This is a genomic window from Parahalioglobus pacificus, assembly GCF_014652275.1.
Classification (GTDB): domain Bacteria; phylum Pseudomonadota; class Gammaproteobacteria; order Pseudomonadales; family Halieaceae; genus Parahalioglobus; species Parahalioglobus pacificus.
On sequence record NZ_BMYM01000001.1, the window covers coordinates 459,304 to 516,974 of the forward strand.

The 57,671-nt window shown below is 57.1% G+C and carries 49 protein-coding genes and 1 pseudogene (2 of these 50 only partly in view); 34 read left to right on the top strand and 16 right to left on the bottom strand.

The window, feature by feature from the left end; all coding sequences use genetic code 11:
• Window positions 1–433, top strand: the 3' portion of a protein-coding gene (locus IE089_RS02205; RefSeq protein ID WP_189474759.1) for a hypothetical protein. The gene continues 143 nt to the left of window position 1, outside the view; the window shows 433 of its 576 coding nt (coding positions 144–576); its start codon lies off the left edge, out of view; its stop codon occupies window positions 431–433.
• Here the strand turns inward: IE089_RS02205 and IE089_RS02210 are convergent.
• The 3 genes from IE089_RS02210 to IE089_RS02220 are packed head-to-tail and all read right to left on the bottom strand — an operon-like array spanning window position 390 to window position 3,740.
• Window positions 390–1,919 (bottom strand): sensor histidine kinase, encoded by a 1,530-nt coding sequence (locus tag IE089_RS02210; protein ID WP_189474761.1) that lies wholly within the window; start codon window positions 1,917–1,919, stop codon window positions 390–392. The two genes, IE089_RS02205 and IE089_RS02210, sit on opposite strands and share 44 nt — an antisense overlap.
• Window positions 1,916–2,290 carry a response regulator gene (locus tag IE089_RS02215; RefSeq protein WP_189474763.1) on the bottom strand — a complete coding sequence of 125 codons (375 nt, stop codon included), beginning with the start codon at window positions 2,288–2,290 and terminating at the stop codon, window positions 1,916–1,918. The genes IE089_RS02210 and IE089_RS02215 overlap by 4 nt, the downstream gene beginning before the upstream one ends.
• Complete coding sequence (locus IE089_RS02220; protein ID WP_229802541.1) at window positions 2,283–3,740, bottom strand: response regulator; 1,458 nt, start codon at window positions 3,738–3,740, stop codon at window positions 2,283–2,285. Before IE089_RS02220 ends, IE089_RS02215 begins: the two co-directional genes overlap by 8 nt.
• A 188-nt stretch (window positions 3,741–3,928) precedes the next feature.
• Here IE089_RS02220 and IE089_RS02225 point away from each other — a divergent pair, with 188 nt between their 5' ends.
• Window positions 3,929–4,576, top strand: a complete 648-nt coding sequence (locus IE089_RS02225) for a Crp/Fnr family transcriptional regulator (RefSeq protein WP_189474765.1) — start codon at window positions 3,929–3,931, stop codon at window positions 4,574–4,576.
• A gap of 159 nt (window positions 4,577–4,735) precedes the next feature.
• Here the strand turns inward: IE089_RS02225 and xseA are convergent, their stop codons facing one another.
• The gene (gene xseA / locus IE089_RS02230) at window positions 4,736–6,112 is read right to left on the bottom strand and encodes an exodeoxyribonuclease VII large subunit (RefSeq protein ID WP_189474767.1); all 1,377 of its coding nucleotides are present in this window, start codon (window positions 6,110–6,112) and stop codon (window positions 4,736–4,738) included.
• Window positions 6,113–6,202: 90 nt separating this feature from the next.
• On the opposite strand from xseA, the gene guaB reads away from it, so the two are divergent.
• The 3 genes from guaB (at window position 6,203) to IE089_RS02245 (ending at window position 9,827) form a co-directional block, all read left to right on the top strand.
• Window positions 6,203–7,672, top strand: a complete 1,470-nt coding sequence (guaB, locus tag IE089_RS02235; protein WP_189474768.1) for an IMP dehydrogenase — start codon at window positions 6,203–6,205, stop codon at window positions 7,670–7,672.
• 98 nt (window positions 7,673–7,770) lie between these two features.
• A complete protein-coding gene (gene guaA / locus IE089_RS02240) occupies window positions 7,771–9,348 on the top strand; it encodes a glutamine-hydrolyzing GMP synthase (protein ID WP_189474769.1) in 1,578 nt (525 codons plus the stop codon).
• A complete protein-coding gene (locus IE089_RS02245) occupies window positions 9,348–9,827 on the top strand; it encodes a hypothetical protein (RefSeq protein WP_189474770.1) in 480 nt (159 codons plus the stop codon). The genes guaA and IE089_RS02245 overlap by 1 nt, the downstream gene beginning before the upstream one ends.
• 437 nt (window positions 9,828–10,264) lie before the next feature.
• Here IE089_RS02245 and IE089_RS02250 read toward each other — a convergent pair whose 3' ends face one another.
• The 3 genes from IE089_RS02250 to IE089_RS02260 are packed head-to-tail and all read right to left on the bottom strand — an operon-like array spanning window position 10,265 to window position 14,785.
• On the bottom strand, window positions 10,265–12,715 hold the full coding sequence (locus IE089_RS02250; RefSeq protein WP_189474771.1) for an ABC transporter permease: 2,451 nt from the start codon (window positions 12,713–12,715) through the stop codon (window positions 10,265–10,267).
• 39 nt (window positions 12,716–12,754) lie between these two features.
• Window positions 12,755–13,438 carry an ABC transporter ATP-binding protein gene (locus IE089_RS02255; protein WP_189474772.1) on the bottom strand — a complete coding sequence of 228 codons (684 nt, stop codon included), beginning with the start codon at window positions 13,436–13,438 and terminating at the stop codon, window positions 12,755–12,757.
• 18 nt (window positions 13,439–13,456) lie between these two features.
• The gene (locus IE089_RS02260; RefSeq protein ID WP_189474773.1) at window positions 13,457–14,785 is read right to left on the bottom strand and encodes an efflux RND transporter periplasmic adaptor subunit; all 1,329 of its coding nucleotides are present in this window, start codon (window positions 14,783–14,785) and stop codon (window positions 13,457–13,459) included.
• A 169-nt stretch (window positions 14,786–14,954) separates the two neighbouring features.
• On the opposite strand from IE089_RS02260, the gene IE089_RS02265 reads away from it, so the two are divergent.
• Together IE089_RS02265 and IE089_RS02270 are read left to right on the top strand one after the other, a co-directional pair.
• Window positions 14,955–16,352 carry a sigma-54-dependent transcriptional regulator gene (locus tag IE089_RS02265; protein WP_189474775.1) on the top strand — a complete coding sequence of 466 codons (1,398 nt, stop codon included), beginning with the start codon at window positions 14,955–14,957 and terminating at the stop codon, window positions 16,350–16,352.
• Window positions 16,342–17,694, top strand: coding sequence for a sensor histidine kinase (locus IE089_RS02270; protein ID WP_189474777.1), 1,353 nt, complete (start codon window positions 16,342–16,344; stop codon window positions 17,692–17,694). The genes IE089_RS02265 and IE089_RS02270 overlap by 11 nt, the downstream gene beginning before the upstream one ends.
• A gap of 77 nt (window positions 17,695–17,771) precedes the next feature.
• On the opposite strand, the gene IE089_RS02275 is transcribed toward IE089_RS02270, so the two are convergent.
• From IE089_RS02275 to IE089_RS02285, 3 genes are all read right to left on the bottom strand, one after another.
• Window positions 17,772–18,242: a hypothetical protein gene (locus IE089_RS02275; protein ID WP_189474779.1), complete on the bottom strand. Its 471-nt coding sequence runs from the start codon at window positions 18,240–18,242 to the stop codon at window positions 17,772–17,774.
• 70 nt (window positions 18,243–18,312) lie between these two features.
• A complete protein-coding gene (locus IE089_RS02280; protein WP_189474781.1) occupies window positions 18,313–20,043 on the bottom strand; it encodes a sodium:solute symporter family protein in 1,731 nt (576 codons plus the stop codon).
• 8 nt (window positions 20,044–20,051) lie between these two features.
• Complete coding sequence (locus IE089_RS02285) at window positions 20,052–20,318, bottom strand: DUF4212 domain-containing protein (protein WP_189474783.1); 267 nt, start codon at window positions 20,316–20,318, stop codon at window positions 20,052–20,054.
• A gap of 242 nt (window positions 20,319–20,560) precedes the next feature.
• Here IE089_RS02285 and IE089_RS02290 point away from each other — a divergent pair, with 242 nt between their 5' ends.
• Window positions 20,561–22,168: a SulP family inorganic anion transporter gene (locus tag IE089_RS02290; RefSeq protein WP_189474785.1), complete on the top strand. Its 1,608-nt coding sequence runs from the start codon at window positions 20,561–20,563 to the stop codon at window positions 22,166–22,168.
• A gap of 21 nt (window positions 22,169–22,189) precedes the next feature.
• A complete protein-coding gene (gene tadA / locus IE089_RS02295; protein ID WP_189474787.1) occupies window positions 22,190–22,648 on the top strand; it encodes a tRNA adenosine(34) deaminase TadA in 459 nt (152 codons plus the stop codon).
• Window positions 22,649–22,892: 244 nt separating this feature from the next.
• On the opposite strand, the gene mltF is transcribed toward tadA, so the two are convergent.
• The gene (gene mltF, locus IE089_RS02300) at window positions 22,893–24,344 is read right to left on the bottom strand and encodes a membrane-bound lytic murein transglycosylase MltF (RefSeq protein ID WP_189474789.1); all 1,452 of its coding nucleotides are present in this window, start codon (window positions 24,342–24,344) and stop codon (window positions 22,893–22,895) included.
• A gap of 141 nt (window positions 24,345–24,485) precedes the next feature.
• Between mltF and purL the strand changes: the two genes are divergently transcribed.
• The 4 genes from purL (at window position 24,486) to IE089_RS02320 (ending at window position 33,015) form a co-directional block, all read left to right on the top strand.
• Entirely contained in the window at window positions 24,486–28,385 is a 3,900-nt protein-coding gene (gene purL, locus IE089_RS02305; protein ID WP_189474790.1) for a phosphoribosylformylglycinamidine synthase, read from the top strand.
• A 102-nt stretch (window positions 28,386–28,487) separates the two neighbouring features.
• Entirely contained in the window at window positions 28,488–30,383 is a 1,896-nt protein-coding gene (gene secD, locus IE089_RS02310; protein ID WP_189474792.1) for a protein translocase subunit SecD, read from the top strand.
• Window positions 30,380–31,294 carry a protein translocase subunit SecF gene (secF, locus tag IE089_RS02315; protein ID WP_189474794.1) on the top strand — a complete coding sequence of 305 codons (915 nt, stop codon included), beginning with the start codon at window positions 30,380–30,382 and terminating at the stop codon, window positions 31,292–31,294. The genes secD and secF overlap by 4 nt, the downstream gene beginning before the upstream one ends.
• Window positions 31,295–31,551: 257 nt before the next feature.
• Complete coding sequence (locus tag IE089_RS02320; RefSeq protein WP_189474795.1) at window positions 31,552–33,015, top strand: hypothetical protein; 1,464 nt, start codon at window positions 31,552–31,554, stop codon at window positions 33,013–33,015.
• A 146-nt stretch (window positions 33,016–33,161) separates the two neighbouring features.
• Here the strand turns inward: IE089_RS02320 and IE089_RS02325 are convergent, their stop codons facing one another.
• The gene (locus IE089_RS02325; protein WP_189474796.1) at window positions 33,162–33,956 is read right to left on the bottom strand and encodes an inositol monophosphatase family protein; all 795 of its coding nucleotides are present in this window, start codon (window positions 33,954–33,956) and stop codon (window positions 33,162–33,164) included.
• Window positions 33,957–34,072: 116 nt separating this feature from the next.
• On the opposite strand from IE089_RS02325, the gene trmJ reads away from it, so the two are divergent.
• From trmJ to IE089_RS02420, 19 genes are all read left to right on the top strand, one after another.
• The gene (gene trmJ, locus IE089_RS02330; protein ID WP_189477315.1) at window positions 34,073–34,822 is read left to right on the top strand and encodes a tRNA (cytosine(32)/uridine(32)-2'-O)-methyltransferase TrmJ; all 750 of its coding nucleotides are present in this window, start codon (window positions 34,073–34,075) and stop codon (window positions 34,820–34,822) included.
• A 66-nt stretch (window positions 34,823–34,888) separates the two neighbouring features.
• Entirely contained in the window at window positions 34,889–36,079 is a 1,191-nt protein-coding gene (locus tag IE089_RS02335) for an IscS subfamily cysteine desulfurase (RefSeq protein ID WP_189474798.1), read from the top strand.
• A 234-nt stretch (window positions 36,080–36,313) separates the two neighbouring features.
• Window positions 36,314–36,739, top strand: a complete 426-nt coding sequence (gene ndk / locus IE089_RS02340; protein WP_189474800.1) for a nucleoside-diphosphate kinase — start codon at window positions 36,314–36,316, stop codon at window positions 36,737–36,739.
• A gap of 10 nt (window positions 36,740–36,749) precedes the next feature.
• Window positions 36,750–37,889 (top strand): dual-specificity RNA methyltransferase RlmN, encoded by a 1,140-nt coding sequence (gene rlmN, locus IE089_RS02345; RefSeq protein WP_189474802.1) that lies wholly within the window; start codon window positions 36,750–36,752, stop codon window positions 37,887–37,889.
• Window positions 37,886–38,668 carry a type IV pilus biogenesis/stability protein PilW gene (gene pilW, locus IE089_RS02350; RefSeq protein ID WP_229802542.1) on the top strand — a complete coding sequence of 261 codons (783 nt, stop codon included), beginning with the start codon at window positions 37,886–37,888 and terminating at the stop codon, window positions 38,666–38,668. Before rlmN ends, pilW begins: the two co-directional genes overlap by 4 nt.
• A 46-nt stretch (window positions 38,669–38,714) precedes the next feature.
• Entirely contained in the window at window positions 38,715–39,845 is a 1,131-nt protein-coding gene (ispG, locus tag IE089_RS02355) for a flavodoxin-dependent (E)-4-hydroxy-3-methylbut-2-enyl-diphosphate synthase (RefSeq protein WP_189474804.1), read from the top strand.
• A 23-nt stretch (window positions 39,846–39,868) separates the two neighbouring features.
• The gene (gene hisS / locus IE089_RS02360; protein ID WP_189474806.1) at window positions 39,869–41,158 is read left to right on the top strand and encodes a histidine--tRNA ligase; all 1,290 of its coding nucleotides are present in this window, start codon (window positions 39,869–39,871) and stop codon (window positions 41,156–41,158) included.
• A 17-nt stretch (window positions 41,159–41,175) separates the two neighbouring features.
• A complete protein-coding gene (locus tag IE089_RS02365) occupies window positions 41,176–41,868 on the top strand; it encodes a YfgM family protein (RefSeq protein ID WP_189474809.1) in 693 nt (230 codons plus the stop codon).
• Between the two features lie 4 nt (window positions 41,869–41,872).
• Window positions 41,873–43,042: an outer membrane protein assembly factor BamB gene (gene bamB, locus IE089_RS02370; RefSeq protein ID WP_229802543.1), complete on the top strand. Its 1,170-nt coding sequence runs from the start codon at window positions 41,873–41,875 to the stop codon at window positions 43,040–43,042.
• A 9-nt stretch (window positions 43,043–43,051) separates the two neighbouring features.
• Window positions 43,052–44,470 carry a ribosome biogenesis GTPase Der gene (gene der, locus IE089_RS02375; protein WP_189474813.1) on the top strand — a complete coding sequence of 473 codons (1,419 nt, stop codon included), beginning with the start codon at window positions 43,052–43,054 and terminating at the stop codon, window positions 44,468–44,470.
• A 4-nt stretch (window positions 44,471–44,474) separates the two neighbouring features.
• A complete protein-coding gene (locus tag IE089_RS02380; RefSeq protein WP_189474815.1) occupies window positions 44,475–44,861 on the top strand; it encodes a group III truncated hemoglobin in 387 nt (128 codons plus the stop codon).
• A 113-nt stretch (window positions 44,862–44,974) separates the two neighbouring features.
• The gene (locus IE089_RS02385; protein ID WP_189474817.1) at window positions 44,975–45,166 is read left to right on the top strand and encodes a hypothetical protein; all 192 of its coding nucleotides are present in this window, start codon (window positions 44,975–44,977) and stop codon (window positions 45,164–45,166) included.
• Window position 45,167: 1 nt separating this feature from the next.
• Window positions 45,168–46,004: a head GIN domain-containing protein gene (locus tag IE089_RS02390; protein ID WP_189474818.1), complete on the top strand. Its 837-nt coding sequence runs from the start codon at window positions 45,168–45,170 to the stop codon at window positions 46,002–46,004.
• 24 nt (window positions 46,005–46,028) lie between these two features.
• Window positions 46,029–46,400 carry a GntR family transcriptional regulator gene (locus IE089_RS02395; protein ID WP_189474819.1) on the top strand — a complete coding sequence of 124 codons (372 nt, stop codon included), beginning with the start codon at window positions 46,029–46,031 and terminating at the stop codon, window positions 46,398–46,400.
• Window positions 46,400–47,263 (top strand): ABC transporter ATP-binding protein, encoded by an 864-nt coding sequence (locus tag IE089_RS02400; protein ID WP_189474820.1) that lies wholly within the window; start codon window positions 46,400–46,402, stop codon window positions 47,261–47,263. Before IE089_RS02395 ends, IE089_RS02400 begins: the two co-directional genes overlap by 1 nt.
• Window positions 47,256–48,302: a hypothetical protein gene (locus IE089_RS02405; RefSeq protein WP_189474821.1), complete on the top strand. Its 1,047-nt coding sequence runs from the start codon at window positions 47,256–47,258 to the stop codon at window positions 48,300–48,302. Before IE089_RS02400 ends, IE089_RS02405 begins: the two co-directional genes overlap by 8 nt.
• Before the next feature lie 226 nt (window positions 48,303–48,528).
• A complete protein-coding gene (locus IE089_RS02410; RefSeq protein ID WP_189474822.1) occupies window positions 48,529–50,121 on the top strand; it encodes an isocitrate lyase in 1,593 nt (530 codons plus the stop codon).
• A 344-nt stretch (window positions 50,122–50,465) separates the two neighbouring features.
• Complete coding sequence (locus IE089_RS02415; protein WP_189474823.1) at window positions 50,466–51,290, top strand: sulfite exporter TauE/SafE family protein; 825 nt, start codon at window positions 50,466–50,468, stop codon at window positions 51,288–51,290.
• Between the two features lie 20 nt (window positions 51,291–51,310).
• On the top strand, window positions 51,311–52,423 hold the full coding sequence (locus IE089_RS02420; RefSeq protein ID WP_189474824.1) for a pyridoxal phosphate-dependent aminotransferase: 1,113 nt from the start codon (window positions 51,311–51,313) through the stop codon (window positions 52,421–52,423).
• A gap of 29 nt (window positions 52,424–52,452) precedes the next feature.
• Here the strand turns inward: IE089_RS02420 and IE089_RS02425 are convergent.
• A pseudogene (locus IE089_RS02425) lies at window positions 52,453–52,989 on the bottom strand (Solitary outer membrane autotransporter beta-barrel domain); the annotation flags it as partial.
• 497 nt (window positions 52,990–53,486) lie between these two features.
• A complete protein-coding gene (locus IE089_RS02430) occupies window positions 53,487–54,707 on the bottom strand; it encodes a M24 family metallopeptidase (protein ID WP_189474828.1) in 1,221 nt (406 codons plus the stop codon).
• Window positions 54,708–54,823: 116 nt separating this feature from the next.
• Here IE089_RS02430 and IE089_RS02435 point away from each other — a divergent pair, with 116 nt between their 5' ends.
• Both IE089_RS02435 and IE089_RS02440 read left to right on the top strand, forming a co-directional pair.
• Entirely contained in the window at window positions 54,824–55,351 is a 528-nt protein-coding gene (locus IE089_RS02435; RefSeq protein WP_189474830.1) for a winged helix-turn-helix transcriptional regulator, read from the top strand.
• A 100-nt stretch (window positions 55,352–55,451) separates the two neighbouring features.
• The gene (locus tag IE089_RS02440; RefSeq protein ID WP_189474832.1) at window positions 55,452–56,246 is read left to right on the top strand and encodes a class II aldolase/adducin family protein; all 795 of its coding nucleotides are present in this window, start codon (window positions 55,452–55,454) and stop codon (window positions 56,244–56,246) included.
• A 149-nt stretch (window positions 56,247–56,395) separates the two neighbouring features.
• Here IE089_RS02440 and IE089_RS02445 read toward each other — a convergent pair whose 3' ends face one another.
• Together IE089_RS02445 and IE089_RS02450 are read right to left on the bottom strand one after the other, a co-directional pair.
• Window positions 56,396–57,004, bottom strand: coding sequence for a lysophospholipid acyltransferase family protein (locus tag IE089_RS02445; RefSeq protein WP_189474834.1), 609 nt, complete (start codon window positions 57,002–57,004; stop codon window positions 56,396–56,398).
• Window positions 57,005–57,080: 76 nt separating this feature from the next.
• Window positions 57,081–57,671, bottom strand: partial view of a tetratricopeptide repeat protein gene (locus tag IE089_RS02450; protein WP_189474836.1) — the 3' portion only. 1,200 nt of this gene lie beyond the right edge of the window; 591 of the gene's 1,791 nt are visible here — the last part of the coding sequence; its start codon lies beyond the right edge, outside the window; the stop codon is at window positions 57,081–57,083.

Here is a 57,671-nt window from a genome sequence, read left to right on the forward strand (position 1 = left end):
TGACTGTGAATGTAATGAAGCACCGTCGCGCGACTTTACGTTTCTGGAGCGCGGCTATAGCGCACTTACCCTGAACGAGTACGAGGATGCGGTGGCGTATTTCCAGCGCTATCGCCGCCTTGAGAAAACCCCCGAGGCACGCTGGGAAGCCGATATCGGTATCGCGTTTGTCAGCATGCTGCCAAATAGCCCCTTCTTCAATGCAGAAGAGGCACGCAAGGCCTGGCGCGAACTGAATAAACAGCTCACACCCGACATGCAGGTGCACGACAAGGCGCGCCTGATGAACGATGCACTGGCCGGCTTTTCGCTCTTGGATCGCCGCGTGAAGGATCTGGAAGATGACAACAGCATGTTGTCAGAAGATCTGGAGAAGCGTGAAGAAGCCCTCAAGCGGCTGCGCGAGCTAACTCTGGGTCAAGCGGAAGAGTAACTGTAAAGGTTGCGCCCTCGCCGGGTCGACTCTCTACGCTGATGGTGCCGCCCATCATTTCACTGTAATCGCGACAGATAGCTAGCCCAAGACCGGTGCCACCATAAGTGGCGCTGGTAGAGCTGTCTGCCTGAACGAAGGCATCGAAGACTTTGTCCTGCTGCTCTTCGGTCATGCCGATCCCAGTGTCGTGCACCGCAAACTCCAGCCAGTCGACCTTTCCCTTTTTGGGCTGCACCTCGACGCTGATATACCCCCCGTCGGTGAACTTGCAGGCGTTGCTGAGCAGGTTGAGGAATATCTGTCGGAACTTGGTGGCATCGGAGTACATGGTGGGTAGATCGTCTGTGCCGGAGACCTGTAGCGTGTTCTTGCGTTCACGCATCAATGGCGTGAGCGAGTCACAGACCTGCTGGATCACGTCCTGTGGCGCGAAGGTCTCACAGTGCAGCGACATCTTGCCGGTTTCAATTTTGGAAAGATCCAGGATGTCATTGATCAGGTTCAGCAGCTGCCGACCGGACTGGATGATCTTGTCCAGGTCGCGTCGAAACTGTGGGCGGTCCACCGCTTCGCTGTCGTCCAGTTCATCGTGCAGCATTTCGCTGTAGCCGATGATGGCGTTCAGAGGCGTGCGAAGTTCATGGCTCACGTTGGCCAGGAAGATGCTCTTGGCGGCGTTGGCTTCGTCAGCGCTGTCTTTAGCCTGCTGTACGTCGTAAATCGCATTGCGCAATTTATCCGACATGGTGTTGAAGGCGCGCGCTAGGTCTCCCAGCTCGCCATCTTCATTAATACTGTCGATACGGTAACTCAAGTCGCCACTGCCGAAACGTTCAGTGCCGCGCTTGAGGCGTTTCAGGGCGCCATTGGTGTATCGCACCAGAAAGAAACCCAACATGGCAGTTAGGAAGATAGAGGCAAAGAAACCGATAACAGTGATTCTATCCGTGAGCGCGATAGTGCGATCGATAATATTCGCGCGCTGCACTGCAATAAACGCCTGGCGCTCTTCCAATTCCTTCAGCCGCTGTAGAGCGGTCACGTAGTACAGCGGGTCCTCAACGTCGCTCTCGAAGTCGGGGTCGTTGTAGTTTTCGTAAAAGGCAGTCCAGCCATCGAGTAGCTCGCCCGAAGACTCCCACAAACGCTGATACTGCAGCTCGGTAACGTCGGGGCTGAGGTCTCCCAGTCGGGCAATGCTGCTGCGGATATCACCAATGTTGGCCAGGGAGGCCTGTTGTTCGCCGGCATCCAACTGATCGTCCGTGGTGTCGCGCAATGTTGCCAGCACGCGAATTCGTTGGCGTTGGTCCGCCAATTCCTGCTCCACTTCTGTGGACATTTGCGCGGCGGTAACCGCATCGCGATAGGCCACCATACTTTCGCTACGCGCGTAGCTGCCCCAAAAGTGTGTGCCCACGTTGACGGCGAATAACACCAGGATGGTGAACAGCGACAGTACCAGTCGACGTCTCAGGCTCATGATTGCGTCAGCTTCTCGATCTTGATCAACAAGCCGGGGAAGTCCACGGGCTTCGTGGCGTAGTCGTCGCAGCCGGCCTCCAGCGCGTTCAGCCTGTCAGCTTCCATGGCGTGGGCGGTCAGAGCGATGATGGGAATGTGCTTGATACGTTCATCCTTGCGCGCCTCCCTGCAGGCACTCCAGCCATCGAGTACCGGGAGATTCATGTCCATCAGCACGAGCGTGGGCTGCTCCTCAATCATCTTGTCCAGCGCCTCGCGGCCATCGGCTGCAATGATGACCTCCATGCCTGCGCGGCTTAAGCGCCGCACCAGCATTTCCCGATTGAGTTCGTTATCTTCCACCAACAGTATGGGCTGCAGATCATCCATCGGTAGCGGCCTCGATTCGGTGGACGGTAACCAGTTCGTCGATGCCTTTGACCTTCAACTCGCGGGTGTCGCACACCGGGTAGCGGTGCGATAGCTTGCGGAAAGTGCTGTCCGACAAGAGTATTTCGCCACCCGCACTCAGGTCTTCGATACGCGAGGTTACGTTCATGGGGTGACCGACAAAGCCGTACTTGCTGCGGCGTTCCGAGCCAATGTTGCCGGCGATGACCTTTCCCGTATTCAAGGCGATACCTGTGGCTACTGCGGGCAGCCCGTCGGCCACATTTTCTGCGTTGATCTCTTCCATGGCAGCCTGCATTGCCAGCGCGCATTTAACGGCGCGGTCTGCATCGTCGTCTCGTTTTTGCGGTGCGCCAAAGACGGCCAGGATCGCATCACCGATGAATTCATCGATAGTGCCCTGATGTGCCAGAATGATATCGGTCATCTTGCCCAGGTAACGATTGAGCATGGTCACCACTTGAGCCGGTGCCAGACGTTCACTCAGAGTGGTAAAGCCGCGGATGTCCGACATCATAATGGTCACTTCGCGTAAATCGCCGCCCAGCTCCAAACCCTCAGGTCGCTCCAGGATGTCCGTCACGATCTCGTCGGACAGGTAACGGCCAAAGGTGGCGCGAATGAACTTTTCGTTGCGCTCTAACTGCTGGCGGTATTGCTCTTCACGATCGTGCCAGCGTTTGCGTTCAATGCCCGCTTTGATGCGCGCCTGCAGCAGTACCGGGTTGAAGGGTTTAAAGAGGTAGTCATCTGCCCCGGCTTCAATACACTCGATAATGCCGTCCATGTCCTGACGCCCGGAGATCACGATGACCGGTGTTGCCCGATATTCCGGGTGTTCCTTGATGCGGCGAAGCACCTCCCGGCCGTCCATTCCGGGCATGACCAGGTCCAGCAGTACCACATCAACGTCGGACTCGCCCAGAGTAGATAGCGCCTCTTCGCCGTTGGCGGCGGTGACCACAAAGTGCCCGCTGCGCGATAGATAGCGGGCAACCAGCTCGCGATTTTCCTGCAGATCGTCAACCGCCAGAATGAATCCTGGGTCGGTGGCAATCGTACGCTGGTCTGCGCCTGGCTCAATACCGGTCTCTTCAGTGTGCGCCGTCTCTATGGCGCTCAGCAGACGCTTTAATGCATCGGCAATGGGCTGGTGCGCCGGCCCCAGATCTTCCAGCAGCATCTCGGCGTAACCGCGCATTGCTGCCAGCACGTTCATCATGTCATGTGCAGCATCTGAATCCTGGCTGACACCCAGCATGCATTCCAGCCGTTGGGCGGCGTCCAGAAGATGCTCCATGTCATCGATGGCGGCCTCATCCAGACGAGACCGGATGTCGGAAAACAGCCCGCGCAACTCAACGATGACACGGCGAATGACATCGCTCCATAGCGCGGCACCTTGATGTTTTGTTGGAGTGTGGGACACACCATCTACCGGGGTAGTAAAGATGCCTGCAGTATAAGCGAGGCGGTACGAGGTGTGGAAACGTAAGACTTGTTCGTTTCATGGGTGGAGGCTGCGCTTTTTCGTCTCGGTGGTACGCAGTGCCGATTGTTTACGGTACTATAGCGCCAAGCTTTAGGGATTAGGCTTGAAACAGGACATCGTTGTTTATGTTGCAACAAGTAGAAATTTTTCAGGGTCTGTCGCAGGAAGAGCTGGAAGCACTGGCTGCAAGCAGTACCAGTCGCTCCTTCCCCAAGAACACTGTGGTTATCCACGAAAACGACCCCGCTGATTCGCTGTTTGTCATTGAGAGTGGCAAGGTCAAGGTGTACTGCAGCGACAAGAATGGCAAAGAGTTCATCATGAACACCCAGGGCGTCGGCGATTACTTCGGTGAACTGGCGCTTCTAGACGATTCCACGCGTTCGGCATCCGTGCGCACCGTTGAGAAGTCCAGCTTCTGCATCATCTACAAAGACGATTTCAATCGTGTGTTGGATGAGCACCCCAATATTACGCGAAAGCTGATCGGCAACCTGTCGCAGCGTGTGCGCAAGCTCACCGCCGATGTGAAAAGTCTCGCCCTGCAGGATGTCTACGGTCGTGTAGCCAACGTGCTTATGGATCTGTCGGAAGAGCGTGGCGATGGCACCTTGTACATCCCGGAGAAGCTGACTCAGCAGGACATCGCCGATCGTGTGGGTGCGTCCCGCGAGATGGTGGCCAGAATTCTCAAGGACCTTACCATCGGTGAGTACATCCGCTTCGAGGGTCGCCATATCATTATCAATACCAGGCTGCCCGCCAAGTACTGAGGCCAGCCATCCATTGCCGGTTGTCGGTGCTTATCGTCACCCGCAATTACCCCCAACAAAGTACTTTTCGAGCCGGCATAGACGTGATCTGTGCGTGCGTATCCAGATAAGCCGAATTTATCTGATCAGGCAGTCAAGGTATCTGACTTCCCCAAGGGTTTATGACTCGTTATCGGGGTGTGTCTCAGAGACGCGGAGTTCGGCACTGCCATCCGCCAGTCTTGCCGTGACTGAATCGCCAGCGCTCAGCGCTTCAGATTGAGTCACCACTGTCCCGGTGTCGTCCGTGATGATGGCGTAGCCGCGTTGCAGGGTCGCCAGCGGATTCAGGGGCTCCAGGCGTGCCGACAGCTGTTCCAGCCGGTGGCGCGACAGGATGAGCCGATGCTGCATCGCATGCTTGAGTTGCTCCTGTTGATTGGTCAGCTGTGATTGCAGTTGCTGCAGCCTGACGTTCGGCGAGCGGGCCTGCAGGCGTGCTTCCAGCAAACCCAGTTGGCTACGCTTACGTTGCAGGCTATTGCGTTGTGCCAGATGCAGGCGTTGCTCCAGGTCATCGAGGCGCTGGGATTGTTCCCGCAGTAATGCCCCCGGGTGCTTAAGGCGTTTACCGAGATGCTCAAGCTCAGTGCGCACCAGAGCCAGCTTACGCTGCATCTGGCGGCTTAGCGCATCCTCCAGGTGTTTTAGGCGCTGCACCCACTCCCGTTGATCTGGACTGACCAATTCGGCCGCCGCGGAGGGGGTTGCTGCCCGTATGTCCGCAACCAGATCGGCGATACTAAAGTCCACTTCGTGTCCCACAGCGCTGACGATGGGCAGATCGCTGGCAGCAATCGCGCGTGCGACCTGTTCCTCGTTAAAGGCCCAAAGGTCCTCCAGCGAGCCGCCCCCGCGACCCACGATCAGGGCATCGAGGGGAACTTTCCCATTTGCTGCCAGTGCATTGGCTCGCGCGATGGCCTGGCAAATCTCGCCAGCAGCAGCCTCGCCCTGCACGGCGACTGGCAACACGTAAACTTCAATGGCCGGGCAGCGTCGTTGCAGTACGGTGAGGATGTCATGAATAGCGGCGCCCGTTGGGCTGGTAATCACGCCCAGCCGGGTAATGGAGTCTGGCAGGGGCTTTTTCTTTTCCGGCGCGAATAGGCCCTCGGCCAACAGGCGCTGTTTTAATCGTTCAAAGGCAAGCTGTAAGGCGCCTTCGCCGTCAAGTTCGGCGTGCTCAACGATCAGCTGAAACTCACCCCTGCCTTCGTACAGCGATACGCGGCAGCGCAGGCGTAATTCGTCGCCATTAGCGGGGGTGAAGCGAAGGCGCTGATTACGATTGCGAAACATGGCGCAGCGAACCTGCGCTGAGCCATCCTTGAGTGAGAAGTACCAGTGCCCGGAGGAGGGGGCTGCAAAATTGGAGACTTCACCCTCCACCCACACGTAGTCAAAGTGGCTTTCCAGCAGCTGCCGAACCTGGCGATTGAGCTGGGCGACAGAGTAAACCTGGCTGGGAGGGGTATCAGCGAAGGGATTTGACACGATAATGTAACGCTGGGCTTTGTTTACTGGAGCTAGGCCAAGGATTTATAATTGCACGTTTACCTTACAGCCGCCAGCCGGAGTTTGCACATGCTGCGTATTGCCCAGGAAGCCCTCACTTTTGACGATGTGTTACTGCTGCCCGGGTATTCTGAAGTGGTGGCAACCGATGTCAGCCTGCGCACGCGTCTGACCCGCAATATTGACCTGAACATCCCGCTGATCTCCGCCGCAATGGATACCGTCACGGAGTCCAGACTGGCGATTGCATTGGCCCAGGAAGGCGGCATCGGGATCATTCACAAGAGCATGACCCTAGAAGAACAGGCAGAGCATGTTCGCCGTGTAAAGAAGTTCGAGAGCGGTGTTGTTAAAGACCCCATCACCATCCAGCAGAATGCCACCATCGGCGAGCTGATGGAGATCACTGCCGCCAACGGTATCTCCGGCCTGCCGGTACTCAACGGCGAAGACCTGGTGGGCATTGTCACCCGCCGCGATCTGCGTTTTGAATCCAACCCCGCCAAGCTGGTGTCCGAGGTGATGACAGCCCGTGATCAGCTGGTCACGGTTAAAGAGGGTGCCAGCACCGAAGAGGTGCAGCGCCTGCTGCATCAGCACCGTATTGAAAAGATACTGGTGGTTAATGACGACTTTGATCTGCGCGGCATGATTACCGTCAAGGATTTTGACAAGGCAGAAAGCTTTCCCAATGCCAGTAAGGATTCCTACGGTCAGCTGCGCGTAGGCGCCTCTGTGGGCACCAGCCCGGATACGGATGAGCGTGTCGCCGCCCTAGTGAATGCCGGCGTCGATGTCTTGGTGGTCGATACAGCTCACGGACACTCCCGCAATGTGCTTGATCGCGTGCGCAAGATTAAAGGCGAATATCCCTCTATTGATGTTATCGGCGGCAATATTGCTACCGCTGCCGCCGCGATGGCACTGGCCGAAGCAGGCGCCGATGGCGTCAAAGTCGGCATCGGCCCCGGTTCTATTTGCACCACACGCATTGTCACCGGCATTGGTGTGCCGCAGATCAGTGCAATTGCCAATGTGGTTGAGGCGCTGGCCAATACCGATGTGCCGGTTATCGCCGACGGCGGTATTCGTTTTTCCGGCGATATCTCCAAGGCCATCGTAGCCGGAGCCCACTCTGTCATGATGGGCAGTATGTTTGCGGGCACCGAAGAAGCACCGGGTGAAGTCGAACTGTACCAGGGCCGTACTTATAAAGCTTATCGTGGGATGGGGTCTTTGGGCGCCATGGCCCAGACGCAGGGCTCTTCAGACCGTTACTTCCAGGATGCCAGCAAGGGCATGGAGAAACTCGTACCGGAGGGTATCGAGGGTCGCGTACCGTACAAGGGGCCAGTGTCGGCGATTATCCATCAACTGATGGGTGGCCTGCGCTCAGCCATGGGTTATACCGGCAGCCAGACGCTGGAAACCATGCGCACAAGGCCGGAGTTCGTTCGCGTGACCGCGGCAGGCATGTCCGAGTCACACGTGCACGATGTGTCAATTACCAAGGAAGCGCCCAATTACCCGGTGCGCTAACCGGCCCTAGCGGAGTCCTCTGGACCTCCGCCTGAGCCAAAGCAAACAACGGCGCCGCTTTGTCTTGCGGCGTTCACACATGATCATCAGGGACCAGCATGAGCGCAGATATTCACGCCCATAAGATTCTTATTCTCGATTTTGGCTCACAGTACACGCAGTTGATTGCCAGGCGTGTGCGCGAAGTGGGTGTTTATAGCGAGATTCGCTCATGGGATATCGACGAGGCTGACGTTCGCGACTTCAATCCCACGGGCATCATCCTCTCGGGCGGCCCTGAATCTGTTGCGGCAGAGAATTCTCCCCGTGCCCCTGACTGCGTGTTCGATATGAACCTGCCGGTACTGGGTATTTGCTACGGCATGCAGACGATGGCTCAGCAGTTCGGGGGTGAAGTCATGCCCTCGGACACCAGCGAATTCGGTTACGCCCAAATCCGTACGCTGGGTAATGGCGGCCTGCTGCATGATATCTGTGATCACGTGGGCGAGGGCGGTGAGAAGTTGCTGGATGTGTGGATGAGCCACGGCGACAAGGTGGTCACGCTGCCACCGGACTTCGAGCTGGCCGCTGAAACCGACAGCTGTCCTATTGCTGCGATGGCCCACAAGACGCGACCGCTGTACGGCATTCAGTTTCACCCGGAAGTCACTCACACCCTGCAGGGCAAGCGAATCTTCGAGCACTTTGTTCTGGAAATCTGCGGCTGCCAGCCGTTGTGGACGCCGGCGAACATTGTTGAAGATGCCATTGCCCGAGTGAAAGAGACTGTGGGCGGCGATAAGGTGCTTTTGGGTTTGTCCGGTGGCGTGGATTCGTCGGTGGTTGCGGCGCTGTTGCACCGCGCCATAGGCGATCAACTGACCTGCGTCTTTGTCGACAATGGCCTGCTGCGTCTCAATGAGGGCGACCAGGTGATGGATATGTTCGCCTCGCACATGGGTGTGAAAGTGATACGCGCCGATGCGGAGGATTTATTCCTTGGGCGCCTCGGTGGCGTTGACGAGCCTGAGCAGAAGCGCAAGATCATTGGCAACACCTTCATTGAGGTGTTCGATCAGGAAGCGGCCAAGCTTCAGGATGTAAAGTGGTTGGCGCAGGGCACTATCTACCCCGACGTCATTGAATCTGCTGGCGCCAAAACTGGCAAAGCCCACGTGATCAAGTCACACCACAATGTGGGTGGCCTGCCAGAGGACATGAGTTTCGAGTTGGTTGAACCCCTGCGTGAACTCTTTAAAGACGAGGTGCGGCAGATCGGTCTGGAATTGGGCTTACCCTACGATATGGTCTACCGCCATCCGTTCCCGGGACCCGGTCTGGGCGTGCGCATTCTTGGCGAGGTTAAAAAGGAATACGCAGAACTGCTCAGGCAGGCAGATTCCATCTTCATCGAGGAACTCCACGCTGCGGATTGGTACCACAAGACCAGTCAGGCCTTTGCCGTTTTCCTGCCTGTGAAGTCAGTGGGCGTTGTGGGTGACGGTCGCCGGTACGAGTATGTGATTGCTATCCGTGCGGTCCAAACGGTAGATTTTATGACGGCCCGTTGGGCGCATCTGCCTCACGAGCTGCTGGAAAAAGTATCCAATCGCATCATTAACGAGATATCGGGTGTCTCCCGCGTCACCTACGATATTAGTGGTAAGCCGCCTGCGACGATTGAGTGGGAGTAATGATGCGTACGCTAAAAATCAGCACCTATTTAGCAGCAGATTTAGAGACGGTTAAGAGTTACTTAATGACGCCAGCGCTACTCAATTATGTGGTGGCTGGTTTAATGAAATTCCATCCTATCGAACCAAATTTCTTTCCGTCAAAATGGGTTGAGGGGAAGTTCTCTGTAAAAATGTTCGCATTTCATTTTTTACCCATCGGAAAACAAATTATAGGTATAGAATTTCCACAAAAATCCGATCATTGGGTTCTCAGAGATAATGGAAGTGGTTCTATAGCAAAAACTTGGGATCATCTAATTTTTTTAGAATCGGAGGGAGGCGGAACTCGATATACAGATGAGGTTTCTATCGATGCTGGTCTTTTCACATTACCAATCTATATCTACGCATTCATTTTTTACTCCTATAGACAAATGCGATGGCGGAAACTAGTAAATCTCAATTTTAGGCCTCTGAATGATCAACTAATCGAGTAGATGTTGCGGGGAAATGGTGGAAAACTGAAAGAGAGTAGCCAATCCTTTCAGTTAAGTTCCTGTAGCGTAACTTTTTTAGAAAGAAATATTTGGAGTAAGGCATTAGCACTTGTAAAGTTTACAAGTCTAAAAGTGCTAAAATACTGATTACATTAGGAATTTGAGGGAGTTACAAAAGCAGAAATGAAGAACGAAACTTGTAAACTACTTGTAAACTCAGTTTTGCCCCTCGCAAACCCTTGCTACATAAGGCTTTGTAAAAGTGTAACTATTGAGTGGGAATAGCGCAGCATCGACGCTCTGAGGCCCTGTAGGCTGGCTTTTTCTTCCAGCGTGCGGGCTTTAAAAACCTCGCAGATGAGAGGGGGAGTGCGATTCGAGACCGATACCTTTTCCAAATACGGCCGGGCTCCTCCTGAACCCGGCCTTTCGTTTCCCTATTCGTAGCGCAGTGCGCCGATCGGGCTCGACATTGCGATTCTTACCGCATGCACGGATACGATTAACCATGCAGTTACCAGTGCCCCCAGCGCCGCTCCCGAGATGATCAGTGGGAGCATAGTGATGCGTTCATCAAAGAAGTTGAGATACAAGCCTGAGGCGGCGTAGGCCAATGGCATAGCGACTGATAGCGACCAGAGCACGGGTATCGAGAACTGCCACACCAGCAGCCGCGCGATCTGATCTACCCTCGCTCCAAGCACTTTGCGAATTCCGATCTCACGGGTGCGGCGCTGTGCCATGAAAGCGGCCAGGCCAAACAGGCCAATCAGTGCCAGCGACAGGGCGATGAGTGCGAAACCTGCAACCACGCGGTTCATGGTCTCGTAAACAATGAAGATTTCGTTGAATACGTCGTCCAGGAAGCGTTGTTGTATCGGGTAGTCGGCTATCACTTCATCCCATACCCGTTCAACTTCGGTAATGGTTTGCACCATGTTGTCGCCGCTGATGCGTATCGCTGCGTTGTTGAGCCACGGCGGTTGAATCATGAACGCAGTGGGTTTGATCTTGTTGTGCAGGCCCAGGAAGTTCTGGTCGGGCAACAAGCCCACGACAATGAACTGCGTTGCGGTTAGCCCCTCAGCCCGTGACTGTTCGCCCAATATTTCGAAGAAACTCTGGCCGACCGCATCAAGCGGATCGTCGAAGCCGAGGCTGCGCGCTCCAGTTTGATTGAGCAGGACGTTAACGACCTCGCTCTCCGCTTCCATTACGTCGCCAGCGATGTCGCGCGTCAATGCGCGGCCCTTTAGCAGAGGGATGTTTAGAGTCTCCAGAAAGCCCTCATCCACCCGGATTCGGTTCATCAAGATCTCTGATGCTTCATCACCGGGTTCCAGCGCCACGCCGGAGGCGCTATTGCTCTGGTTAAAGGGAACCTGACTGAGATAGGTCATGGCTTCCACGCCGGGAAGGTTCATAAGCTGATTGCGCAGGGTCTCATGGCGCGCTTTGATAGCGTCGACGCCTACTCGTTCCAATACGATGACATTGTCCTTAGGGAAAATGTTCGCGGATTGCTCGACCTGCTTGTTCTGGAAATACATCACCATGACCGATGCGAGCATGAACACGGAGATTGTGAACTGCACACCGATCATAAAGCTGCGAAACAAACCGCCCTTATTCCCCCGCAGCATACTGTTATGCAGGCTATCTATGGGCGCTGCACGAGTGATCATGTACGCCGGATAGGCCCCTGCGGCAATGCCAACAATGGTAGTGGTTGCGATGAGGAAGGGGAATATATCCAAATAGTTAATGGTCAGTACCTTCGATGACCAGGCATTGAACAACGGCACTATCAGTTCCAGACAGGCGAGTGCCAATAGCATGGACAGCGCGGCGGTCGTCAGGCTCTCTACCAGAAACTGGAGTAGTAACTGCCCTTTGCTGGCGCCGAAGGTTTTACGCAGCCCCACTTCCCGCGCGCGACCCAGGCTTTGGGCCGTGGCAAGATTGGTGTAGTTGACACAGGCGATGATCAGCACCAGTAATCCCAGCAGCTGCACGCTGGTGATCGCGGGAATGCCGATGGCGTCCCAGATCATGGTGTTGTCCTCTGTTAACGGACGTACCTTAACCTCGGGGATAAATTCTATCTGCCCTTCGGGTGAATGGCGCTGGTACACCGCATTCACTTGATCATAGAGCCACTGTTGCGTTCGACCCTCGGGCAACAACATATAGGTCATGTCGCCCATTGAAAGGTTGCCCCAGTCTTCATCGATATTGAAGTCACGGATATCGGCCAGAGTGTCCAGGGCGGCGAAGAGGCGCGCATCGCGTTCGGTTAAGAGGTTGGAATTGAAATGGCTGTCACTGGGAATGTCCTCAATCACCGCTTTGATGACCAGATCGTGCTCATGGTCCAGCGTCAGGGTTTCACCCGTGACATCTGCGCGTCCAAAGTACTTGAGGGCAGTCGATTCGCTGATGACGAGACCTAGCGGGTCTGCCAGCGCGCTGTTATCGCCGGAAAGATAGGTGAAATCAAACAGCTCTGAAAACTCGGGGTCAGCGAACGTGACCGTGTGGTAATAGCTGTCGTTGCTGCTGCCCACGGTCAGTAGGAACTCGCGCGTGACCGTCCTGGCCACCAGCGAGTCTTCGCCCAATTCTTCCTGCAGAAGAGGTCCCATTGCGGTGTAGATGCTGTTGGTCTCCAGCACTCCAATTTCCGCGGCATCAGAAAACTTGGCGCCCGCAGTGAAGATGCGATCGCGCTGCGAAAACATGCTGTCGTGATCGCGTTCATAGCTGGCCAGAACCATGCCGAACAGGAAAACGGATAGGCCGATCGCCAATCCGACAACGTTAATAAACGCGTACAGCCGGTTCTTGGCCATGTTGCGCAGTGCGAGCTTGATGTAGTTCCCGTACATAATCGTCTCCTTGGACGCAGTGCGTTGGCGTAACGACTGTTATGAGGCGGCCCGCATGCTTTGGGTAACCACGTAACCGTCAAACAGGTTGATGGTGCGACGCGCGTAGTCCGCGTGCGCCGCGGAGTGCGTCACCATCACGATGGTAGTGCCCTCGTTGTTCAACGATTGCAGCATTTCCATCACTTCCTGACCGTGAACGCTGTCCAGGTTGCCCGTGGGCTCATCGGCCAGAATCAACGACTGGTCGCCCACGACAGCGCGCGCTACGGCAACGCGCTGTTGCTGGCCGCCCGACAACTGACTGGGGCGATGTTTGGCGCGATGAGCGATGCCCACCTTGTCCATGATGTGCTCCACACGCTGGCGTCGTTCCTTGGCGCTAATGTCATGGTAGAGCAGGGCCAATTCGATGTTCTCAGCCACACTTAACTCGTCGATCAGGTTAAAGTTCTGGAAGATAAAGCCGATGTTCTGCTTCCTAATCTGGCTGAGTTTTTGCTCGCCATAGGAGGCCACGTTTTCATCCATGAAGAAGTAGTCGCCTTCGCTGGGTTGATCTAGCATCCCGATAACGTTCAGCAGTGTTGACTTACCGCAACCGGAGGGCCCCATGATGGCAACAAACTCGCCTTGCTCGATGTCGATATTGACTGCGTTCAGCGCCACGGTTTCCACTTCGTCGGTTCGGTAAAACTTCGAAAGGTTGTTCAGTTTAAGCATGACAGTGTCCTCGTCGTTTCAAGCGTCTTTTTGTGTATTCAGTACCAGCAGGTCCATGTCGCGGAACCCGCTGTAAGGTGAGGTAATGACAATTTCGCCGGCTTCCAGGCCATCCAGCACTTCGATGTAGTCAGTGTTTCTGCGCCCCAGCTTTACTTCACGTTTCACGGCGGTGCTGCCGTCGGGACTGGCAACAAAAATCCACTTTCCGCCAGTGTCTTGATAGAAAGAGCCATTAGGGATTAGCAGCGCCTCGGTGGCATCGCCCAGCGTGAGTTTGGCTTGGATGGTTTGGCCGCGTCTGAGATCGGTTGGGGCGTCGCCGACAAACTGCATGTCGATTTCGAATTGACCGGCTTCGACATTGGGGTAAATCTTGGAAACCCGCAGAGCCCTTTCCCTGCCATTGCGCGCGAAGCTGACCACCTGACCGATATCCGTGCGGTTCAGGTAGAACTCATCGATATCGGCCACCAGTTTGAAGCTGTCAGCATGGTCGACTTGTCCGATGCGGTTGCCGCGACTGACGTTTTGGCCAACTTCCATGTCAAACCCGGAGAGCTTGCCGTCCACCGGCGCCTTGATTTCCAGTTCCTTGAGGCTGTCGCGAGCAAAACGCAGGTTCTGCTCCATGACACCGGTGTTTTCACGGAAGAAGGCCAACTGCGCCGCCATCAGGCGCTCGTCCGTGGCCTGACTCTCAATGGTTACGTCGCGCAGTGCCCGGTTGTAGGCCAGTTGATCCACCAGGTCGTCGTAGTCACCTTTTGCGGTGAGACCCTTCGCGAGCAATTGGTCCTGGCGTTCAATTTCTCGGGTCAGCCGTCGGATCTCATAGTCCACGTCCACCAGTGTGCGTTTGTGGCCCAGACGGTTCTGCTCCAGACGCAGCTCCTGGTCGCGCATGCTGTTGAGTTGCTCCATGACTCGCGATTCAGTGCTCATAACGCTGAGCTGCAGGTCGGAGTTGGACAGGCGGACCAGCGGCTGGCCCGCCACAACGCTGGCACCGTCTTCAACCAGTATTTCTTCGACGCGCCCGCCCTGAACGGCATCCAGAAAGACGGTGGTCAGCGGTGCGACGCGGGCTCGCACGGGGATAGTGTCCTCAAACACACCGGATTCCACAGGCGAGAGCACGATGCGGCTGCCTGACACAGTGAGACTGCGCCCGGCCTGATGTGTGGTCCAAACTGCGGCGACGACGAGCATGAATACAACGGCAATACCGATCCCCCAGCGGCGATAACGGGAAGGCGGTTCGATGACCCGGTCCATCGATGAGCCAGGCCGTACTCCCTGCGCCGGACCCTCCGGGGATTTTTCCATGGAGCTGATAGTACCCATTGCTGTCGCTTTCCTGTGCGTGTTCCTGTTACAACCATTGCAACGGCTGTGCCAATTCCATAAGTCATTGAAAAATAAAGGCTAAAAATGATTTCGGACGCCTTGTAGTTTGTCGAGGTGTACGAATACGGACACCCGGTGTACGCTATCGAACACTTGGAGAGCAAAGATGCCTGGCGATAGTCATTCCATTCTGATTGTTGATGACGATGAAGATATCCTCACAGCGGGGCGACTTCTGCTGAAACGGGAGTTCGGTTCGGTGAATTGCTGTAATGATCCACACAGCATTCCCGAGCAGTTAGCGACGCAGCGTTTCGATGCCATTTTGCTGGATATGAACTTCTCGCCGGGTGAGAGCAGTGGGGAGCAAGGGTTCTACTGGTTGCGACGTATTCTGGAGCTGGATCCAGACGCGGTCGTGGTAATGATTACCGCGCACGGCAGTATGGATCTCGCCGTGGAGGCTATGAAACACGGGGCCACGGATTTTGTGGCCAAGCCATGGCAAAACGAAAAAGTCGTCGCCACCTTATCTGCTGCCGTCAAGTTACGTCGTAGCCGCACGGAGACAGCGACACTCAAGCGCAGAAACCAGGCGCTGGTTTCTGCCAGCGGTGCGGGTGATCAGTCGATAAGGGGTCAATCAGCCGAAATCCGCGAGGTGCTCTCCGTGATCAAGCGCACTGCGCCAACAGATGCCAACATTCTGGTGATGGGTGAGAACGGTACCGGGAAGGAACTCGCGGCCCGCCTGTTGCACCAACAGAGCCAGAGAGCAGACAACGTATTTATGTCAGTTGACCTTGGCTCTGTCTCGGAAACAGTGTTCGAATCGGAACTGTTTGGTCATCGTAAGGGCGCTTTCACTGGCGCTGCTACAGACCGTGTGGGTCGTCTAGAAGCGGCAAACGGGGGCACTCTGTTTCTGGATGAGATCGGCAATATTCCCCTTAATCTGCAAGCAAAGCTGCTTACTGTACTGGAGCAGCGGGCCGTGACGCCGGTGGGCAGAAATGAGGCGGTACCCATTGATATCCGTGTCATCGCTGCCACCAACGTGCCTCGAGAGCAGTTGGCTGATGAGGCCCGTTTCCGGCAGGACTTGTTGTTTCGTCTGAATACTGTGGAACTCACTCTGCCGCCGTTGAGGGCCCGCAGAGAGGACATTCCCGAGATTGCTAATTACTACGCGGATTTGTACTCGCAGAAATACCAGAAACCCATGCGCGACTTTTCACCTGAGGCGTTGTCGGCAATGCAATCCTATGCATGGCCGGGAAATGTTCGTGCGCTGCGCCACGCAGTAGAGCGTGCAGTGATACTCGCTGAGGGGGATAGCATCAGTGAGCTAGATTTACAGTTATCTGCCGCTGATGCTGTAAAAGTGGCCCAGGGCGCACAGGCTACCGACGTGGATGCCGATGACCTTAACCTGGAACGGATGGAGAAACGCACCATACAGGCAGCGCTCAAGCGACACCGGTACAACATCAGCCATGCAGCTCGCGAGTTGGGTTTGACCCGGGCGGCCCTGTATAGGCGAATGGAAAAACATGATCTTTAGGCGTTTCTCATGGCGCTTGGGGGTGCGCGTTGTGGTCCTTGTTGCCGTGCTCTGCCTTCTGGTTTTTCTGCTGCTGCAACCCGGCTACGTCATGATCAGCGTTTTGCTGGCGCTGATTGCGAGTTTGCAGGTCTTCGACATCGTGCACTTGATCCGAAGAACCAACAGGGAGCTGAGCCGCTTTCTCGATGCGGTTCGCTATGCTGACTTTGGGCAGCGCTTTGAGCTCAAACCGTTGGGTGCCGGCTTTGGCGAGCTGGGTGAAGTGTTTACGGATATCGTTCAACGATTTCAACAGTTGCGTAATTCGCAGGAAGAGTCCCTACGACACCTGCGCGCACTGATGGAACACGTCCCTGTGCCGCTGCTTTCTGTCTATGACGATGACAAAGTTGAGTTGCAGAACAATGCGGCGAGACGCTTGTTTGGCAGTGCTAAGATCGAGCGAATGGCTGACCTCGCGCAGTTTGGGGAGCCGTTCATGCAGCACATCGGCAAGATAGCGCCTGGCGAGCGGCGTCTCGCGGTGTTCCATACCGAGAGCGCTGAGCAACGGTTTACTTTATCGGCTACAGAGATAGCCATTGCAGGGCGTATAGAGCGCCTGGTCAGCTTACAGAACATTCAGAATGAGCTTGATGGTGTGCAACTGGAAGCTTGGCAAGATCTGGTGCGAGTGCTGACGCACGAGATCATGAACAGCATTACACCCGTCGCGTCACTGGCAAAAACAGCGGCTGACCTGGTTGACGATGCCTCTGGCAAGCTCGCAGATTACCCGGATGCAGTGGCAGAGCTGGACGATGTGCGCAGCGCCGTAACCACTGTAGCCAGGCGGTCAGATGGGCTTATGCACTTCGTTCAAGGCTACCGACAGTTGACGCGATTGCCACCGCCGGCGCGTCAGCGGATCGTGGTAGCTGACATGTTCAATGACGTCTTGCAACTCACGGAGACCGACCACAGTGCTGGGCAGGCTATCTGCCAGGCGCGGGTAGAACCGCAATCGCTGTCACTGGATGCAGACCCTGAAATGTTGGAGCAGGTGCTGCTCAATCTCCTGCGAAATGCCCGGCAGGCGCTGACGGGTACAAGTAATCCGGAGATTCTCCTGCAGGCCAGACTGAATCGGGGCGGGCATATCTGCCTTGTGGTCTCGGATAATGGCCCTGGCATTGACCCGGAGATCGCCAGCAAGATTTTCGTTCCGTTCTTCACCACCAAGCGTGACGGCTCTGGCGTGGGCCTGGCGTTAACGCGCCAGATCATGCTGGCTCATGGCGGTACGGTCGTCCTTGGGCGTAGCGAGAGCGGCGGCGCTAAATTCACGCTGACCTTTTGAATCTTGTGCGCCGGTCGAGGGGCTGCTGTTGCGACGTTTTTCCCTTAAAGAATGCGGCGTAGATCACGTGAGTGCACCTAGCGGCGAGTTGACTCTGAATCAACCAAGAACGCTGTGCCTGTTTCACCATAAAACTGCGTGCCCGCTACCTGGGCGACCAGTCGAATAGGGCTGCCGCCAAGAGTTTGCGGGGCCCGGTGCCAACGCCAGCGGTGGCCAGTGTGGTCTTCGCGCACCAGGCTAATGGGCTGCTGGGCGTCGGCTTCTGTGCCGGAGGTTGAACTGACGACCACGCCGTCCAATGCGTGGCGCGATGTCAGCAGCAGTGATGTGTCGCTATCGGCTGATATGGTCACACGGAAGTCGTTGTTTTCCAAATCACACTGGCCACTGGGCCAGCGGCAATTGCTTGCCGCAATCAATACGTAAGCCTGTCCTGCGATAGCGGGTGCCGCTTGCTCTCGGTTGATATGGCCCACGGCAAACCACGCTATGAGTGATAAGAGGGGCGCGACTAACAGCGCCAAGGCAATGTGTTTGTTCGCCAATTATCGTCGTCCCCGGAATGCGTCGGTAGTGAGGGGGCGAGCATGCGGTAGCTGTTTAGTTACCCGAGAATCAGTGGTCATTGGCTGATCCTGCGCCAGAGGGCACTCGAATGCTCTCCACGAGTTCGATGATGGATTCGGGCGGCTTAGTGGTGAGTGATGAAACGGAGAAAGCAACTGTGAAGTTCACCAAGGCGCCAACGACACCGAACGCATTGGGTTCTATGCCCAGGAACCAGTTTGCCGGCATGTCCCCGAGGAAGGCAGTCGAGGAGATAAACATGATGCCCTTGTGTTGGAACACATAGAAAAGGGTAACGCCGATGCCGGCAACCATGCCGGCTATGGCTCCTTCCTTATTCACGCGCTGGGAAAAGATACCCATCATTAGGGCTGGGAAGATGGAAGAGGCGGCCAAACCAAAGGCCAGCGCGACCGTACCCGCCGCGAAATCAGGTGGGTTGAGCCCCAGGTAGCCGGCGCATGCGATGGCCACCGCCATGGCGATGCGCGAGGCCATCAATTCCTGCCGTTCATTGATGCTTGGCGCAATCATGCCCTTGAGCAGGTCATGAGATATTGCCGATGCGATGGCCAGCAACAGGCCCGCCGCTGTCGACAGAGCGGCGGCGAGTCCGCCAGCAGCCACCAACGCGATGACCCAGTTAGGCAACTGGGCAATTTCGGGATTCGCCAGGACCATAATGTCCGGGTCAACTTTGACCATCTCGTTCACTGCGCTGTCGGCGCTGTATTGAATACGCCCGTCGGCGTTTTTGTCCTCAAATTCCAGCAGGCCGGTGGTCTCCCAATTCTTAAACCACTGGGGACGCTGCTCGTACGCGAGATGCTCGCCCGGGCTCGGCTCGATAGTTTGCATAAGATTGAGTCTCGCCATGCCGGCAACAGCGGGTGCTGTGGTGTACAGGATCGCGATGAACACCAGTGCCCAGCCTGCAGAGGATCGCGCATCGCGCACCTTGGGCACAGTGAAGAAGCGGATGATAACGTGCGGCAGGCCCGCAGTGCCGATCATCAGGGAAGCCGTGTAGGCGAACATGTTCAGGCCACTGAGCCGCACGTCGGTGGTGTATTCGGCAAAGCCAAGTTCGGTGACCATTTGGTCCAATTTATCGAGCAAAAACGTGTCGCCGCCAGATAGGGTCGCGCCCAGCCCCAACTGTGGGAACGGGTTACCCGTGAGTTGTAGACTGATGAAGATCGCCGGGATGGTGTAGGCCATGATCAGCACGCAGTACTGGGCGATCTGGGTATACGTAATGCCTTTCATGCCGCCTAGCACAGCGTAGAACAGCACAATCGCCATACCCACCAGAAGCCCCGTGGCGTAATCCACTTCCAGGAAGCGTGAAAAGGCAACGCCTACACCTTTCATCTGACCGATTACATAGGTCACGCTACAGATGATCAGGCACACCACGGCAACGGCTCTGGCGGCATTGGAGTAGAAGCGGTCTCCTATGAACTCCGGCACAGTGAACTTGCCGTACTTGCGCAGGTAGGGGGCAAGCAGCATTGCCAGTATGACAAAGCCGCCGGTCCACCCCATCAGGAACACAGAGCCACCGTAGCCCATGAAGGCAATCAGCCCCGCCATGGAAATGAAGGAGGCGGCCGACATCCAATCTGCTGCCGTTGCCATGCCATTGGCGATGGGATGAACACCGCCGCCCGCAACATAAAAGTCCTTGGTCGAGCCGGCACGGGACCACAGTGCGATACCGATGTAGAGCGCGAACGTGGCGCCCACAACCAGGTAAGTCAGAGGTTTCAAATCCATGGGTATGACTAGTCCTCGTCTACGCCGAACTCGCGATCGAGTTGGCCCATCTTCCGGGTGTAGTAGAAGATCAATCCGACGAACACGTAAATTGAGCCCTGCTGGGCAAACCAGAAGCCGAGCTTGAATCCGCGGAGTTGAATCTCGTTAAGGGCATCAACAAAGAGAATGCCGCAGCCGTAGCTGACGACAAACCAGATAACAAGCAGCTTACCCACCAGTGCCAAATTTCGTCGCCAGTAGGCTTTCGCCCGGTCATGGCTGAGTTGAGACATGAGGTTCCCCATTTTTTGTTATTGCTTCGAGCCTCGCTGAACTCGAATCCCTACCGGCATTAGTACCACGATGCGGCCCGGTATTCACTTGAGTTGGTTGCACAGCTCACCTAAAATCCGCGCCTTTCCTGATCGCGCTCACCATAATAGTGGCTCTCATCGCCTACATCGGCGGTCGGTATCTGAACTGATAACGCGCAGCTGCCCTCACCGGCGGCGTAGCGATGTACTGAGAGCAAAGTATGTTTGAGCTTCACGCCAACAAAGTAGCAACCGTACGCAACGACATATTGTCGGGGCTCACCGTAGCATTGGCGCTGGTGCCTGAGGCAGTCGCCTTTGCCTTTGTTGCCGGTGTTGAACCCTTGGTGGGGTTGTACGCAGCGTTCATGGTCGGCCTGATTACAGCCTGCATCGGTGGACGACCCGGCATGATCTCAGGCGCTACGGGTGCCTTGGCGGTGGTGATGGTGGCCCTGGTGGCGGATCACGGCGTTGAGTATCTGTTTGCTGCGGTGGTGCTGATGGGCATTATTCAGATCGCCGCAGGCCTGCTGCGCATGGGCAAATTTATTCGCATGGTGCCTCACCCTGTGATGCTCGGCTTCGTCAATGGCCTGGCGATTGTCATCTTTCTGGCCCAGCTAGTGCAGTTTGGCACACCGGGTGATGCTGGCTGGCTCTCCGGCACCGCGCTGGAAGGCTCCATCATCGACGTTGCCTGGCTTGAAGGGCAGGCCCTCTACAGTCTTTTGGGTTTGGTAGCGCTGACCATGGCGATTATTCATTTCTTGCCCAAGCTGACGACAGCGCTGCCGTCATCGCTTGTGGCTATTGGCGTGGTCAGCCTGCTGGTGATTGGTCTCGGCATCGACACCCGAGTGGTGGGTGACATCGCCTCCATCAAGGGGGGGTTGCCCAGCTTCCACATACCGGCGGTTCCATTGAACTGGGAGACGCTGACCATAATTTTCCCTTATTCGGTTGTCCTGGCTGCCATCGGACTCATTGAGTCGCTGCTGACACTGCGCCTGGTGGATGAAATCACCGAAACCCGTGGCCGCGGTAACCAGGAGTGTGTGGGGCAGGGCGTTGCCAATACGGTGACCGGCCTGTTCGGTGGCATGGGCGGCTGCGCCATGATTGGCCAAAGCATGATTAACGTGAACTCTGGCGGACGTGGTCGTTTGTCGGGTATCTCTGCGGCCCTGTTTTTGCTGCTGTTTATTCTGGTAGCGTCGCCGCTGATTGAAATGATTCCCGTTGCTGCACTGGTGGGCGTTATGTTCATCGTGGTTATCGGGACGTTCGAATGGAGTAGTTTCCGTGTCATTCGCAAAGTCCCCAAGGGTGATGCGTTGGTTCTGATTCTGGTTTCGGGCGTTACCGTGGCAACGGATCTGGCTGTTGCCGTATTGGTGGGTGTGATTGTCTCTGCCCTGGTGTTTGCCTGGGAGCACGCCAAGCAGATTCGTGTTGATTCGCTGGAGGACCACAAAGGCTCCACGGTCTACACGGTGCACGGACCTTTGTTTTTCGGTTCGGTGACCTCTTTCCTGGAGCAATTCAACCCGGCTGGGGCGAACCAGGACGTGGTCATGGATTTTGCCGATTCGCGTGTCTGTGACCATTCGGGCCTGGAGGCCATCGATACGCTCGCCGACCGCTATCTGAATGCCGGTAAAACGCTGCATCTGATTCACTTGAGTGATGAGTGCCGTCACCTGTTGAAGCGCGCTGGCAGTCTGGTTGAGGTCAGTGTGTTGGAAGATAACGAGGACTACAGCGCGCACAAAATGGGTGTGCTTAACCCCTTCCAGCCCACTGATTCGCCGCTACAATCTCAGTAGGGGAAGCAGCGGGAGCTTGGCGTGTCACAGCAGTCGCAAGATCAGCACTGGATGCGCGAGGCGTTGGATCTTGCCCGGCATGCGGGCGAGCAGGGTGAGGTACCGGTAGGCGCGGTGCTTGTGAAGGACGATGCCTGTATCGGTCGAGGCTGGAATCAGGTGATATCCGCTGCAGACCCCACGGCACATGCCGAGATTTGCGCATTACGAGACGCGGCCAGCGCCAAGAAGAACTACCGTCTGCCCGGTAGCACCCTCTACGTGACCCTTGAACCCTGCACCATGTGTGCCGGCGCGATTGTGCACGCCAGAGTTCAGCGGCTGGTGTTCGCCACCCGTGAACCCCGCGCCGGCGTGATTTGCAGTAATGACCAGTTGCTGGACAAGTCCTTCTATAACCACAGCCTGACTTGGACCGAAGGCCCTCTGGCGCAGGAGAGCGCCGAATTGCTTCGAGCCTTTTTCAAGGCGCGGCGTTGAACCTCACTTAGGCGGTAATGACTGCGGCCCCATTTGGCGCTCGTGATTGACGTCGTCCGATTATGCTGGGGATATGATTAACAAAAGCTTCTTTTGTGTTGTCCTTTGCGTCGCAGGGACGGCGCTCTGCCGTAGGGATGCGGCTCTTAACTCTCGTACTGCCCATAAGCGCCCTTTTTTCTGACACCCTCCCAACTCCCTGATAGCCCGGATGGGCGATGATTCGCCCGCCAGTATCGCTGGATCACAAGCCCAACAAACGCAAGCCCCTCAGTTGCTCGGGCAGCTGCTCTTTTACAATTATCGGTGCGCTGACCTGTTGGCTGGGTAGCTCCTGCCAATTCAGAATATTGTTGTAGTGCCTGATGTTCTGCACATAGGTCACTGCCTCCTGCCCGCGGGCATAGCCGTAACGTGTGTCCAGATAGTGTGGGCTTTTCTGCAGTAGCGGCAGGTAGTTCATCACGTCTTGCCAAAGGTGTGGATCGTCGCCACCGCGTTCGGTCAGTACTCGAGCATCCTCCAGGTGGCCGCGGCCGATGTTGTAGGCCGCCAACGCGAAGTAGGTGCGATCGGGCTCGTAGATATCGTCGGGCAGTCGCCGCTTGATGGTCTTGAGGTACCGCGCGCCACCGCGCAGGCTTTGCAGCGGGTCTGTTCTATCGGCCACGCCCAGTTCCCTGGCAGTGGGCAGAGTGAGCATCATCATTCCCTCCACGCCGGTGGGTGATTGCGCCGAGGGGTCCCAGTGAGATTCCTGATAGGCGATAGCGGCGAGAAGCTGCCAATCCAGTTGGTATTCTGCGGCAACCTGGCGAATCATGCCCTCGTACTCCGGCAGGGTGCGACGCATATTCAGTGTGAAGGTGTGTGAACCAATACGGTTCATGCTATCGGAATGGCCGAAGTGCTGATCTTCCAGCAGCGCCAGCTCACCGGAGTCGCCCAGTCGCTGGAATTCCGCGTTGATTGCCCGAGCAAGCGGTTCACTGCCCTTGCCTCCTGCGAGATACCACACCACTTGCTGTTCGTCGCCAAGATCAAAGCCTACCTTCAAGCGAGGGTATAAACTTTGTTGCGCCCTGAACTCATTTGAATCGAGCAGGGCAGCATCCGCCTCATCGTCATCCAGCAGCTCCAATAAGGCCATGGAGTCCGCGCCCTCGACTTCGCGCCATGTCAGTTCGGGATAGCCGCCAGCGCGCAAAGCCGCTAGTGCATCGCTGTGGCTGCTGCCAGCGAGCGACACGACACGCATATTGGTCAAGTCCTGCAGCCGTCGGGGCCGTTTCTTGCCGGCTTTGTAGATGACCTGTGGCATCAGGGTGGCGTAGGCGTCGGTGTGGGCAAAGCGGTCTCCGCGCGCAGCAGTGAGTGTGAGCCCGGCGGCGGCCAGATCCGCTTCGTTGCGCTCCAGTGCTGCAAACAGTTCTGCTAATGAGTGTGCTTGCACGACCCGCAAGTCCACCTTCAGCGCGGCGGCAACCTTGGCTGCGAGATCGTATTCAAAGCCAGCCGGTCCGCGCTTGTTCTGGTAGTAGGTGGTTGGGCTGTTGCGCGTCACGATGACGAGCTCGCCGCTGGCCTCAATCGCCGACAAGCGGTCGGTTTCCGAACAACCGATCACCGACGCTAACAGCACTAGGGCTGCTGCAGAGCGTACCAGGTGCCGCATGGCTGTAGACAGAGCACTCATAGGTTCAGTCTAGAGCGAAAACAGGCAACGGGGAGTCTCATAATTACCGTGGTAATTGATGGTGCTTTCGGTTAACGCGGAGGCTGGCAATCGGTACAATACGCGCCTTTCCAATGCCCCCAGATCGGAGCTCAGCTGCGCATGCTCATCCTCCCCGGATCACCGGCCCTCTCTGCGTTCAGACTTGAAAAACTGGCCACCAAACTGTCGGCTGTCGATGATGGTATTCGGGTGCTGCGCACCCAGTACGTTCATTTTGCGAACGCGGGCACCGAGGTATCTGACAGCGACAAACAAGTCCTTGAGAGTTTGCTGAGCTACGGCCCGGTGTCACAGGATAAGGGTGGCGATACTGAGGCTACTGGTACGCTGTACCTAGTTGTGCCGCGCCCCGGCACAATCTCGCCCTGGTCCAGCAAGGCAACAGACATCGCCCACAACTGCGGTGTGACGGCGGTGCAACGCCTGGAGCGCGGCGTGGCTTATTATCTCGAGCTGCCCGATCGCCTGAATACCGAACAGCGTCAGGCAGTTTCTGGTTTAGTCCACGATCGCATGACAGAAACCGTGCTCACCGAGCTGTCGCAGGCACAGTGCCTGTTCGCGACAGCCGAGCCGGCGGCGATGACACAGGTGGATATTCTCGGCGGTGGTCGTGATGCGCTGGTAACGGCGAACAGCCAGCTCGGGCTGGCCCTTGCCGACGATGAAATCGACTATCTGGTCAGCAGCTTTCAGGGACTGGGCCGCAACCCCAACGATGTCGAGCTGATGATGTTTGCCCAGGCTAACTCAGAGCATTGCCGACACAAGATTTTCAATGCCAGCTGGACCATAGACGGCGAAGATCAGCCGCGCTCCTTGTTCAGCATGATCCGCAATACCCATGAGCTCGGTGGCGAGGGTGTCCTGTCGGCCTATGCCGATAATGCTGCTGTGGTCGAGGGACACCATGCGGGCCGCTTCTACCCTGATCCGGACACGGCCGAGTATGTGTTCTCACAGGAACCCATTCATTTGCTGATGAAGGTTGAGACCCACAACCATCCCACGGCGATAGCGCCTTACCCCGGCGCCGGTACTGGCTCTGGTGGGGAGATTCGTGACGAGGGCGCGGTGGGCCGGGGCTCCAAACCCAAAGTGGGACTCACCGGATTCTCGGTATCCAATCTCAATATCCCGGGAATGAAACAGCCATGGGAGGGAGACTACGGCAAGCCAGAGCGCATTGTTTCTGCTCTGGACATCATGATTGAAGGCCCAATCGGTGGCGCTGCCTTTAACAATGAGTTTGGTCGACCGAATCTCTGCGGTTACTTCCGCAGCTTCGAGCTGGAGGCGCCTGGCGCAAACGGCGAGCTGGAGATGCGTGGTTATCACAAACCCATCATGATCGCGGGCGGCTACGGCAATATCCGTGAAGAGCATGTCGAAAAAGGCCGCTTTGGCGAGGGTGCGCACCTGATTGTTCTTGGCGGCCCTGCCATGTTGATTGGCCTGGGTGGTGGCGCAGCCTCGAGTATGGATAGCGGCGCCAGCCATGAGGATCTCGACTTTGCTTCCGTGCAGCGCCAAAACCCTGAGATGGAGCGTCGCTGCCAGGAAGTGATCGACCGCTGTTGGCAGCTGGGCGACGAAAATCCGATCGCCTTTATTCATGATGTGGGTGCTGGTGGCCTGTCCAACGCATTGCCAGAGCTGGTTAAAGACGGCGGTTGTGGCGGGGCTTTTGAGCTGCGCAAGGTGCCTAACGATGAACCTGGCATGTCGCCACTGGAGATTTGGTGCAACGAATCACAGGAACGCTATGTGATGGCTGTGCACCCTGAGAATCTGGCGCGATTCGAGGCGATCTGTGCCCGTGAGCGATGCCCGTACGCGGTAGTGGGGCAGGCAAGGGATGAGAAACACCTCACCGTCACGGATGCCACCTTTAACGATGCGCCCGTGGATCTGCCCATGTCTGTGCTATTTGGCAAGCCGCCGAAGATGCACCGGGATGCCGAGCGGGCGAAGATTGATGCGCCGGCTTTTTCGGCTATCCCCTCAGCGGCGGATGCGCTGGAGCGTGTGCTGCAGTTACCCTCTGTGGCCAGCAAATCGTTCCTGATTACTATTGGCGACCGCACCGTTACCGGCATGGTGGCCCGCGATCAGATGGTTGGACCCTGGCAGGTCCCGGTCGCAGACTGCGCAGTTACCACCGTGTCCTACGACAGCCACGCCGGTGAGGCGATGGCCATGGGTGAGCGTACGCCATTGGCCTTGCTGGATGGGCCTGCATCGGGACGTATGGCGGTGGCAGAAGCCGTTACCAATATTGCTGCTGCGCCCATTGCACAGCTGTCGGATATACGCCTATCAGCAAACTGGATGTGCGCCGCCGGATACGGCAGCGAGGACGCCACACTGTTTGACACCGTTCATGCTGTGGGCATGGACTTTTGCCCTGCGCTGGGAATCACCATTCCAGTGGGTAAGGACTCCATGTCTATGCGCACAACTTGGTCGCAAGGAGATGATGAGCGCGCAGTAACCGCGCCCGTGTCCCTGATTGTGTCCGCCTTCGCGCCCGTTACCGATGCCCGTGGCACGCTCACGCCACAGGTGCAGACGGTGGTAGAGCATGAGTTGTTCCTTATGGATATTTCAGGCGGCGCCGGCCGTTTGGGTGGCTCTGCGCTTGCGCAGGTTTACGCAGAGCTTGGCGATACGCCGCCCGACGTGGAAGACCCCCAGCGTTTGCAGGCCCTGTTTAACTTGGTGCAGGACGCAAACGCCCAGCAGGAATTGACGGCTTACCACGATAGATCCGACGGTGGACTGGCGGCGACACTGCTCGAGATGGCGTTTGCGGGGCGCTGCGGTCTGGCGATCGATTTGGCCACAGTGCCGGGTCAAAGCCTGCAAAAGCTTTTTGCGGAAGAGGTCGGCATTGTTGTGCAGGTGCCTGCGGAGAAGGTCGCATCCTTCAAGAGTCGCACGGCGACCCATGGACTGACTGACGCGCTGTACCCCTTGGGGCAGGCAATCGCTGGCGACCAGGTGTTTGTCACAGACGGTGATGCTGTGCTTATTCAAGACTCGCGAGCGCGTCTGCAAACGCTGTGGTCGGGCACCAGTCATGCTATTCAGTCTCTCAGGGATAACCCTGACTGTGCTGACGAAGAGCTGGCGCGGGTAACCGCGGAGGACGTCGGTCTTACGGTATCGCTGAGCTTTGACCCCGCAAAGGATATCTGTGCCCCGATGATAGCGACGGACGTGCGACCGCGTATCGCAGTCCTGCGAGAGCAAGGCGTCAATGGCCATGTCGAGATGGCGGCGGCGTTTCACCGGGCTGGGTTCACTCCAGTGGATGTCCACATGAGCGATGTGCTCAGTGGTAAGCTCTCGCTCGATGACTTTAAAGGACTGGTGGCATGTGGCGGCTTCTCCTATGGCGACGTGCTCGGGGCCGGAGAAGGCTGGGCCAAGAGCATTCGCTTCAATGATAGTGTGCGAGACAGCTTCGCCAGGTTTTTCCAGCGCAGCGATACCTTCACCCTCGGTGTCTGCAACGGTTGCCAGATGGTATCGACCCTGAAGGATCTAATTCCGGGAGCCGATCACTGGCCGCGCTTTGTGCGCAACCGCTCGGAACAGTTTGAGGCGCGCTTCTCGCTGGTAAAAGTCGAGGAGAGCCCCTCGATCCTGCTGGCGGGCATGGCCGGGTCTCATCTGCCTATAGCCGTGGCGCACGGTGAGGGCCGGGCCGAGTTCGCCAGCGATGAGGCGCTTGCAGCCTGCGAGGCCAGTGGGACAGTAGGCCTGCGTTACGTTGAGCACGACCTGTCGGTGGCGGCAGCCTATCCGGCCAATCCTAACGGATCGCCTGCGGGCATTACCGGTCTGAGCAGCCTTGACGGGCGCGCCACCATCATGATGCCGCACCCGGAGCGTGTGTTCCGTACGGTTCAGAACTCCTGGGCGCCGGCAGAATGGGGCGAGGATGCCGGTTGGATGCGCTTATTCCGTAACGCACGCCACTGGTTGGGTTGAATTCCCGCACACCGCCCCCATGCTTGAGGGCTAACGGGGTTAATTTATAATGACGCACTTTTTTGCGCAGGTACCCATCACTGCGCCCGCAAGAGCACGCTTATGTTGAATCGTTATCCGCTGTGGAAGTACCTGCTGGTTATTGTTGTGGTACTGGTAGGTTTCTTCTACGCAGCACCCAATCTGTACGCGCCAGATCCGGCACTGCAAATTACCGGAGAAAGCAGCGCCCAAGTCATTGATCAGCGTACTGTGGAACGCGCACTGAATGCCCTGGACGAAGCGGGCATTGAACATTTTGGCGAAGAGATCGCACCGGATGGCCGCAATGCCCTGGTGCGTTTGCGCGATCGTGACGTGCAGTTACGCGCGCAAGCGCTTGCCTCACGTGCCCTGGGCGATGGTTTCATCATCGCCCTCAATCTCGCTCCAACAACGCCGGACTGGTTGAGCAATATGGGCGCCCAACCAATGAAACTGGGCCTTGACCTCAGTGGCGGTGTGCACTTCAAGCTCGAAGTAGATACCCAGGCCGCTGTAGAGCGGCGCATGGAGTACTACGAGAACGCCATCAAGCGCGCCCTGCGGGAGGAGCGTATTCGCGGCTTTGTTGCCATTGATGATGGCAATCGCGTGGTGGCGCGTTTTCGCGATGAAGAGTTGCGCGAGCGCGCTCGGCGCATAGTCTCTGATAACCATCCTGAGCTAGCGCTCGACCGGGTTGAGGAGGGCGACAGCTGGAATCTTTATGCTGCGATGACCGAGCAAACGCTCAACGAGATCATCGATTATTCTGTTAACCAGAACATCACTACCCTCCGTAATCGAGTCAATGAACTGGGTGTCTCTGAGCCGTTGGTACAAAAGCAGGGCCGAAACCGTATTGTGGTAGAGCTGCCAGGCATTCAGGACACCGCCGAGGCAAAACGTATTCTCGGCAAGGTGGCTAATCTGGAGTTCCGACTGGTCGCCAATCTGGATGCACCCGCATCGGAGAAGCAGCGCTTTGAGTACCGCTCGGAAGACCGCGCCGGTATGTCAGAGTGGCTGGAGCGTGACCTGATCATTACTGGCGAACACGTCTCCAATGCTCAGGCCAGTTTCGACCAGAATGGCCAGCCCAATGTGCAGATCAGCCTGGACGGTGAGGGCGGCACGCTGATGTCCCGAGCCACCCGCAATAATGTGAAGCGTCGCATGGGCGTACTGTTTATCGAGCGCAAGTACCGCACGCGTTACGAAATGCAGGAAGACGGTACCGAAGTGGCGGTCAAGATTCCCTTTGACGAGAAGAAACTTCTGACCGCGCCAGTGATCCAGCAGGCCTTGGGCGCACAGTTCCAGATCACTGGGCTGGACAGCCCCATGGAAGCCTCTGAGCTGGCGCTGATGCTGCGGGCAGGTGCACTGGCAGCGCCCATCTCGTTTGTGGAAGAGCGCACGGTGGGTCCCTCACTGGGTGCGGAAAATATTCGTTTGGGCGTGAAGTCAGTGCAGATGGGCCTCGCGCTGGTTGTGGTCTTCATGGTCTTGTACTACCGCGTGTTTGGTATTGCCGCGGTGATTGCGCTCAGCTGTAACCTGGTGCTTTTGGTGGCCTTTATGTCATTGATTGGCGCCACGCTGACCTTGCCGGGTATTGCGGGTATCGTGCTGACGGTGGGTATGGCGGTGGACGCCAACGTGCTCATATTCTCCCGAATACGCGAGGAGTTACGAAATGGGCTATCGCCGCAAATGGCGATTCACGCGGGTTATGAGCGCGCCGTGGCTACCATCCTTGATGCCAATCTCACGACCCTGATCGTAGCCATCATTCTGTACGCAGTGGGCACCGGGCCTATCAAGGGCTTCGCGGTGACCCTGTCCGTCGGGATTCTGACGTCGATGTTCACGGCCATCATGGGCACCCGTGCGTTGACCAATTTGTTCTACGGCGGTCGTCGTGTGGAGTCTCTGGCCATTGGTAAAGACGTGGTGGGAGGAGCATCCGCATGAAGGTGATCAATTTCATGGGCCAGCGCAAACTGGCCATCCTGTTCTCCCTGGTCCTGCTAACGGTGGCCGGTGCTTCATTGGCTATCAATCAGTTGAAATGGGGTCTTGATTTCACCGGCGGCACTCTGGTGGAAGTGCACTACAGCGAAACCGCAGATCTCAATGGCATACGCGAGACCATGGATGGTGGCGGCTACGCTGGCGCTGTTGTAGTGAGTTTTGGAACTGACCGCGATGTACTGATTCGGTTACCTGAGGGCTACTCTGACTCCGAAGGTGCTGCCATTCTGGCATTGCTGCAGGACAGCTTTGCCGGCGATGTTGAGCTGAGGCGGATTGAGTTTGTAGGCCCACAGGTGGGCGATGAACTGCGAGAGCAGGGTGGTTTGGCCATGCTGCTCGCGCTGGGGCTGGTGATGTTGTATATCGCGTTCCGCTTCCAGTTTAAGTTTGCCGTTGGCGCCGTTGTTGCTCTGGTGCATGACGTTGTGATCACTCTGGGCTTTTTCTCGGTAATGGGTATGGAGTTTGACCTCACCGTACTTGCGGCCCTGTTGGCGGTGATCGGATACTCCCTGAACGACACCATCGTGGTATCGGATCGCATCCGCGAGAACTTCCGTAAGATCCGCAAGGCTGACCCGGTTGAGGTGATCAATATCTCACTGACAGAGACACTGGGCCGTACCTTGGTAACCTCATTAACAACCTTGCTGGTACTGATCGCGCTTGCGCTGTTTGGCGGCGAAATGATTAACGGGTTTGCGATTGCTCTGATTGTTGGCGTTGCTATAGGTACTTACTCTTCCATCTATGTCGCTGCTAACGCTCTGCTGATTATGGGTGTGAGTAAAGAAGACCTGATGATCCCCGTTAAAGAAGGGGCAGAACAGGAAGACCTTATGCCCTAGGCAGTATCCCTTGCGATGGTGATGTAAAAAAAGGCGGCCCGAGGGCCGCCTTTTTTATGTGAAAACCATTCAGCCTGCGCTTTACGGCAGCGCCATAGCCACGTCCTAACGATTTCATAAACACCGTTTAGAAACGTCACAGCAGTGTCATACCCGCGTCAAAAAAACGTCACCGAGCTGAAACGGGTTGGTAAGAGAAACGTCATTTCCAATCACTAGCATGTAGGTCTTAGTCCACACACTAGGAAATGGGATTCATGAAGAAGCACATCAATTTGGGTAAGCGTGGTTTGGCGACTGGCGTTATGGCTGCAGGTCTGTTGCTGGTATCCGGTGTTAGCCAGGCGATGCCGGTTGTCGTCAGCAACGGTCTCAATGACGGCGAGGGCTCTTTCCGTGCCGCCCTGGAAAGCGGCGCCCGGGAAATCGTGGTCGCCACCAGCGATGAAATTATGATTACGGAAACATTGGTGTATGAAGGTGAGCGGCCGATCGCCATCTACGGCGCCGGCCAGACCGTTAAGGCCATGGATGACTTCACGCTGCTGGAGGTTAGTAACGGGGCTAGTCTTACGGTTGTGGGTTTGACGTTCGAGGGCCCCGGCGGCTTCGATATCAATAGTCAGTCAACCGCGGAGAGCCCAGGAAAGGGCATTTTTGTCGATGTCCGGGACGATCAGACGGGCAGGGTGCAACTGACGCTGCGCAACGTCACTGTGCGCGGTGTGGCCAATCACGGTGTGCACGTGTCCGATTGTAATCTGGCTGACGACTGCGGTAGCGGCGGCGGTGGTGCCGGCGAGGGTTCTGCTGCGGCGATCGGTGTGGAGTTTACCAACGTCATTATCGATGACGTAGGCAACGGGAAGTTCGACGCCGACGGTCTGCGTGTGGATGAACGCGGTGTGGGCAATATTCTCTTTGTCGCTGATGGCTCAACCTTTGTGGGTGTGGGTGCCGACGGTGTTGAGCTGGACGAGGGCCAGGAAGGCGAGGTGATCGCTAGAGTGACCAACTCGACGTTCGACGGGAACGGACTCTACTGTGATCCGGATCAGCTGGGCGATGAGCTTGAGACTTTCCTCGCGGGCGAGGACGATGAGGGAGAATTTGAGGAGTCTGAAGAGGTCATCGCCGATTTGCTGCCCGGGCCAGTAACGGGCTCCTCGGACGATCGCTGTTTCGAGTATGCGGTGGATACCTTTGGTTCAGGCTTTGTGGCGGCCTATGAATACGCCATTGACGTGGATGACGCTTTTGATATCGATGAGGCAGGCCCCGGATCCCTGAGAAGCCGTGTGATTAATGTGTCCATTGTCGGAAACTTTGATGAAGGTGTGGACTTCGACGAGGAAGATGCCGGCGACATCAAACTGGTGGCTGCCAATGCGATTGCTACCGACAACACCGACGACGGTTTCAAGTTGTCGGAAGAGGGCGAGGGCAGCGTGCAGACGGTGTTTGTTGGTGTCACAGCTGAGGACAATGGCGGTAAGGGATTTGTTTTCGAAGAAGCGGACGCGGGCAATATCAACGCGCTGGTATCCATGTCTGAGACCGATGGCAATGACGACGGCGATGTGGGTATTGAGGTCGTTCAGGAGGACGCGGGCAGTGGCCGTCTGGTGCTGAGGGATACCACGGTGAATGAGTCAGAAGTGGGGGAAGACTTCCCGGTGGCTGGCGTCGAGGCGGACGGTGTGACGGTCTCTGAACAATGATGAGTGCCGGGTTGCCCAGTGCGCCCGGCTTCGTCATATCATAGCGCTGGTCGCCTGATCTTCAGACTGCAGGCGCGCAAACAAAAAAAAGCCCCGCATGCGCGGGGCTTTTTCATTCAACTGTCGTTCAATCGATGTGCTTACCGTTAGCCCAGTAATGGTTTGGTGACCTGTAGCACCGACTTAAAGCACTTCGGGTTCCCGCACACGATATTGCCGGAATCCATGTAGTTGTCGCTGCCGTTGATATCGGCAACCAGGCCGCCGGCTTCCTTGACCAGCAGGGCGCCTGCCGCCATATCCCAGGGTGCAAGACCAATTTCCCAGAACGCATCCAGGCGTCCCGCGGCGACGTAGGCAAGATCCAGTGAGGCCGCACCGGCGCGACGAATGCCGGCGCATTGTCCTGCCAGCGTTTCGATGCTCTTGCTGTAAGCAGCCAGGCGATCGTCGCAGTGGTCCTTAAAGGGGATGCCAGTGCCCAATAGAGCGCCGTCCAGGCTGGTGAGTTTACTGACGCGAATGCGTCGGCCATTGAGCTGGGCGCCACGGCCGCGCGAGGCGGTGAATTCTTCCCGACGAACCGGGTCCAACACCAGGGCATGTTCTACCTTGCCCTTGTGCAGGCAAGCCATTGAAATAGCGTAGTGCGGGATGCCACGTACAAAATTGGTGGTCCCGTCCAGGGGATCGATGACCCAGCGATACTCGGCGTTCTCGTCACCGATCAGCCCGCCTTCTTCGCCCTGTATAGCGTGATCCGGGTAAGCCTTCTGCAGGTGATAAATCAGCTCCTGCTCCGCGTTAACATCCACGTCGGTGACGAAGTCATTGGCACCCTTGTTCTTGATCTCGATCTTGTCGAGCTCATCGGATGCGCGCACGATGTTCTCGCCGACTTTTCGGGCAGCGCGCAAGGCGATATTGACCATGGGTTCCATTGTTGCAATCCGGGTGCGTTGGGGCGCGCGATTATAGCAGCAAGCGCCATGCCCCTGAACAGTGAATCTGCTACACTTCGCGCCCCTCAAAACCCATGATTTTCGAGTCTCAGACCATGAATCCCGACAACATTCGCATCGTATTGGTGAATACCGACCACCCCGGCAATATTGGGGCAACGGCGCGCGCAATGAAGAACATGGGACTGAAGCGCCTTTATCTCGTCGAGCCTCAGCAATACCCGGCGCCGGAGGCTGTGTGGCGCTCTGCCTCGGCCGCCGATGTGCTCGAATCGGCGGTTGTGGTGGACACGCTGGATGAAGCTATCGGCGACTGCCAGTTTATCGTCGGCACTAGCGCACGCGAACGCCGAATCCCCTGGCCCCTGCTTGATCCTCGTCGCTGCGCCGGGCAGGTGGCGGCAAATTCAGCAGAGCAGCAGGTGGCCATTTTGTTTGGTCGCGAGGACAGCGGGTTAACCAATGAAGAGTTGCAGGCCTGCAATCTGCACCTGCATGTGCCCACGTCCCCGGATTACGCCTCGCTCAATCTGGCGATGGCTGTGCAGATCGTCTGTTACGAACTGCGCATGCTGCAGGTGTCGCAGGAATTGCCAGCCGAGGCAGACCATCAGTGGGATGCCCCCTTCAGCACGCGGGAGAATATGGAACGCTTCTACGTGCATCTGGAGGAAACGTTGACCGACATTGAGTTCCTGAATCCGGCGGCTCCCCGGCAGTTGATGCCCCGGCTGCGCCGCCTGTACGGGCGCGTGCGACTGGATGAGATGGAGCTGAATATTCTCCGTGGCATCCTCAAGGAAACTCAAAAATGGGCGCGCCAGGCCAAGGGCAGTAGCCGATAGTCCCTGCGCTTGGGCCGACTTCGTCATTCCTGCATACTGGTAGCCATCAGCCGATGAGGTACGTGTGTGAAAACCCCCATCTATCTCGATTATCTCGCTTCTACACCCGTTGACCCACGCGTCGCGGCAAAAATGGCTGAGTGCCTGACTCTTGAGGGTAATTTCGGCAACCCCGCATCGCGGTCACACATCTACGGTTGGCGCGCAGAAGAGGCGGTAGAGATGGCCCGTCGTCACGTTGCCGATTTGGTGCATGCCGATCCGCGCGAGATCGTTTGGACCTCCGGTGCCACCGAGTCAGATAATCTTGCGATCAAGGGTGTTGCAGAGGCGCACGCAGAATCGGGTCGGCACATTATTACTTCCGGCATCGAGCACAAGGCCGTGCTGGACAGTTGTGCGCACCTGGAAACCCTGGGCTTCGAAGTGACTTATCTGTCGCCCAACAGCGAGGGGATCATTAGCCCCGAATCGGTAAAAGCGGCGCTGCGGGACGGCACCATCCTGATCACCATCATGCACGCCAATAATGAAATTGGCAGCATCAACGATATTGCAGCCATCGGTGCAATCGCGCGTGAGGCAGGTGTGCTGTTCCACGTGGATGCTGCGCAGTCGGCGGGCAAGATAGACATCGATCTTTCAAGCTTACCGGTGGACCTTATGTCATTCTCTGCGCACAAGTTTTATGGCCCCAAGGGTATGGGCGCACTGTATGTGCGGCGCCGGCCAAGGGTGCGTGTTACTGCACAGATACACGGCGGCGGGCATGAACGCGGTATGCGATCTGGCACCCTGGCAACCCACCAGATTGTGGGTATGGGTGAGGCCGCACGATTGGCGCAGGAAGAGATGCAGGAAGAGGCTGTGCGTGTTGGCGCACTGCGTGACCGTTTCTGGTCAACGGTAAGCCCCTTGGGGGCGGTGCAGATTAACGGCTCGATGCAGCACCACCTGCCGGGTGCCCTGAACCTGGGCGTCGATTTTGTCGACGGTGAGGTGCTGCTAATGGCGCTCAAGGGGCTGGCGATATCTACCGGATCGGCGTGCACATCCGCCAGTCTTGAGCCTTCCTACGTGCTGCGCGCACTGGGGGTGCCGGATGCGCTAGCGCACAGTTCCCTGCGTTTCAGCTTTGGGCGATTCACGACTGAAGCGCAGGTCGACGAGGCTGCAGCAGCTCTGGTTGAGACCGTGTCGCGCCTGCGCAACGACTCCCCCGCATGGGAGCAATACCAGGCGGAAAAAGCCGGCTGAATCGGGCGTTAGCCCCCCAGGTAGCCCTCCCTGTCGGCATTCGGCCGGCAGCGCAGCCTAAGCGTTTGTTTTACATCGAAAAATAATCAAGCCAGGTAATGGATTATTGGGTGAAATTCAGCGCCTAAATCCGTATAATTGCGCGCGCTTCGAGCAGGTGGTTGGGTGACCGGCGGACAGCTGGCCCGAACCACCCCAATTTTCCCTATCACTGCTTCGACTGGAGACCCCGTAATGGCTGTTGAGCGTACCCTTTCTATTGTTAAGCCCGATGCTGTTGGCAAGAACGTTATCGGTAAAATTTATGACCGCTTCGAGAGCAACGGCCTGCAGATCGTTGCCGCCAAGATGGTGCGCCTGAGCGAAGAGGTTGCCGGTGGTTTCTACGCTGAGCACAAGGAGCGTCCGTTCTTCCCCGCGCTGATCGAGTTCATGACCTCCGGTCCTGTCTGCGTTCAAGTATTGGAAGGCGAGGGCGCCATCGCTAAGAACCGCGAGCTCATGGGCGCAACCAACCCCCAGGAAGCCGATGCCGGCACAATTCGCGCTGATTTTGCCGAGTCTATCGATGCCAACGCAGTACACGGCTCAGACTCTCCGGCGTCAGCCGAGCGCGAGATCGCTTACTTCTTTGCAGCCAGCGATATCTGCGAGCGCTAAGTTACTCGCTATGTCATCGCTGATCGCCTCCACCGCTGAGCAGCCACGGGTCAACCTGTTGGGGATGACCCGTGCCCAGCTTGAGGCTTACTTCGAGACGCTGGGCGAGAAGAAGTTTCGCGCCCAGCAGTTGATGAAGTGGATCCATCACCAGGGGGTGACGGATTTTGATGCAATGACCAATCTCGGCAAAGCCCTGCGTGAGAAGCTCAAGGCGGTTGCCGAGGTGCGCCCCCCCGAAATTGTCAGTCAGCACGATTCCAATGACGGCACCCGCAAATGGGCAATCCGCGTGGAAGGTGGCGGGCTGGTCGAGACAGTCCTCATACCGGACGGTAACCGGGCAACCCTGTGCGTGTCCTCGCAGGTGGGGTGCAGTCTCGACTGCAGTTTTTGTTCCACGGGCAAGCAGGGTTTCCAACGAGACCTGACGTCCGCAGAGATTATTGGGCAGGTGTGGCAGGCAATAAACTCCTACGATGCCTTCCAGTCCGGCAAGGGTCGCGTTGTGACCAATGTCGTGATGATGGGGATGGGTGAGCCACTGATGAACTTCGATCCCGTGGTGTCAGCCATGGACTTGATGATGGAGGACCTAGCCTACGGTATCTCCAAGCGACGGGTAACCCTGAGCACGTCCGGCGTTGTACCGGCGCTAGATAAGCTAGCTGAGCTCAGCGAAGCCAGTTTGGCGGTGTCACTGCACGCGCCCAATGATGCGTTGCGCAATGAATTGGTGCCCATCAATCGCAAATACCCCATCGCCACACTGCTGGAGAGCTGTCGCAACTATATTGATGCGCAGAGCGACAAAAAGCGTGTAGTTACCGTTGAATACACCCTTATCGCCGGCGTTAATGACCAGCGTGAACACGCGGTTGAGTTGGCTGAATTGCTGCGGGATTTTCCCTGCAAGATCAACCTGATTCCCTTCAACCCCTTCCCCCAGTCTGATTACCAGCGCCCCAGCGGGAATGCTGTGTCCCGATTCTGGCAAGTGCTTGTCGATGCAGGATATATTGTCACCGTGCGTACCACGCGTGGAGACGATATCGATGCCGCCTGCGGCCAGTTGGTCGGGCAGGTGGTCGATCGCACTCGACGCAGTGAACGCTATCGCAATGCGGGTCAGACAACGGAGTCAGCGTGAAGCAAACGATAAGGGTGTTAGCCGCAGCAGCGGCGCTGGTGTTCGGCGCAGGATGCGTGACCACCACTACAGGTGGATTTACGGACAAAGCATCCCCGGAAGAGGCGCTGGAGCGCCGCGTTGAACTCGCCCGCCAGTACATCGGTGAGGGAAACTGGGAAAATGCCAAACGCAACCTGAAGTTGGCGACGGAAATCGATCCCAACAATCCAGAAGTGTATGAAGCCTTCGCCCTGGTTTACCAGAGTACCGGTGAGTGGGAGCTGGCTGAGGAAAGCTTCCAGCGTGCTATTCGCCTGGATAAAAACTTCTCCCGTGCGCGCAACAACTACGCCGCCTTCCTATTCAGCCAGCAGCGTTACGAAGAAGCTGAAAAGCAGTTGGAAGCGGTCACCGCAGATACGCTGTACAACGCGCGTCCGCAAGCCTTCGTCAATCTTGGCCTGTGCCGACTGCAGCTATTTGATTCACAAGGCGCAGAAGAAGCCTTCATGCGGGCCCTGGCGATGGACAGGCGAAACCCCATATCGCTGCTCGAAGTTGCGCAGTTGCGGTACGAGGCAGAGGATTACGATAATGCTGAGCGCTACTACGGTGTCTACCGCACCGTGGTTAGGCAGCAGTCTGCCCGCGCCCTCTGGTTTGGTATTCGATTGGCTGACGCCACGGATGACAAAGACGCAAGCAGCAGCTATGCCCTGGCGCTTGAAAATCTGTATCCGCAATCCGCAGAGTACAAGGCCTATCAGCGTGCCGAGTCAGGCGTAAACGGCGAATAGACGAGTGATGGCACTGGCTTGGTAGAGCTCCGTGCAGGATGTGTAAATGAATACCCAGTCCCCGATTAAACGCAGGAAGAGCCGTCAGATTATGGTCGGCGACGTGCCTGTTGGCGGCGATGCGCCTATCAGCGTGCAAAGCATGACCAACACCGAGACCTGCGATGTACCCGCAACAGTGGCGCAGGTGAATGCCATCGCTGAAGCGGGCGCCGATATTGTGCGTGTTTCCGTACCCAGTATGGATGCGGCTGAGGCATTTCGGGCGATTCGCCAGCAGGTGTCGGTACCGTTAGTGGCGGATATTCACTTTGATCACCGCATTGCACTCAAGGTGGCTGAGTACGGCGTGGACTGTCTGCGCATCAACCCCGGAAACATTGGTCGCGATGACAAAGTACGTGAGGTCATTGATAGCGCCCGTGACAAGGGCATCCCGATCCGAATTGGCGTAAACGCCGGCTCACTGGGTAAAGACCTACAGCGTAAGTATGGCGAGCCCACGGCCGAGGCATTGGTGGAGTCGGCCCTTCACCACGTGGATATTCTCGACAAGTTTGACTATCCCGATTTCAAAGTCAGTGTGAAAGCGTCTGAAGTGTTTATGGCGGTGGACGCCTATCGACTGTTGGCCAAACAAATCGAGCAGCCATTGCATTTGGGCATCACGGAGGCTGGCGGCTTGCGCGGCGGTACGGTGAAGTCCGCCGTCGGTCTGGGCATGCTGTTGATGGACGGCATCGGCGATACGATTCGAATCTCCCTAGCGGCCGATCCGGTAGAAGAGGTCAAAGTGGGCTTCGAAATTCTGAAAAGCCTCAAGCTGCGCGCCAACGGCATCAACTTCATTGCCTGCCCCAGTTGCTCGCGACAGAACTTCGATGTGATTGGCACCATGAATACCCTGGAGCAGCGCCTGGAAGATATCCGCACGCCCATGGATGTGGCAGTTATCGGCTGTATTGTGAATGGTCCGGGCGAAGCGCGTGAGGCGGATGTCGGCCTTACCGGAGCAAGCCCCAATAATCTGATATATGTGGGCGGTGAGCCGGATCATAAGGTAAGCAATGAAGACTTTATCGACCATCTGGAACAGGTGATCCGACAGCGAGCATCGGCGCTGGAAGAACAGCGCGCCGCTGACGAGGCCAACATCATCCACAAGACCACCGCCTGAAACCCGGCATTACTGGAGCACGCGTGACCACGATCAAAGCGATTCGGGGGATGAATGACATACTCCCGGAGCACACCCCTTACTGGCAGAGGCTGGAAAGCACGGTGTCAGGCCTTCTGGCCAGCTATGGCTATGGCGAGATCCGCCTGCCTATTGTGGAGCACACTGAACTGTTCAAGCGCTCCATCGGCGAAGTCACCGACATTGTCGAAAAAGAGATGTACTCCTTCGACGACCGTAACGGTGAAAGTCTGACACTGCGCCCCGAGGGTACGGCAGGGTGTGTCAGGGCCGCCATTCAGCAGGGTCTGCTGAGTGTGCCGCAGCGTATGTGGTACGCAGGTCCGATGTTCCGCTACGAGCGTCCGCAGAAGGGGCGCCAGCGCCAGTTTCACCAAATCGGTGTAGAGGCCTTTGGCACAGCCACGCCCGACATCGACGCCGAGCTGATCTTATTGACTGCCCGCCTGTGGCGCCTGCTGGGTATTGATCAGCACGTGACCCTCGAGCTCAATTCAATAGGCTCGTCACAAGCCCGGGCAGACTATCGCGCTGCACTGGTGACCTGGCTGAGCGAGCGTCGCGAGCAGCTGGACGAGGACAGCCAGCGCCGCCTGGAGAGCAACCCGCTGCGCATACTGGACAGCAAGAATCCGGATACCCAGGCATTGCTGGACAACGCCCCCAATCTGGCGGACTTCCTTGATGAGGAATCGGTGGCAGATTTTGCCCGCGTCTGCGATCTGCTGGATGCCTGTGGTGTTTCCTATACGATTAATCGGAGGCTGGTCCGAGGCCTGGATTATTACAACAAGACAGTGTTTGAGTGGGTCACCAGCGAGTTGGGTGCTCAGGGTACCGTTTGCGCCGGTGGACGCTACGACGGCCTTGTTGAACAGTTGGGCGGCAAGGCCACGCCGGGCATTGGGTTTGCCATGGGGGTAGAGCGCCTGGTGCTGCTGATTGAGGCCGTGGGTGCGCAAGCGCCTGCGCCCGAGAGGGCAGATGTATATGTGGTCGCCGTGGGTGATAATGCACACCGCACCGCATTGGCTGCTATCGAAGCGCTGAGAACAGCGCTGCCGGAATTGCGCGTTATTCAGCACGTGGGCGGCGGCAGTTTCAAGAGCCAGTTAAAAAAAGCCGACAAGAGTGGCGCCGCAGTGGCGTTGATTGTCGGTGAGGACGAGGCGGCCGCAGGGGTGGCCGGACTCAAACCCTTGCGTGGGCAGGGAGAGCAGACTCAGGTCGCACTGGGTGACCTCGCCGAGAACGTTTCCAACATCGTGATGCAGGACATCACCGCAACATAAACCGCAGGAAAGAGAACGTGGAACAGTACCGCACAGAAGAAGAACAGGTAGAGGCGCTCAAGCGTTGGTGGGATGAGAACGGCAAGGCAACCATCGCCGCGATCCTGCTGGCACTGGTGGCCGGCTTTGGGTGGCAGGGATGGCAAGGTTTCCAGCAGGAACAGCTGGCAACCGCCTCCGACAGCTACCAGCGTCTGCTACAAGCCATGAGCACACCTGAAACCGGTGAGCCTGATACAGCTGCGGCACGCGAGATCGCCGGGCAAATCAAGAAAGAGTATGGCGGCAGCACGTATGCGCAGTTTGCTGCCCTGCACCTGGCACGTATGGCGGTGAACGACGCGGATCTGGCAACAGCCGAAGCAGAGCTGCGCTGGGTTTTGGCCAAAGCTGATGCCGGCAGTGACATCGCCCAGATCACTCAATTGCGCCTGGCTCGTGTGCTGGCATCAAGTGGTGATACCACACAGGCATTAACGCTGTTGGACGCCGGCGCCGATGGCGACTACGCGGGCGCCTATGCGATGGCCCGTGGAGATGTCTTCATGATGCAGGGCGATGAGTCACAGGCACGCGCGGCGTACAGCGAAGCCCGTGTGCTGGCAGCTGCAGACGCAACGCTGCCACCACTGGCTACCCTGGAGCAGAAGCTGCAGAGTTTGAATCCGCAGGCGCCAGAGATGACGGGGACAACAGCTGATGAGGGGTAATGCCATGTTGCGACTGCCCCTGGTAGTCCTGCTCTCGCTGGCGCTGTCTGCCTGTAGCACAATCAGTGGCTGGTTCGAGGTCGATGACGACACAGACCTCACCGCCCCTGTTGATCTGGTAGATATCGAAACCAGCGTGAAAGTCCGCAAACTGTGGTCGGTGGGTGTGGGCAATGGCCAGGGCGAGGGCCTGTACAAAATCCAGCCGGCGATTTCCGGCGATATTATTTACGCCGCGGCCGCTGATGGTGAGGTAGTGGCGGTTGATCGAACCAATGGGCGCACCCAGTGGGACGTTGAATTGGAGACCGGTCTCGCCGGCGGCGTTGGCCTGCACAGTGGTTCGGTCTTGTTGGGTGGTAGTGACGGCGCGGTGATTCGCCTGGACGCCCAAACCGGCACAGAATTGTGGCGCACTCGCCTGACCGGTGAAGTGCTCGCTGCCCCTCAGGGCGATGGACGCGTGGTGGTTGCCCAAACCTACGACGGTAAATTGGTTGGGCTGGATTATGACTCCGGCGAGAAGCTTTGGACCTACGATAGCAATGTGCCAGTACTGACCATCCGCGGTACGAGCACTCCAATACTGAATAATGGTGTTGTCTACGCGGGCTTCGCCAACGGCAGAGTCAGTGCCTTCGACGCCATGACCGGCGCAGTGCGTTGGGAATCCCGGGTGGCCATCGCCGAGGGTCGCTCCGAAATCGAGCGTATCGTCGACGTTGACGGCACCATGGTGCTCATGGGTAACGAACTTTATGCTGCCAGTTACCAGGGGCGTGTGACGGCCCTGAATATTCAGGACGGACGCAAGCTGTGGCAACGCAATATCTCCTCGTTCTCCGGCGTCTCCCAGGGGTTTGGTAACGTCTATGTAGTGGACGAAGATGGCACCGTAACCGCCTACCTGCGCAATGGCCAGGGCGTGCGCTGGCAACAGGATGCTCTGGGTTATCGCGAGCTATCCCGCCCCACACCTGTCAGCAGTTACCTGGCAGTGGTCGACTTCGAAGGCTACCTGCACCTGATGTCGCAGGTGGATGGCACCTTCGTTGGCCGTGAACGGCCCGACGGCGACGGCGCCCGCGCTGACATGCTCAGTGATGGCAATGTGCTGTACGTGTATGGCAACAGCGGCAAGCTGATTGCCTATGAAATCACCGCCGATAACTAGGCCTTAGCCATGCTACCCGTCATCGCCCTGGTCGGCCGCCCCAATGTGGGCAAGTCGACACTGTTTAACCAGCTCACGCGCAGCCGTGACGCGCTGGTGGCGGATTATGCGGGCCTGACCCGAGACCGTAAGTACGGCGAGGCGCGACTGGGCAGCAGACCCTTCATTGTGATTGATACCGGCGGTGTCAGTGGCGATGAGGATGGCATCGACCAGGCCATGGCAGATCAGAGCATGACAGCCATCGAGGAAGCCGATGCGGTGCTGCTCATGGTGGATGCCCGTGAGGGCCTCAATGCCGGTGATGAAGCCTTGGCGCAGCATTTGCGCCAGCGGGGGAAGCCCTTTCACCTGATCGTCAACAAAGTGGACGGTATCAGCGCTGATGTTGCCACCGGTGATTTCTATTCGCTGGGTGTGCCTTCCCTGTTCGCTATCGCAGCCAGTCATGGTCGCGGCGTGCGCAGCATGATCGAAGCGGTGCTGGGGCCTTTTCCCGAGGCCGAGCAAGCCGATGGCGAAGATCGATTTGGGCGCACACGGGTTGCCGTCGTGGGCAGGCCGAATGTGGGCAAATCGACGTTGGTTAACCGACTACTGGGTGAAGACCGCGTCGTGGTCTACGATCAGCCGGGCACCACACGCGATAGCATCTACATCGACTATGCCCGCGACGACAAACCTTACACACTGATCGACACTGCCGGGGTGCGCCGCCGGAAGAATGTGCGTGAGACCGTGGAGAAGTTTTCTATTGTGAAAACGCTCAAAGCCATCGACGATGCCAATGTCGTGGTGTTGGTGATGGACGGTCATGAAGGTATTGTCGAGCAGGACATGCACCTGTTGGGTCATTGCATCGAGGCCGGCCGCGGTTTGGTGTTGGCAGTCAACAAATGGGACGGTATCGAGCCCGACCAGAGGGACTGGATCAAGTCGGAGTTGGGGCGGCGTCTACAGTTTGCAGACTATGCCGACAGCCACTTCATTTCCGCGCTGCACGGCACCGGTGTAGGCCATCTGTATAAATCCATTGATGCCGCCTACCAGTCGGCAACGCGCAAACTCAGTACCAATGCGCTGACCCGCATCCTCGAAGGGGCCGTATACGATCATCCGCCACCACTGATGAACGGGCGCAGAATCAAACTGCGTTATGCCCATGCCGGGGGACAGAATCCACCGCTAGTCGTGATTCACGGTAATCAGACAGGCAAGGTTCCAGCCTCCTACCAACGCTACCTGGAAAAGATATTTCGTCGGGAACTGGACCTGGTGGGGACTCCGGTACGCATTGAGTTCCGCACCAATGAAAATCCTTATGCCGACAAGCGCAACAAGCTGACCCAGCGCCAGGTTCAGCGCAAGCGGCGCATGATGGCGCACGTGAAGAAGGCCAAGAAGAGCCGCAAGAAAAAGGACCGCTAGGGTGATGCAGCATCGCCCCGATCTGGATAGTCGGGCGAGGGTAGAGCAGTTCGTAGACGCATTTTATGGCCACGTACTGAACGATACCCGCCTGGCGCCACTGTTCCTGGATGTCGCAGCTATCGACCTGCAGGTACACCTCCCTCACATCAAGGATTACTGGTCCAAGCTTCTGTTGGGCGAGCGAGCGTACCAGCGTCATACCATGAACATTCACCGCCATCTGCACGGCAAACAACGCCTGACGGGCGCCGACTTCGCGCAGTGGCTGGCTCTGTTCAATGCCACACTGGACCAGCATTTCAGCGGCGAAAACACCGAAAAGGCTCGCCGAATTGCGGCTACGATCGCCGCAAATATGCGGGATCGGCTGGCAGAAATGCCTGAATAGCGCGGGCGATCGCTTATATCGCTCAACTCACCGCAGAGGCCACTTTCCTCGGTTGTACATCAGAAATCGGGTGTTATAGTTCCGTATAACACCATATCAACGAGGCAATTCCGATGACTATTCGGCCACGTAAATCACAGCGCATTCAGGGTGATGACCAGGTTCTGGTCTACGCCGGACTGTTTCTAATCTGCGCTGGCGTCAGCGCTATGGGCGGCGGTGCCCTGGGTCTGCTGTCTTTCATACCCGCAGTGGCGGTAGCTGAGGTGCTTCGCAGGCTGCCAGATGCCGCCGCGGAGGCCTGATATGAAGGCTATTACCCAGCGCTCGCTGGCTGCGGGAATTATATCCACGTTGCTGGCCGTGACACTGTCACTGCCCGCCGGCGCAGAGACCCTCAAGGTTGAGGGCCTGGAGTTCGACCGCATCCTGGTGAAGGGCAGCGTACAAGTGCAGATCATGCAGGGCGACGATAACCTTCTCATGGTCAAGGGGCAGGAAGGCAAGCTCGAGAAAAGGCCCTTCTACGTCAGCGACGGCACACTGGTGCTAGGCCAGAGCCGCGAAAAGCACCGGGAAAATTTCTCCCGCGTGAAGTATAAGCTGAGCACTCCCAATATTGAGCATGTCGAATTGAATGGCTCCGGCGATGTCTACGTTCGACCCTTCAAGACCAAGTCTTTTTACGGTGCCGTCGAAGGCTCTGGCGACATAAAGCTATTTTCGATTGACGCGTCAGATGATGTCACTCTGCAGCTGAGCGGCTCCGGGGACATCAAAGTGGCTGAACTTAATGCCACGGGAGTGGCGCTGGTGCTGTCGGGCTCCGGCGACTTACACCTTCAGGAAATGGAAGCCAAGGATACTGACGCCTCACTCAATGGCTCGGGTGACATGAGCGTGCAGGGCAAGGGGTACACTGAACGACTGCAGATCAACATTGTGGGTTCAGGCGACATCGACTTCCGGGCAATGGATGCGGAAAAGGTAGAGGTGAATATTGTAGGCTCCGGCGTCGCGCGTGTGGGCGAGTCCGAGATTCTCGATGTGAGCATTATGGGTAGCGGCGATGTGCGCTACTCTGGTCGTCCGTCTGTTGACCAGTCCGTTATGGGATCGGGTAGCGTAGAGTCCGCCGATTAAGGCTGGCTGACGCGGGAGATCGCTATGGCGATAGAGTGGGAAGACAACCAGCCAATCTACCGGCAACTACGTGATCTGGTTGTGCAGCGCATCATGGACGGTACCTTTGCAGAGGGTGAAGCGGTGCCATCTGTCCGACAGGTTGCTGCCGATTATCAGATTAACCATCTCACGGTGGGCAAGGCATACCAGGAACTGGTGGACACTGGTTTACTGGAGAAGCGCCGTGGTCTGGGTATGTTTGTCACTTCGGGCGCTCGCGGCTCACTCACAAGTAACGAAAAGCAACGCTTTGTAGAAGAAGAATTACCGGCTTTTGTCCAGCGAGCACATGTGCTGGGTATGGAGCTTTCAGAGGTAGTGGATTTACTGCTCGAAACCAGGGGTGAGGAGTAATGGAACGAATAATCGAAGCGCGCGGCCTGAGTCGCAGCTTTGGACAACTTAATGCAGTCGACAACGTGGATCTCACGATCAACAGCGGCAGTGTGATTGGCTTAATTGGCCCCAACGGGGCCGGTAAAACAACGCTGCTGCGGGCTCTGTTGGGCCTGACGGACTGCGAAGGCACAGTGACCGTGATGGGACGCGATCCGCGCACCGAGCGGGCGAGACTGATGCAGGAGGTCTGTTTCATGGCAGATACCGCCGTCATGCCACGCTGGATGCGAGTGGAGCAGGCGCTTGACTACGTGACCGGGGTGCATCCGCGCTTTAATCGGCAGCAGGCGGAAGACTTCCTGGCAACCACCGATGTGGGTCTGAAGCGCAAGATCAGCGATCTATCCAAGGGAATGACCGTGCAGTTGCACCTGGCCCTGGTGATGGCTATCGATGCGCGACTCCTCATTCTGGATGAGCCAACACTGGGTCTGGATATCCTCTTCCGCAAGCGCTTTTTCGAGCAGTTGCTGAACGATTACTTTGACGGTGAACGCACTATCATTATTTCCACTCATCAGGTGGAAGAGGTGCAGAACATTCTCACCGAGGTGATTTTCATGGACGAGGGTCGCTTGATCCTGCAGCAGCCCATGCTCAGTCTGGAAGACGATTTTATCGAGCTGCGTGCGGTGGGCGAGAACGTGAAGCGTGCCGAGGAAATTCCTCACGTGGGCAAGCGCAGCATTCTCGGCGGTAAAGCCATTATCTATGAGGGCGTGGGGCGCGAGCTTCTGGCCCCGCTGGGCGAGCTGACAACGCCATCGGTATCAGACCTGTTTGTGGCCAAAGTGGGAGGAGGGCAGCGTCATGGGTGAGAGTGCACCGTCCCGGTTTTTCGCCATGGTGCAGCGGGAGCTGCAGGAGTACAAAACCAGCCTGGTAATTACGCCGATTGTAACGGCTGTCCTACTCACCCTGGTAATGGTAGTGAGCGTGTTATTGGCCGGTCGTATCAGCGCGATGGGCGACGCCATTATGCAGGTGTTGCTGCTGGAAGATTCTGCCAGCGGCATGAATATCTCTATTCAGATCGATGAAGACAGCGCTAACGGCGATGAGTACAGCTACACGATAGAGAGTAACGGCAGCGTCAGTGAGGAAGATTGGAACTTCTCCCGGGAGTGGACATTCAATCCAAGAACACGGGACAAGGCCCAGGTTGAGGATGCTATCGATGACCAGGTGGATACGCTGAATCCTATGCTCAGCGTGCTGCACTACATCATGGTGTTTGTGCTGATCATGGTGAGTATCAACTATCTGCTGGGCACACTGTTTGAAGACCGCAAGGACCGCAGTTTCCTGTTCTGGCGATCCATGCCGGTCTCTGAGTGGGAAGAGGTGTCGTCGAAGCTGCTGGTTGCACTGCTTGTGGCACCGGTGATCTTTATTGCACTGAGTATGGTGATGCAGTTGGCCTATGTGCTGCTGTCAATGTTGCTGGTTTGGCGCATGGAGCTGGATCCCGGTCGCCTGATCCTGGGCAACATCGAGTTCAGCCGGTTGCTGTTCGACCAGCTCTCCGGGTGGGTACTCAGCGCTTTACTGATCGCGCCTTTCTATGCCTGGCTCATGTTGGCCTCAGCCGGTGCCAAGCGCTCGCCCGCGTTCTTTGCAGTGGCTCTGCCGATCGGTCTGATTCTGCTGGAGGAGTTTTTCCTGGGCACCGAAATGCTGCGCAGCGCCATCGCGAACCATGTGCCCCATGCCACGGAGACCAGCTCGGTAGCCTTTTATGTGGCCGGGCCTAACTGGGCAGGTGTGAATTACCTGAGCCTGGTGCTGGGCCTAGTTACCACGGTGATCCTGTTGTGGGGAGCCGTTTATTGCCGGCGCTATCGCTGGGAGATCTAGGCCTCTGTTTGGCTACCAGGCCAAAGAAAACCGCGCAATGGCGCGGTTTTTTTTGGTCTACACTCATTGGGTTGATCAAAAAATAGTCAGACCCGTGATAATTCTGATGAATACCAAAAATCTGAACTATTAATTTCATTTATAAAGGGTCGTTCACTAGGATAGCCGCCAATCGACGCTCAGTAGCGTCTCGACACAACCACACAGCCTTAATTGAGGTATCGCCATGTCCTACCAAGACAACATCGCCGAACTGGCCAGCCTGCGTGATGCGCAGGGTGCGCCCTGGAATGACATCAGCCCCGAGTACGCGGCCCGCATGCGTCTGCAGAACCGTTTCAAAACCGGTCTGGAGATTGCCCAGTACACCGCTGACATCATGCGCAAGGACATGGCTGAGTACGACGCCGACACCGCACAGTACACTCAGTCTCTGGGCTGCTGGCACGGTTTCATTGGTCAGCAGAAGCTGATCGCCATCAAGAAGCACTTCGGTGACACCAACAAGCGCTACCTGTACCTGTCTGGCTGGATGATCGCTGCCCTGCGCAGTGAGTTCGGCCCGCTGCCCGACCAGTCAATGCACGAGAAAACCTCTGTACCTGGCCTGATCGAAGAGCTGTACACCTTCCTGCGCCAAGCAGATGCCCGTGAGCTCGGTGGTCTGTTCCGTGCACTGGACGATGCGCGCGCTTCAGGCGATGAAGTCAAGGCGAAGGATCTGCAGAACCAGATCGATAACTTCCAGACACACGTAGTGCCTATCATTGCCGACATTGATGCCGGTTTTGGTAACGCAGAGGCGACCTACCTGCTGGCCAAGAAAATGATCGAAGCCGGCGCCTGCGCCATTCAGCTGGAGAATCAGGTTTCTGACGAGAAGCAGTGTGGTCACCAGGACGGTAAAGTGACCGTTCCTCATGAAGACTTCCTCGCCAAGATTCGCGCGGTTCGCTACGCGTTCCTGGAACTGGGTATCGACAATGGCGTTATTGTTGCCCGTACCGATTCCCTGGGCGCTGGCCTCACCAAGCAGATTGCCGTCACGAATGAGCCGGGCGACCTGGGTGACCAGTACAACAGCTTCCTGGACTGTGAAGAAGTTGATGCGGCGAACATGAAGAACGGCGACGTTGTGATTAACCGCGACGGCAAGCTGCTGCGTCCCAAGCGTCTGCCTTCCAACCTGTTCCAGTTCCGCAAGGGCACGGGTGAAGATCGCGTGATCCTGGATTGCATCACCTCGCTGCAAAACGGTGCTGACCTGTTGTGGATCGAAACTGAGAAGCCTCACGTTGGCCAGATCGGTAGCATGGTGAATCGCATTCGTGAAGTTGTGCCCAATGCCAAGCTGGTCTACAACAACAGCCCCTCATTCAACTGGACGCTGAACTTCCGTCAGCAGGTATTTGATGCCTGGACTGAAGCGGGTAAAGATGTGTCCGGCTACGATCGCGCCAACCTGATGAGCGAAGATTACGACGCTTCAGATCTGGCTGCCGAAGCAGATGAGAAGATCCGCACCTTCCAGGCCGACGCTGCTCGTGAAGCGGGTATCTTCCACCACCTGATCACACTGCCCACTTACCACACTGCGGCTCTGTCAACTGACAACCTGGCCAAAGAGTACTTCGGTAAGCAAGGCATGCTGGGCTACGTGTCTGGCGTACAGCGCAAGGAAATCCGTCAGGGTATCGCCTGCGTTAAGCACCAGAACATGGCAGGCTCTGATATGGGCGACGACCACAAAGAGTACTTCGCCGGCGATGCAGCATTGAAGGCTGCCGGTGACGACAACACCATGAACCAGTTCGGCTAAGCCCGGAGCGGTTCTTAAGAGGGCGGCCTTTGGTCGCCCTTTTTTTTGCTTTTTGATTTGTGCCTGCCAGCGCTCCTCGCTTGCGCAGAGCGTTTATGCCCTTTAATTCCGGGACCGGGCGCAGCGTCTTGGATTGTGCCGTGCACCACTTCCGGCCGTGCCCATTTCTCTCCGCACCAACTCGGTGCATCGATCCCTTAAGCCGACCCGATTTGCTGCTCGCTATCCCCGATTGCGATGGCACATATCTTGAATGTTACCCACGCAGGCGTCCTGTGTACTGTCACTGCTGCGCGGGACTACGGCTAGTCCGGGCTCCTGCCCAATTGCCATGGCGTGTCAACATGGAGAGTGCACTGCTATTGATGTCCCTGCTGGGCGCGGGTGCGATCGCCGGCCTGTCTGCTGGCTTGTTCGGCGTGGGCGGCGGTTTTGTCGTTGTGCCCGCACTGTTGCTTGTGATCGGCGCCTTCGGTCAAAGCAGTGCGCAGGATGTACACCTGGCGATTGGAACTTCTCTGGCTACCATCGTCGTGACCTCGCTGCGTGCCTTGCACGCTCACAGTCACCGCGGCGCCGTTGACTTTAAGGTGCTCCGTGACTGGGCTCCCTGGCTGGTGGTTGGCGCCCTGGGCGGTGTTGCGTTGGCCGCCGCGGCGGGCGCAAAGACTCTGCTCTTGGTCTTTGCCCTGGGCGTACTCTGCTATGCCATTTACTTTCTGCGCCCCGACTTCATGCTGCGACGAGAGCGTCACTACAGCTTTCCTCAGGGTGCTGGGCGTGCCGCACTCGCCTCGGGTTTGGCAGGGTTCTCTGCATTGTTAGGCATTGGCGGCGGAACACCCTTTGTCGTCACCATGGTCGTCTGCGGACGATCAGTGCATCAGGCTGTAGCAACGGCCGCAGGCGTAGGTTGCCTGATCGCATTACCGGGTGCATTGGGATTTTTGGTTCTGGGGTGGGCACAACCGGGATTGCCGTCCGGCTCAGTGGGATACATCAATGTGCCCGCATTTGCCGCCATCGCGGCCATGTCGGTCATCACCGCGCCAGTGGGCGCACGCTGGGCGCACAGCCTCAGCGAAGTACATCTGCGGCGCGCATTTGGCGCCTATCTGCTGCTGGTGGCGTTCTCCATGTTTAGCAAATTCCTGGCTGCTCAAGGCTAGGCACAAAGAGGGAAGACACAATGCTTAATCGACGCGCGTTTTTAGGTGCATCTGCCATGGCCGGACTTTCTGGCCTTCTGCCCGCGGCCGGGGCGGCGGCAAACCTGTATGGACCCGCGGCCGGTATCGCCAAGCTGGACGCCAATGAAAACCCCTATGGGCCAAGCTCGGCTGCGCTGGAGGCTATTCAGCATGCAGCTGCGCAGGGCGCTTATTACGTGGGTCCTGGTCTTGAGCGGTTGTCGGCCATGATCCTTGAGCGCTTTTCGCTGGCTCCGGAAAACCTCACTTTCTCTGCGGGGTCCAGTGGTTCACTGTCGGATCTTGCGCGGGCAAAAGCGGCCGAGGGGAAGATTCTAGGCCCTGATCTCTTTTGGGATACGACCACGCGACTCGCGCTGCGTCAGGGCGGAGAGCTAGTTCGCGTTGCAAAAACAGAAGATTTGGGTGTCGATCTGGAAGCGCTTTACGCCGCTATCACCCCGGAAGTTTCCCTGGTTCAGATCTGTAACCCCAACAACCCGACGGGCATGTTGCTGGATCACGAGGCCCTGCGGGACTTCTGTATCCGTGCATCCAAAAAGTGCACGGTGTTGGTTGATGAGGCGTATAACGAGATTACAGATGATCCTGATGGCAACTCGATGATTCCCTTGATTGCGCAAGGGCACGACGTGGTCGTTGCCAGAACCTTCTCCAAGATTTATGGCTTGGCTGGACTGCGTGTGGGCTATCTGTTGTCTCAGCCCGACACTGGGCAGTTGATTCGCAGCTACGGCATCGGCAATTACACCTTAAACAAAGCCGGCGTGGCTGCTGCTGTAGCGAGCTTTGATGACGAGGTCTTCATGCGTTTCTCGCGGGAGAAAATCTTGCAGGGTAGAGAGATGATTATCGATGCAGCTCAACAGCACGGCTTTAAGGTTGCACCGTCACAAACCAGCTTCGTCTTTATCGATCTGGGAGAGTTGAATGCAAACGCTATGCGGGCGGCCATGGCCCAACGTGGTGTGCTGATCCGCGGCATTTACCAGGACTATACTGGCTGGTCGCGTGTCAGCGCAGGTTTGCTTGAAGCCGTAGAGAAGTATTGCCAGGCGTTGCCGGAAGTGGTCGCAGAGTTACGTGCTTGAGTAGAATGCCCGGAAGGCTGCGGTCAGGATTATTTCAGATCCCAGGCAAAGCGCAGTGAGTATCCGTCTACCTCATTACCGAAGTTCACGTGGGCGCCTACGCTGAACGAATTGAAAAAGCGATTTGATTCGCTTACGTCGAAATCAACGGAGTAGCCGGCAAGGTAGAAGTGGGTAAATCCCAATGCGTCCCGGCTCTGCCCTGTGAAGGCGGTTACACCCAAGTGCGCGGTACCAAACAGCGGCGTATTGCCCAGCGCGGTATGCCAGGGATGGGTGAAGTCTGCGCTGACGGATACAGTGCCGGTGTCTTCGGAGAAGGAGGGGAAGTCACTGGACTCCGAGTAACTCGACAGATAGCTGTGGGTGTAGCGGCCCCACACCTCCAACTCCGATGCCTCGCCAACGGGTGTTTTCCAGTCCAGTCCGCTCGTAATGCCTGCGATGCTCGCATTGGTGTCCCAATTGAACAGAGTGCCGTCCACGATGGCCGCAATAAATACCTCGCCCAATGGGCCGTTGTAATCAGCTTCGCTCTCAAGTCGGCTGATGCCCACTTGACCGCTAAGAAACCAACGCCATTACTCGTTGATGGGAACCAGGGCTCCAACCCCAATCTGGCCACTGTAAGCTTCCAGCTGCCATCGACAGTTTCTACGCCCTCAAGAATGTCGAATTCATCCTCGGCCGTGGCATGGCTGAGGGTGCCCCGAACAACCAGCTCCCAACCGCCTGCCATGTCGAACTCCGTCTGCAGCGACAGTTTGAAAACGTCGTATTTCACACCGTCATCGGCATCCAGACGCGAGGCGCTAATGCTGGGATCAACAAAGAAGTTTTGCATTTGCGCATAGCCGGAGCCGATGTTGCTGCTTTGCACCTGTCGGCCCACAGTGCCGCGAGCCTCTTGCAGCGTTCGAGCCTGACTCAGTTCATGTGCTGGCGCTTTAACAGCCACCCCGCAGAGGGTCATCGCCAGAACAAATCTTTGCGTTACGCCTCTCAAAAATCTGCCCTCAATGTGCTGCTACACAGAGAAGACGCCGCGACGCTTGGTTTGGCTTTACTGGGTCTCGTAACCGAAGGGGTCATCAATACTGTGCGATGGCTGGGTAAACCAGCGTGGTCCCTCTTCTGTCATATAGAAGTGGTCTTCATGGCGAATACCGAACTCGCCGGGCACACAGATCATGGGTTCATTGCTGAAGCACATGCCGGGCGCCAGTGGCTGCTGGTTGTTGCGAACCAAATAGGGCCACTCGTGGATATCCAATCCGATACCATGCCCTGTGCGATGGGGAAGACCTGGCAGTGCATAGTCAGCGCTGAACCCGCGGCTTGCAAGCACACGCCGCGCCGCGTCGTCTACACCGCCGCAGGGCGCGCCGGGCTTGGCGGCGTCAAAGGCAGCCAGTTGCGCCGCCTTCTCGGCGTCCCACACCTCTCGCTGGCGATCGGTCGGTTCGCCAAAGACGTAGCTGCGGGTGATGTCTGAGTTGTACCCCTGTAGCTGACAGCCCGTGTCGATCAGCACCATGTCGCCCTCGTCAAGGGCCTTGGGATTGGCGACCCCGTGGGGGAAGGCGGTGTCCTCCCCAAACAGAACGATACAGAAGTAGGAGCCTGCGCCCGCGCCAACTGCACGGTGCGCGCGATCAATAAACTCGGTCACTTCGCGGGGATCGATGCCGGGGCGCAAAATACGGGCTGCGGCCTTGTGAACCTCCAGGGTCATGTCTTTAGCCCGTTGCAGCAGGGCAAGTTCAGCGGCTGATTTTTGCATGCGGCAGCCGGCAGTAACCGCAACCGCATCCGTGAAGCGTTGTGTGGGTGCTGCGCCCTGCAATCCGCTCACCAAAAAGAAGGGAGTCGACTCGTCCAGCCCGACGGTCCCGCCAGTTATCGAAAGCCCATCTAATAGGCCGGAAAACAGCTGATAGGGTGACTCATGTTCTTCCCAGCAGTGGATGGTGCCCTCGAGCATCATGTAGTCGCACAGGGTACCTTCCTCGAAGGCAGGGCAGATGTAATGCAGCGCGCCATCGCTTGTTAACAGCGCGCCCACCATGCGTTCGCTGGGATGCCAGCGAGTGCCGGTAAAGTAGTAGAGGTTGGTACCTGCGTTGAGGTAGATGGCATCCAAGCCTTCCAGTGTCATGAGGTCGACGGCTTTAGCGATTCGCGCTTGATACTCGCTGGCAGGGATTGGACTAACGCCAATGGCCATGTCCGTGAGTTCCGCCAGAGCTTGATTCACGCTATAACCGCCAACACCTGTGGTCATTCCAATGTCCTCAAACGTTTGAATATAAATGCAGGCGGCATTACAGCACAGGCGCGGGTTCCAAGATAGAACACTGCCGCCTATACTCGATGCTTTTAGTCTGGGGGAGTGGCGCAGTGAAGTGGGATGAAATCGACCAGCAGGTCTGCTCGGTGGCCCGAGCCCTGTCCGTAGTGGGCGAGCGTTGGACGCTGCTGATACTGCGAGATGCATTCATGGGAACCCGTCGATTCGATAAGTTTCAGCACAACCTCGGCATAACCCGTCACCGCCTCTCAGAGCGGCTGGGGAAGCTGGTGGAGCAGGGGGTGCTGACCAAGGTTCCCTACCACGACAGGCCGGTGCGCTATGAATACAGGCTGACGCGCAAGGGCCTGGCTCTGTACCCGGTGTTGATGACGCTGGCTCAATGGGGCGATGAGTGGATGGACGGTGGAGAGGGTGCGCCTATTGAGTATGTCCACCAGAGTTGCGGCAAACGCACCCAGCCGGTGCTAACCTGTAGTGAGTGTAACGAACCGCTCAAACCAGAGAATGTATCCCCGCAGATGGGCCCCGTGCTGAAGCACTATGTTGCGCAGCTAGAGGGTCGTGGAGAAGCTATTCCGGATATGCCCGCGCTGATGCGCAGTGCCGGCGAGTAGTGCCAGGTAACTAGGTACAGGAGTAGCCAGAGAGTCCTGGCGCCCTTGGCCTATAAGCCATTAACCACGGAATCGACCAGACAACGAAAGAGGTAGTGTCATGGATAACGCAGCAAACAGTATTGTGATGAACCAGGACGCAGCGGACAGCATGATGCCGGCCGAAGCTGCTGATGTAAGTACCGAACGGCAGCATCGTAAGGAGCGGCTTGCCGCTGCGCTGCGTGTCTTTGGTAAGTTCGGGTTCGATGAGGGTGTCGCCGGTCATATCACCGTGCGCGACCCGGAGCATCACGACCACTTCTGGGTCAATCCCATGGGAAGATCCTTCAAGCAGATGCGTGTCTCGGATCTGCTGCTGGTGAATCATCACGGTGAGGTGGTTGAGGGTGAGGGTTTGCTGAATGGCGCCGCATTTACGATCCACTCGCGTATTCACATGGCGCACCCGGAGGTGACCGCTGCCGCGCATTCTCACTCTGTGTACGGCAAGACCTGGTCCACCCTGGGACGGTTGCTGGATCCCATTACCCAGGATGCCTGCGCATTTTATGAAGACCATGTTTTGTTCGATGATTTCAGGGGTGTTGTACTGGATAACAGCGAGGGTGAGCGTATTGCTGCTGCCCTTGGGAACAGCAAAGCAGCTATCCTCCAAAATCACGGTCTGCTGACGGTGGGGCAGAGTGTTGATGAGGCCGCTTGGTGGTTTATTACCATGGAGCGCTCCTGCCAGGCGCAGCTGATGGCTGAGGCGGTGGGTAAGCCCGTGCATATCGATCCCGAGCATGCGACTAAAACACGTGAAACCGTAGGGAATACGCTGGCGGGCTGGTTCAGCTTTCAGCCCATCTACGACGTGATCGTTGCCGAGCAACCAGAGTTGCTCGAGTAGCTGTTGCACAGTCAGGTAGCAGATCTACTCTGGCACAAAGAGTGACGAAGCCCGGTTAATCACCGGGCTTTTTGGTGTTGTATTTGATTTTAACAGCTGGCGCTAGTGGGAACTGGTATGGCGCTAGGACGTCCGTGGCCGAGCGAGGGCTACGTCCTTTCTGTACGACCCTCAATGCCAGCGTAGTTGGCCGTGATAGCCACCATGTCAGCCTCAAAGTCTTCGCTTGGCTGTAGTGTGGGTCCCAGCCATACCACACGGTTTCGGTAGTCGAATGCGGCGAGTAAGATTGGGATGTTCGCCTCTACGGCAATGCGATGGAAGCCGGATTTCCATTCGCCGGCTTCACCGCGTGTCCCCTCGGGCGTAATACACAACACCAGTTGTTCGCTGTTATTAAACGCGGCGACGTTTTCGCCGACAACGCCGCCGGCAGAGGAGCGGTTCACGGGCACACCGCCTAACCACAGAAGCACCTTGCCCAATAAGCCGCGGAACAGTGTGTGCTTGCCCATCCAGGAAACGCGCACATTCAGACGGATGGCGGCCATCATCACAATGATGAAATCCCAATTAGAAGTATGCGGTGCGCCGATGATGATGAACTTCGGGGCATCGGTTACGCGGCCGATGACGCGCCAGCCGCTGAGTGTCAGGCACAGGCGAGCGATGCCGCGAGTGAGAGCGTTGCCGCGGCGAGGTACGCGCTGGCCGATATGCTCCGGCAGCGCCTCAACGAATAAGTCGGGGTTATCCAAGTGGAACGAAATCCTTGTGGTTTTGTGCGCCTGTCCAGTCGCACCTCGAGTGATTTAGCGTTGTCGCCAGGGTTCGCTAGCGACCCACTGCAATGCGATTAGCAATGGTATCGTCGTCCAGAGCCATAGAAGCTAGCAACCGTTGCATCCGCGGATGATCGCCCAGCGCGGGCATGTCCTGAATAAACGACTTGAGGTGCCAGCGCAGCCAGAAGTCCCTTTCGCGATTGGCCTGCACCAACATATCCACAGCGTCATCAATGCGTCCCATGGATGCAAGACTGAGCCCTACTGTAGTGGCTGACCAGGTTTCGCTGTTCCTGCGCTTTTCCTGCATATAGTCCAGCAGGGTTTCGGCCTGCTGCAGATCGCCATTGATTACATGCGCCTGCAACAGGTACTGGGTCTGAAATCCATTCTGTTCGCCGACCCTGGCGATTGACTGCTCGGCGACTTCACGTAGCCGCTGGCCGTCGCGCTGGCGATAATACACATCAGACAGCACGGCTGAAACCAGGAAATTACTGCCGTCGTCTAATCCGGTGTCCTGTACGTAGGCCAGCGCCTCCGCGTAGTTGCCGTTACGACTTTCGTTCATGGCCAGTGCGAAGCGCATCAGCAGGTTATCCGGGTCTTCACCCAACTGCGCCAGCAATTGTTCAGTGAG

What these genes read in the sequence shown, in the direction of transcription:
- mltF (WP_189474789.1), bottom strand. Translation starts at nt 24,344, where the DNA reads ATGAGTGCTCTGTCTACAGCCATGCGGCACCTGGTACGCTCTGCAGCA.
- IE089_RS02380 (WP_189474815.1), top strand. Translation starts at nt 44,475, where the DNA reads ATGCAGCATCGCCCCGATCTGGATAGTCGGGCGAGGGTAGAGCAGTTC.
- IE089_RS02410 (WP_189474822.1), top strand. Translation starts at nt 48,529, where the DNA reads ATGTCCTACCAAGACAACATCGCCGAACTGGCCAGCCTGCGTGATGCG.
- secD (WP_189474792.1), top strand. Translation starts at nt 28,488, where the DNA reads ATGTTGAATCGTTATCCGCTGTGGAAGTACCTGCTGGTTATTGTTGTG.
- IE089_RS02440 (WP_189474832.1), top strand. Translation starts at nt 55,452, where the DNA reads ATGGATAACGCAGCAAACAGTATTGTGATGAACCAGGACGCAGCGGAC.
- IE089_RS02325 (WP_189474796.1), bottom strand. Translation starts at nt 33,956, where the DNA reads ATGGAACCCATGGTCAATATCGCCTTGCGCGCTGCCCGAAAAGTCGGC.
- IE089_RS02280 (WP_189474781.1), bottom strand. Translation starts at nt 20,043, where the DNA reads ATGGATTTGAAACCTCTGACTTACCTGGTTGTGGGCGCCACGTTCGCG.
- IE089_RS02390 (WP_189474818.1), top strand. Translation starts at nt 45,168, where the DNA reads ATGAAGGCTATTACCCAGCGCTCGCTGGCTGCGGGAATTATATCCACG.
- IE089_RS02225 (WP_189474765.1), top strand. Translation starts at nt 3,929, where the DNA reads ATGTTGCAACAAGTAGAAATTTTTCAGGGTCTGTCGCAGGAAGAGCTG.
- IE089_RS02265 (WP_189474775.1), top strand. Translation starts at nt 14,955, where the DNA reads ATGCCTGGCGATAGTCATTCCATTCTGATTGTTGATGACGATGAAGAT.
- IE089_RS02215 (WP_189474763.1), bottom strand. Translation starts at nt 2,290, where the DNA reads ATGGATGATCTGCAGCCCATACTGTTGGTGGAAGATAACGAACTCAAT.
- IE089_RS02385 (WP_189474817.1), top strand. Translation starts at nt 44,975, where the DNA reads ATGACTATTCGGCCACGTAAATCACAGCGCATTCAGGGTGATGACCAG.
- IE089_RS02270 (WP_189474777.1), top strand. Translation starts at nt 16,342, where the DNA reads ATGATCTTTAGGCGTTTCTCATGGCGCTTGGGGGTGCGCGTTGTGGTC.
- bamB (WP_229802543.1), top strand. Translation starts at nt 41,873, where the DNA reads ATGTTGCGACTGCCCCTGGTAGTCCTGCTCTCGCTGGCGCTGTCTGCC.
- IE089_RS02250 (WP_189474771.1), bottom strand. Translation starts at nt 12,715, where the DNA reads ATGTACGGGAACTACATCAAGCTCGCACTGCGCAACATGGCCAAGAAC.
- IE089_RS02415 (WP_189474823.1), top strand. Translation starts at nt 50,466, where the DNA reads ATGGAGAGTGCACTGCTATTGATGTCCCTGCTGGGCGCGGGTGCGATC.
- IE089_RS02405 (WP_189474821.1), top strand. Translation starts at nt 47,256, where the DNA reads ATGGGTGAGAGTGCACCGTCCCGGTTTTTCGCCATGGTGCAGCGGGAG.
- IE089_RS02285 (WP_189474783.1), bottom strand. Translation starts at nt 20,318, where the DNA reads ATGTCTCAACTCAGCCATGACCGGGCGAAAGCCTACTGGCGACGAAAT.
- der (WP_189474813.1), top strand. Translation starts at nt 43,052, where the DNA reads ATGCTACCCGTCATCGCCCTGGTCGGCCGCCCCAATGTGGGCAAGTCG.
- ndk (WP_189474800.1), top strand. Translation starts at nt 36,314, where the DNA reads ATGGCTGTTGAGCGTACCCTTTCTATTGTTAAGCCCGATGCTGTTGGC.
- IE089_RS02430 (WP_189474828.1), bottom strand. Translation starts at nt 54,707, where the DNA reads ATGACCACAGGTGTTGGCGGTTATAGCGTGAATCAAGCTCTGGCGGAA.
- IE089_RS02320 (WP_189474795.1), top strand. Translation starts at nt 31,552, where the DNA reads ATGAAGAAGCACATCAATTTGGGTAAGCGTGGTTTGGCGACTGGCGTT.
- guaA (WP_189474769.1), top strand. Translation starts at nt 7,771, where the DNA reads ATGAGCGCAGATATTCACGCCCATAAGATTCTTATTCTCGATTTTGGC.
- IE089_RS02400 (WP_189474820.1), top strand. Translation starts at nt 46,400, where the DNA reads ATGGAACGAATAATCGAAGCGCGCGGCCTGAGTCGCAGCTTTGGACAA.
- ispG (WP_189474804.1), top strand. Translation starts at nt 38,715, where the DNA reads ATGAATACCCAGTCCCCGATTAAACGCAGGAAGAGCCGTCAGATTATG.
- IE089_RS02260 (WP_189474773.1), bottom strand. Translation starts at nt 14,785, where the DNA reads ATGGGTACTATCAGCTCCATGGAAAAATCCCCGGAGGGTCCGGCGCAG.
- rlmN (WP_189474802.1), top strand. Translation starts at nt 36,750, where the DNA reads ATGTCATCGCTGATCGCCTCCACCGCTGAGCAGCCACGGGTCAACCTG.
- trmJ (WP_189477315.1), top strand. Translation starts at nt 34,073, where the DNA reads ATGAATCCCGACAACATTCGCATCGTATTGGTGAATACCGACCACCCC.
- IE089_RS02255 (WP_189474772.1), bottom strand. Translation starts at nt 13,438, where the DNA reads ATGCTTAAACTGAACAACCTTTCGAAGTTTTACCGAACCGACGAAGTG.
- guaB (WP_189474768.1), top strand. Translation starts at nt 6,203, where the DNA reads ATGCTGCGTATTGCCCAGGAAGCCCTCACTTTTGACGATGTGTTACTG.
- IE089_RS02420 (WP_189474824.1), top strand. Translation starts at nt 51,311, where the DNA reads ATGCTTAATCGACGCGCGTTTTTAGGTGCATCTGCCATGGCCGGACTT.
- secF (WP_189474794.1), top strand. Translation starts at nt 30,380, where the DNA reads ATGAAGGTGATCAATTTCATGGGCCAGCGCAAACTGGCCATCCTGTTC.
- IE089_RS02290 (WP_189474785.1), top strand. Translation starts at nt 20,561, where the DNA reads ATGTTTGAGCTTCACGCCAACAAAGTAGCAACCGTACGCAACGACATA.
- IE089_RS02210 (WP_189474761.1), bottom strand. Translation starts at nt 1,919, where the DNA reads ATGAGCCTGAGACGTCGACTGGTACTGTCGCTGTTCACCATCCTGGTG.
- IE089_RS02245 (WP_189474770.1), top strand. Translation starts at nt 9,348, where the DNA reads ATGATGCGTACGCTAAAAATCAGCACCTATTTAGCAGCAGATTTAGAG.
- IE089_RS02395 (WP_189474819.1), top strand. Translation starts at nt 46,029, where the DNA reads ATGGCGATAGAGTGGGAAGACAACCAGCCAATCTACCGGCAACTACGT.
- purL (WP_189474790.1), top strand. Translation starts at nt 24,486, where the DNA reads ATGCTCATCCTCCCCGGATCACCGGCCCTCTCTGCGTTCAGACTTGAA.